Annotated in this window: 57 protein-coding genes and 1 pseudogene (1 of these 58 only partly in view); 26 read left to right on the top strand and 32 right to left on the bottom strand. The window is 62.6% G+C overall.

All coding sequences use genetic code 11. The features are described from left to right. On the top strand, positions 1-2,941 hold the 3' portion of the coding sequence (locus GM79_RS04965; protein ID WP_035560166.1) for a DEAD/DEAH box helicase. 311 nt of this gene lie to the left of the window's left edge; the window shows 2,941 of its 3,252 coding nt (coding positions 312-3,252); its start codon lies beyond the left edge, outside the window; the stop codon is at positions 2,939-2,941. Positions 2,942-2,947: 6 nt separating this feature from the next. On the opposite strand, the gene GM79_RS04960 is transcribed toward GM79_RS04965, so the two are convergent. Beyond that, complete coding sequence (locus GM79_RS04960) at positions 2,948-3,907, bottom strand: site-specific integrase (protein WP_035560163.1); 960 nt, start codon at positions 3,905-3,907, stop codon at positions 2,948-2,950. A gap of 260 nt (positions 3,908-4,167) precedes the next feature. Here GM79_RS04960 and GM79_RS04955 point away from each other — a divergent pair, with 260 nt between their 5' ends. From GM79_RS04955 to GM79_RS04935, 5 genes are all read left to right on the top strand, one after another. Then, positions 4,168-4,782 carry a DUF305 domain-containing protein gene (locus GM79_RS04955; protein ID WP_051718535.1) on the top strand — a complete coding sequence of 205 codons (615 nt, stop codon included), beginning with the start codon at positions 4,168-4,170 and terminating at the stop codon, positions 4,780-4,782. Between the two features lie 123 nt (positions 4,783-4,905). Beyond that, positions 4,906-5,685: a DUF6122 family protein gene (locus GM79_RS25720; RefSeq protein WP_200875581.1), complete on the top strand. Its 780-nt coding sequence runs from the start codon at positions 4,906-4,908 to the stop codon at positions 5,683-5,685. 74 nt (positions 5,686-5,759) lie between these two features. After that, on the top strand, positions 5,760-5,957 hold the full coding sequence (locus GM79_RS04945; protein ID WP_035560157.1) for a hypothetical protein: 198 nt from the start codon (positions 5,760-5,762) through the stop codon (positions 5,955-5,957). Between the two features lie 313 nt (positions 5,958-6,270). Then, complete coding sequence (locus GM79_RS04940) at positions 6,271-8,550, top strand: TonB-dependent receptor family protein (RefSeq protein ID WP_051718534.1); 2,280 nt, start codon at positions 6,271-6,273, stop codon at positions 8,548-8,550. A 136-nt stretch (positions 8,551-8,686) separates the two neighbouring features. Then, on the top strand, positions 8,687-9,613 hold the full coding sequence (locus GM79_RS04935; RefSeq protein WP_152559841.1) for a toxin-antitoxin system YwqK family antitoxin: 927 nt from the start codon (positions 8,687-8,689) through the stop codon (positions 9,611-9,613). Between the two features lie 92 nt (positions 9,614-9,705). Here GM79_RS04935 and GM79_RS04930 read toward each other — a convergent pair whose 3' ends face one another. From GM79_RS04930 to GM79_RS26240, 14 genes are all read right to left on the bottom strand, one after another. Beyond that, the gene (locus tag GM79_RS04930) at positions 9,706-10,587 is read right to left on the bottom strand and encodes a bestrophin family protein (RefSeq protein WP_051718533.1); all 882 of its coding nucleotides are present in this window, start codon (positions 10,585-10,587) and stop codon (positions 9,706-9,708) included. Positions 10,588-10,806: 219 nt separating this feature from the next. Beyond that, the gene (locus GM79_RS04925; RefSeq protein ID WP_051718532.1) at positions 10,807-13,212 is read right to left on the bottom strand and encodes a multicopper oxidase domain-containing protein; all 2,406 of its coding nucleotides are present in this window, start codon (positions 13,210-13,212) and stop codon (positions 10,807-10,809) included. Positions 13,213-13,312: 100 nt separating this feature from the next. Then, positions 13,313-13,987: a class I SAM-dependent methyltransferase gene (locus tag GM79_RS04920; protein ID WP_051718531.1), complete on the bottom strand. Its 675-nt coding sequence runs from the start codon at positions 13,985-13,987 to the stop codon at positions 13,313-13,315. 145 nt (positions 13,988-14,132) lie between these two features. Further along, on the bottom strand, positions 14,133-14,510 hold the full coding sequence (locus GM79_RS04915) for a DUF6799 domain-containing protein (protein WP_035560152.1): 378 nt from the start codon (positions 14,508-14,510) through the stop codon (positions 14,133-14,135). Positions 14,511-14,885: 375 nt separating this feature from the next. Continuing rightward, the gene (locus tag GM79_RS04910) at positions 14,886-15,095 is read right to left on the bottom strand and encodes a heavy-metal-associated domain-containing protein (RefSeq protein WP_035560151.1); all 210 of its coding nucleotides are present in this window, start codon (positions 15,093-15,095) and stop codon (positions 14,886-14,888) included. 180 nt (positions 15,096-15,275) lie between these two features. Continuing rightward, entirely contained in the window at positions 15,276-15,617 is a 342-nt protein-coding gene (locus tag GM79_RS04905; RefSeq protein ID WP_035560147.1) for a four-helix bundle copper-binding protein, read from the bottom strand. A 200-nt stretch (positions 15,618-15,817) separates the two neighbouring features. Further along, on the bottom strand, positions 15,818-16,015 hold the full coding sequence (locus GM79_RS24640) for a hypothetical protein (RefSeq protein ID WP_152559840.1): 198 nt from the start codon (positions 16,013-16,015) through the stop codon (positions 15,818-15,820). An 85-nt stretch (positions 16,016-16,100) separates the two neighbouring features. Continuing rightward, on the bottom strand, positions 16,101-16,373 hold the full coding sequence (locus tag GM79_RS04895) for a hypothetical protein (RefSeq protein WP_035560141.1): 273 nt from the start codon (positions 16,371-16,373) through the stop codon (positions 16,101-16,103). A gap of 64 nt (positions 16,374-16,437) precedes the next feature. After that, complete coding sequence (locus tag GM79_RS04890; protein WP_035560140.1) at positions 16,438-16,833, bottom strand: metal-sensing transcriptional repressor; 396 nt, start codon at positions 16,831-16,833, stop codon at positions 16,438-16,440. A 124-nt stretch (positions 16,834-16,957) separates the two neighbouring features. Next, positions 16,958-18,475, bottom strand: coding sequence for an efflux RND transporter periplasmic adaptor subunit (locus tag GM79_RS04885; protein ID WP_081867560.1), 1,518 nt, complete (start codon positions 18,473-18,475; stop codon positions 16,958-16,960). Continuing rightward, a complete protein-coding gene (locus GM79_RS04880; protein WP_051718529.1) occupies positions 18,468-19,922 on the bottom strand; it encodes an efflux RND transporter periplasmic adaptor subunit in 1,455 nt (484 codons plus the stop codon). The genes GM79_RS04885 and GM79_RS04880 overlap by 8 nt, the downstream gene beginning before the upstream one ends. Beyond that, positions 19,900-21,204 carry a TolC family protein gene (locus tag GM79_RS04875; protein WP_035560137.1) on the bottom strand — a complete coding sequence of 435 codons (1,305 nt, stop codon included), beginning with the start codon at positions 21,202-21,204 and terminating at the stop codon, positions 19,900-19,902. The genes GM79_RS04880 and GM79_RS04875 overlap by 23 nt, the downstream gene beginning before the upstream one ends. A 37-nt stretch (positions 21,205-21,241) precedes the next feature. After that, positions 21,242-23,134 (bottom strand): efflux RND transporter permease subunit, encoded by a 1,893-nt coding sequence (locus tag GM79_RS26245; protein ID WP_035560134.1) that lies wholly within the window; start codon positions 23,132-23,134, stop codon positions 21,242-21,244. Beyond that, complete coding sequence (locus GM79_RS26240; RefSeq protein ID WP_051718528.1) at positions 23,127-24,494, bottom strand: efflux RND transporter permease subunit; 1,368 nt, start codon at positions 24,492-24,494, stop codon at positions 23,127-23,129. Before GM79_RS26240 ends, GM79_RS26245 begins: the two co-directional genes overlap by 8 nt. A 96-nt stretch (positions 24,495-24,590) precedes the next feature. Between GM79_RS26240 and GM79_RS26460 the strand changes: the two are divergent. Continuing rightward, positions 24,591-24,653 (top strand): annotated as a pseudogene (locus GM79_RS26460) (hypothetical protein); the annotation flags it as partial. A gap of 1 nt (position 24,654) precedes the next feature. Here GM79_RS26460 and GM79_RS25970 read toward each other — a convergent pair. From GM79_RS25970 to GM79_RS04810, 12 genes are all read right to left on the bottom strand, one after another. After that, positions 24,655-25,050: an HYC_CC_PP family protein gene (locus GM79_RS25970; RefSeq protein ID WP_035560129.1), complete on the bottom strand. Its 396-nt coding sequence runs from the start codon at positions 25,048-25,050 to the stop codon at positions 24,655-24,657. Between the two features lie 84 nt (positions 25,051-25,134). Beyond that, on the bottom strand, positions 25,135-25,719 hold the full coding sequence (locus tag GM79_RS04855; RefSeq protein WP_035560126.1) for a helix-turn-helix transcriptional regulator: 585 nt from the start codon (positions 25,717-25,719) through the stop codon (positions 25,135-25,137). A gap of 9 nt (positions 25,720-25,728) precedes the next feature. Next, complete coding sequence (locus GM79_RS04850) at positions 25,729-28,947, bottom strand: efflux RND transporter permease subunit (protein ID WP_035560123.1); 3,219 nt, start codon at positions 28,945-28,947, stop codon at positions 25,729-25,731. Positions 28,948-29,038: 91 nt separating this feature from the next. Continuing rightward, positions 29,039-29,545 (bottom strand): YybH family protein, encoded by a 507-nt coding sequence (locus GM79_RS04845; protein WP_035560120.1) that lies wholly within the window; start codon positions 29,543-29,545, stop codon positions 29,039-29,041. A 21-nt stretch (positions 29,546-29,566) separates the two neighbouring features. Further along, positions 29,567-30,712 (bottom strand): efflux RND transporter periplasmic adaptor subunit, encoded by a 1,146-nt coding sequence (locus GM79_RS04840; RefSeq protein ID WP_035560117.1) that lies wholly within the window; start codon positions 30,710-30,712, stop codon positions 29,567-29,569. Then, positions 30,696-31,307: a hypothetical protein gene (locus GM79_RS04835; RefSeq protein ID WP_035560114.1), complete on the bottom strand. Its 612-nt coding sequence runs from the start codon at positions 31,305-31,307 to the stop codon at positions 30,696-30,698. Before GM79_RS04835 ends, GM79_RS04840 begins: the two co-directional genes overlap by 17 nt. Position 31,308: 1 nt before the next feature. Further along, positions 31,309-32,556, bottom strand: a complete 1,248-nt coding sequence (locus GM79_RS04830; protein WP_035560112.1) for a TolC family protein — start codon at positions 32,554-32,556, stop codon at positions 31,309-31,311. A gap of 103 nt (positions 32,557-32,659) precedes the next feature. Beyond that, entirely contained in the window at positions 32,660-33,217 is a 558-nt protein-coding gene (locus tag GM79_RS04825; RefSeq protein WP_035560109.1) for a heavy metal-binding domain-containing protein, read from the bottom strand. Between the two features lie 87 nt (positions 33,218-33,304). Then, positions 33,305-34,027: a DUF305 domain-containing protein gene (locus GM79_RS04820; RefSeq protein WP_051718527.1), complete on the bottom strand. Its 723-nt coding sequence runs from the start codon at positions 34,025-34,027 to the stop codon at positions 33,305-33,307. 53 nt (positions 34,028-34,080) lie between these two features. Next, positions 34,081-35,040: a heavy metal-binding domain-containing protein gene (locus tag GM79_RS22765; RefSeq protein WP_051718526.1), complete on the bottom strand. Its 960-nt coding sequence runs from the start codon at positions 35,038-35,040 to the stop codon at positions 34,081-34,083. Between the two features lie 44 nt (positions 35,041-35,084). After that, complete coding sequence (locus GM79_RS25370; RefSeq protein ID WP_161787121.1) at positions 35,085-35,231, bottom strand: hypothetical protein; 147 nt, start codon at positions 35,229-35,231, stop codon at positions 35,085-35,087. A gap of 131 nt (positions 35,232-35,362) precedes the next feature. Beyond that, complete coding sequence (locus tag GM79_RS04810) at positions 35,363-35,863, bottom strand: hypothetical protein (protein WP_152559839.1); 501 nt, start codon at positions 35,861-35,863, stop codon at positions 35,363-35,365. Between the two features lie 371 nt (positions 35,864-36,234). Between GM79_RS04810 and GM79_RS04805 the strand changes: the two genes are divergently transcribed. The 8 genes from GM79_RS04805 to GM79_RS04770 all read left to right on the top strand — a co-directional run bounded on the left by GM79_RS04805 (position 36,235) and on the right by GM79_RS04770 (position 43,533). Next, entirely contained in the window at positions 36,235-38,568 is a 2,334-nt protein-coding gene (locus GM79_RS04805) for a heavy metal translocating P-type ATPase (RefSeq protein WP_051718525.1), read from the top strand. Between the two features lie 36 nt (positions 38,569-38,604). After that, complete coding sequence (locus GM79_RS04800) at positions 38,605-38,982, top strand: cupredoxin domain-containing protein (RefSeq protein ID WP_035560104.1); 378 nt, start codon at positions 38,605-38,607, stop codon at positions 38,980-38,982. Positions 38,983-38,987: 5 nt separating this feature from the next. Further along, positions 38,988-39,614: a helix-turn-helix domain-containing protein gene (locus GM79_RS04795; RefSeq protein WP_051718524.1), complete on the top strand. Its 627-nt coding sequence runs from the start codon at positions 38,988-38,990 to the stop codon at positions 39,612-39,614. A gap of 123 nt (positions 39,615-39,737) precedes the next feature. Next, a complete protein-coding gene (locus tag GM79_RS04790) occupies positions 39,738-40,367 on the top strand; it encodes a DUF305 domain-containing protein (RefSeq protein WP_035560102.1) in 630 nt (209 codons plus the stop codon). 78 nt (positions 40,368-40,445) lie between these two features. Next, positions 40,446-40,769, top strand: coding sequence for a DUF6122 family protein (locus GM79_RS04785; protein WP_035560099.1), 324 nt, complete (start codon positions 40,446-40,448; stop codon positions 40,767-40,769). 45 nt (positions 40,770-40,814) lie between these two features. Next, positions 40,815-41,123 (top strand): hypothetical protein, encoded by a 309-nt coding sequence (locus GM79_RS04780; protein WP_035560096.1) that lies wholly within the window; start codon positions 40,815-40,817, stop codon positions 41,121-41,123. 52 nt (positions 41,124-41,175) lie between these two features. Further along, positions 41,176-42,183 carry a DUF4396 domain-containing protein gene (locus GM79_RS04775; RefSeq protein ID WP_051718523.1) on the top strand — a complete coding sequence of 336 codons (1,008 nt, stop codon included), beginning with the start codon at positions 41,176-41,178 and terminating at the stop codon, positions 42,181-42,183. 99 nt (positions 42,184-42,282) lie between these two features. After that, complete coding sequence (locus GM79_RS04770; RefSeq protein ID WP_035560093.1) at positions 42,283-43,533, top strand: hypothetical protein; 1,251 nt, start codon at positions 42,283-42,285, stop codon at positions 43,531-43,533. A gap of 99 nt (positions 43,534-43,632) precedes the next feature. Here the strand turns inward: GM79_RS04770 and GM79_RS04765 are convergent, their stop codons facing one another. The 3 genes from GM79_RS04765 to GM79_RS04755 all read right to left on the bottom strand — a co-directional run bounded on the left by GM79_RS04765 (position 43,633) and on the right by GM79_RS04755 (position 47,443). After that, entirely contained in the window at positions 43,633-44,832 is a 1,200-nt protein-coding gene (locus tag GM79_RS04765) for an MFS transporter (RefSeq protein WP_035560090.1), read from the bottom strand. Continuing rightward, positions 44,832-47,012, bottom strand: coding sequence for a TonB-dependent receptor (locus GM79_RS04760; RefSeq protein WP_035560087.1), 2,181 nt, complete (start codon positions 47,010-47,012; stop codon positions 44,832-44,834). Before GM79_RS04760 ends, GM79_RS04765 begins: the two co-directional genes overlap by 1 nt. A gap of 98 nt (positions 47,013-47,110) precedes the next feature. Beyond that, complete coding sequence (locus GM79_RS04755; protein WP_035560084.1) at positions 47,111-47,443, bottom strand: hypothetical protein; 333 nt, start codon at positions 47,441-47,443, stop codon at positions 47,111-47,113. A gap of 310 nt (positions 47,444-47,753) precedes the next feature. Here GM79_RS04755 and GM79_RS25365 point away from each other — a divergent pair, with 310 nt between their 5' ends. Both GM79_RS25365 and GM79_RS04745 read left to right on the top strand, forming a co-directional pair. Beyond that, entirely contained in the window at positions 47,754-47,924 is a 171-nt protein-coding gene (locus GM79_RS25365; protein WP_161787120.1) for a hypothetical protein, read from the top strand. Between the two features lie 23 nt (positions 47,925-47,947). Beyond that, positions 47,948-48,175 carry a hypothetical protein gene (locus GM79_RS04745; RefSeq protein ID WP_035560077.1) on the top strand — a complete coding sequence of 76 codons (228 nt, stop codon included), beginning with the start codon at positions 47,948-47,950 and terminating at the stop codon, positions 48,173-48,175. Positions 48,176-48,488: 313 nt separating this feature from the next. On the opposite strand, the gene GM79_RS04740 is transcribed toward GM79_RS04745, so the two are convergent. After that, positions 48,489-48,722 (bottom strand): hypothetical protein, encoded by a 234-nt coding sequence (locus tag GM79_RS04740; protein ID WP_035560074.1) that lies wholly within the window; start codon positions 48,720-48,722, stop codon positions 48,489-48,491. Between the two features lie 147 nt (positions 48,723-48,869). Here GM79_RS04740 and GM79_RS04735 point away from each other — a divergent pair, with 147 nt between their 5' ends. Further along, a complete protein-coding gene (locus tag GM79_RS04735) occupies positions 48,870-49,496 on the top strand; it encodes a hypothetical protein (RefSeq protein ID WP_035560071.1) in 627 nt (208 codons plus the stop codon). A gap of 159 nt (positions 49,497-49,655) precedes the next feature. Here GM79_RS04735 and GM79_RS04730 read toward each other — a convergent pair whose 3' ends face one another. Then, positions 49,656-49,889: a helix-turn-helix domain-containing protein gene (locus tag GM79_RS04730; protein ID WP_035560068.1), complete on the bottom strand. Its 234-nt coding sequence runs from the start codon at positions 49,887-49,889 to the stop codon at positions 49,656-49,658. A gap of 114 nt (positions 49,890-50,003) precedes the next feature. On the opposite strand from GM79_RS04730, the gene GM79_RS04725 reads away from it, so the two are divergent. The 8 genes from GM79_RS04725 (at position 50,004) to GM79_RS04690 (ending at position 55,877) form a co-directional block, all read left to right on the top strand. Then, a complete protein-coding gene (locus tag GM79_RS04725; protein ID WP_152559838.1) occupies positions 50,004-50,735 on the top strand; it encodes a helix-turn-helix domain-containing protein in 732 nt (243 codons plus the stop codon). 249 nt (positions 50,736-50,984) lie between these two features. After that, positions 50,985-51,539, top strand: a complete 555-nt coding sequence (locus GM79_RS04720) for a hypothetical protein (protein WP_035560061.1) — start codon at positions 50,985-50,987, stop codon at positions 51,537-51,539. Between the two features lie 81 nt (positions 51,540-51,620). Next, entirely contained in the window at positions 51,621-52,178 is a 558-nt protein-coding gene (locus GM79_RS04715; RefSeq protein WP_152559837.1) for an SHOCT domain-containing protein, read from the top strand. 260 nt (positions 52,179-52,438) lie between these two features. Further along, entirely contained in the window at positions 52,439-52,708 is a 270-nt protein-coding gene (locus GM79_RS04710) for a hypothetical protein (RefSeq protein WP_152559836.1), read from the top strand. A gap of 254 nt (positions 52,709-52,962) precedes the next feature. Further along, positions 52,963-53,301 (top strand): helix-turn-helix transcriptional regulator, encoded by a 339-nt coding sequence (locus tag GM79_RS22760; protein WP_072008539.1) that lies wholly within the window; start codon positions 52,963-52,965, stop codon positions 53,299-53,301. Further along, complete coding sequence (locus GM79_RS04700; protein WP_035560052.1) at positions 53,295-54,587, top strand: type II toxin-antitoxin system HipA family toxin; 1,293 nt, start codon at positions 53,295-53,297, stop codon at positions 54,585-54,587. The genes GM79_RS22760 and GM79_RS04700 overlap by 7 nt, the downstream gene beginning before the upstream one ends. A 103-nt stretch (positions 54,588-54,690) precedes the next feature. Then, positions 54,691-54,978, top strand: a complete 288-nt coding sequence (locus tag GM79_RS04695; RefSeq protein ID WP_035559831.1) for a transposase — start codon at positions 54,691-54,693, stop codon at positions 54,976-54,978. Continuing rightward, a complete protein-coding gene (locus GM79_RS04690; protein ID WP_051718502.1) occupies positions 54,975-55,877 on the top strand; it encodes an IS3 family transposase in 903 nt (300 codons plus the stop codon). The genes GM79_RS04695 and GM79_RS04690 overlap by 4 nt, the downstream gene beginning before the upstream one ends. Positions 55,878-55,890: the final 13 nt, after the last annotated feature.

The raw sequence follows: 55,890 nt of genomic DNA, 5'->3' as shown, positions 1-55,890 counted from the left end.
AATCACGGCATCCTGGCGCGGTAAATTCCATTTCATAGAAGAGGACCAGGACGCCAAGATTAATGGCTTGCGCCAACCACAGCTTGGCGCCATCTACTCGATACTGGGGCATTTGAAGCTCCCGACGGGCGCGGGCATTGTGGTGTTGCCTACGGGTACGGGCAAGACTGAAACCATGCTGGCAACTTTGGTGGCTAATCAGTGCCGCAAAGTTTTGGTGGTGGTTCCGTCGGATGCGCTGCGCACCCAGATTGCGGAAAAATTTATCACGCTTGGCCTGTTGAAGGAATTTCGAATTCTGGACGAAAGTGCCCTTTACCCATCCGTAGGCACATTTCGGCAGTCATTTACCGAAACCTCGGACTTTCACCAATTCGTTGCGCAAAGCAATGTAGTTGTGGCCACAATGGCTATTCTTCAAACGCTGGCCAAAGAAGAACTGGAGCACCTGTCGGCCGAATGCTCACACGTCTTCATCGATGAAGCGCACCACGTTAGAGCCAAGTCCTGGAACTACGTGAAGGAGCGTTTCGATGCCAAGAAAATAATTCAGTTCACCGCTACCCCATTCCGCAACGATGGCCAGCGTTTGGAAGGCAGTATCCTTTTCAATTTCCCGCTGAGCGAAGCCCAAAAGCAAGGGTACTATAAAAACATCGAGTTTCTTCCCGTCAGCGTGGCCAAGCCCGAAGAAGCTGATAAAGTCATTGCCGAAACCGCCATTGCCCGCCTTCGGAAGGATTTAGCAATCCCGCACAATCACATCCTGATGGCGCGGTGTGCGACAAAAGAGCGCGCCGAGAAAGTATTTCAGCTGTATGCCCAGGAAACCGATTTGCAACCGGTTATTCTCTACTCCGGCATGCCAAAAGGCAAAGAAAACTATCGGAAGATAGTGGCTAAACAGACCCGAATTATTGTCTGCGTTGATATGCTTGGGGAGGGTTTTGATTTGCCCGAACTTAAAATTGCCGCTTTTCACGATATCCGGAAAAGCTTGTCTATTACCCTCCAGCTGGCCGGGCGCTTCACGCGCACCAAGTACGACGAGCAGTTGGGTGATGCGTGTTTCATTGCCAACATAGCGGACCCGGAAGTAGGCGACGAACTGGATGAGCTCTACGCGCGGGATGCCAACTGGAGCCTGCTGTTGGCCAACATGAGCGAGGGCAAAGTGGCCGAAGAAGTTGACTTTAAAAAACTCCTGGCAGGCTTTCCAAAACTGGCCGAGTCGAAGTTGCCACTCAACAACATCAAGGTCAAGCTGAGCACGGTCGTCTATAAAAACAAAACCGATACATGGAGCCCTGGCAATTTTAAGAAAGGGCTGCCCGGCTATGAGAAAGCCTTTTACAAGTTCGATGACTTGAACCGGGAAGATAATATGCTTATTGTCATCACGGCTACCCAGGAAGGGGTAGATTGGCTGGATTCCAAGGAGGTCTATCAACTTACCTGGCGGATAATTGTGGTCTACTGGGAAACCAAAAAAAATCTGCTTTTCATTCACAGTTCCGATAATTCCTCCTTGTATGAAGACTTGGCTAAGGCCATTATCGGTGATGCTGCTCAATTGATAAAAGGGGTTGATGTGTTCAAAACCTTCGATGGAATGCACCGCATCACGCTTCAAAACGTGGGGCTGCGGAACCGTCTGGGCAAGGACATCAGGTTCCGCATGATGGTAGGTCGCGACTTGGAAGAGGCCATCAGCATCATCGAAAAACAGAAGGGCGAAAAGGCTTTTGTGATGGGAGCGGGCTACGAAGTGGGTAAAAAAGTCAATTTGGGGGCCTCCTACAAAGGCCGTATCTGGACCAAACGCGAGAACGACCTGAGCGTGTTTAAGAAATGGTGCGAAAAAATTGGCAAAAAGCTTCTGGACCCCAGTATCGACCCCAACCAGTTTCTAAAAGAAACCCTAGTGCCTATCCTCATTGAACGGTTTCCAGCCCTTGACCCGGTATGGATTGACTGGCACGAAGACTTATACAATGAAGGGGAACTGCATTTCAAATTTGAACTTGGCACCGAGAAGGCGGATTTGTCCTGTCTCTCAATTGATTTAACGGGCATTTTTAATGCGACATCCATCAAATTCGCCGTGTCCAGCGACACCCAACAAGCAGAATTTGAGCTCAAGATTATAGAAGCCGGAGAAGCCGGCGAAGAGTATCCTGATTATGAAATATCTCAAGTCGCTGGGCCAACGGTTAGTGTATTGTATGGTCGACGCAACCTTGCTGGAGCTGCTTTTTTTCAAGCCTTCCCACCGGCCATTTGGTTTGTGGACGGCTCTTCGGTCAGCGGTAATGACTACGTACCCCTGAAACAAAACATTGGTCTATTTCCACAAGCCGACATTGAGGTCTGGGATTGGACGGGTGTTGACTTAAACGCAGAATCACAGGGGGTGTTACCGGTAACAGATTCCATCCAGTACCATGTAATTAAGGAGTTGAACAAGCGGGACTACGACATCATTTTCGATGATGATGGAAGCGGCGAGGCCGCGGACGTAGTTGCTATAAAAGTGCTCACCGACAAAATCAGAGTCGAGCTCTATCATTTGAAGTATGCCAAAAAAGGTAAAGTCGGCAACTCCGTTGGCAATCTATATGAAGTGTGCGGGCAGGCCCAACGTTCGATGCACTGGAAGCACAAGCCGGGCGATGCATTGATGATGCACTTGTTGCGTCGGGAACCTAAGAACAAAAAGGGGGTGTCACGCAGCCGATTTGAGAAGGGCACCGCAATAGAATTGGAAGCCCTGAAAAAGCTGGCTAAGCGCCGGTTGCCACTGGAGTTTGAAATGATAATCGTACAGCCTTCGCTTACTAAATCAAAAGTGGGAGATGAAATCCTAAAGCTTCTGGGCGTTACACAAAACTTTGTTCGAGACCTGGCTGGCGTATCTCTGCGAGTGATTGGTAGCCATTAAATAATATTATAAGCCTAATTTTTGGGCGGCGTTATGCTGACGCACGTTGTCAAGTCGGGTATAGCGCCGAATCATCTCCGAGGTCTTGTGCTTAGTCTGGTTCATGACCTCGCTGTCATCAGCGCCGTTAAGTTTAGCTACTGTCACGAAGGAGGCACGCAGGGAGTGGGCCGTAAACTTAGGTCCCAGGTGCCGCTGCACGATTTTATTGAGGTGGACATCCGTAAGTCGGCGGTCGGTGAGGCGCCCGCCTTTGCGGAATGATACCAGAATTGGCCCCGAAGTACGCTCCAGTAGCCGTAGCCAGGCCTGCAGCGTACGAATGGTGCAAAGCGTAGGGTCTGGGGAGTAGAAAATGGCCTTCTCTTCGGCTTCCCCCAGCTGGTTGGTCTTACTGCGCTTCAGATTGATAGTAAGCCCATCCTCAGAAAAGGTCAAGTCGTCCAGGTCTAAGGCCGACAATTCGGAACGGCGAAAAGCGCCGGTAAAGCCCAGCAGCAGAATTACCCGGTCTCGCAATCCTGCTGGCGTTGTGGCATCGATGTGCTTGATGGTGCGCTTGAAGCTGGCCAGCGAAAAGGCCGGGGCCTGCTTTTGCCGCACGCCCTTCAGCCGGCTGATGCCGTCCATGAGCACCTTGAATTTCTTGTCGTCCGTGGGCGAGGCCAGGTCGCGTAGCGCGTGGGCTTTGCTGATGGCCGCGCAGCTGCGCTGAATGGTCGATACCTTTTTCCCGGCTTCGGCCAGGTGGGTCACAAACCCCGCGAGCGTTTCCACCGAGGCCGGCAGCGCTACCTGTCCGTGCGCGGTGCACCAGGTGGTGAAGCGGCGCCAATCGCCGGCGTAAGCCCGGGCGGTATTGGGGGCGCCTTGCAAGCCGGCTTCGACATAGCGCGTCGTATGCTCGGTCAGGTGCGCGAGGCCCACGGAGCTGGGTGAGGCGGGAGCGACAGGTACGGAACTCACGGCAGCCTATATAATAAGGAGTGAAAACACGGAAATCGGGCGATTCCCAAAAGTAGTGGATAAGGTATGATAACTAAGACTTATCATACCTTATAAACAGTATAGCGAGCACAAGCCCGCTGCAAAATAGCGCTTTGATACACGGACAAGGGGTTGCGGCAGCGGGAAATTATGCAAGGAAATCGGCCGAAAGGTGTAGAAACAATGCGGTAAGCCCGTCGTTGTTATGGTTCACCATCAGTAATTAAGCTCCGCTGACCATGAACCGTCTTTCGCGTTTGCCCTTTTTAGCCCTACTGCTCTTCACCGTCCTGTTTACGGCCTGTAAAAAGGACCACAATATGGACGACATGGCCCACGACAGTCCCTACATGAAAATCATGGACGACATGATGACCAAGATGGACGCGCAGGCGAAAACCCAAGACCCCGACCACGACTACGCCACCCAGATGGTGCTGCACCACGAGGCCGCCATCAAGATGGCCGAAGAGGAGCTGCGCACGGGTAGCAACCAGGAAATGAAGACCACGGCGCAGGACATCATCACCAAGCAGCGGGCCGAAATCGGGCAGTTCAACGCCTTCACCAGCGGCCACCAGCCCATGCAGCCCCTGGTGCCGCAGTTCAACACCGTGCAGAAAACCAACATGGACAAGATGATGGCCGCCAGCAACGCGCGCACCCTCACGGCCCGGCCGGATTACGACTTTGCGCAGCTCATGGTCGACCACCACCAGGCGGCCATCGACAACTCGGAAGCCCTGCTGCAATACGGCCGCAACGCCACCACCCGCGCCCTGGCCCAGGCCATCATCACCGACCAGCGCCAAGAGATTGCCGCGCTGCAGAACTGGCTCACGCGCAACCGCTAAACGGACGCGACAACCCGAAAAAAAGGCAGCTCCTATGGAGCTGCCTTTTTGCTTTGCAGTGCGTACCATTGGTTGGGCCGCCCGGGCTAAGCGTAATCTTTCGGCCCGTTGTAATGAGACCGCATGCTTCCTTTACCTGTTTTCCGCCTCATCAGATATATCGCCGCCGGCCTGGTTCTGCTACTGGCCGGTTGCCAGTCATCCGCTATAGTCTACAAGTTTGCAGTTGCCGCCGAGTCTCGCCCTCCGCGGCCGGTACAGCGCTTCGATACGGCAACGGCCGTCACCGCCCATGAATTCCCCACCACCTCGCAGAGGCGGGTAAAGGCGAAAGTGCGACTCCGGGCCGCAGACACGCTGAACTACAGGTCCTTGGAGAAAAAGGAGCAGGCGAATCAATCGGGTGGAAGGTATCCAAAAGCAACGAGTAAGGATACCGCGAACAGCTCAACCCGGCCGATGACTCCGCGCGGGCTACGCCAGCCCTCCGCACCCAAATTATTAAGCGCCCAAACGCTGGTGCATTATAGCCTGCACTTTGTGTTTCCAGCCGCATTGGCGCTGGTGTTTTTCCCCTTAATGTGGCAAACCGCATACCTTATTATGTTGGCCACGATGCTCATGGACTTGGACCACCTGCTGGCCACCCCCGTCTTCGACCCGCTGCGCTGTAGCGTGGGGTATCATCCGCTGCACTCTTTTTATGCCATCCCGGTGTATGCGCTGTTGCTACTGCTGCCGGCGACGCAAATTGTCGCCGTGGGCCTGCTTTTCCACCTGTTCACGGATACGGTGGATTGCTTGTGGTCCTTCCGCCACTGTCACGAGTGTTATCTCAACTCCCGTATTCATGGATTGCTCGACTGGGTGCGCAAGCTACTGGGGCGTGAGGAGGTCGGGTAAACCGGGCAAAAAGAGTGTACTGGTAACACATTCGGATTGGACACACATTCCTTTCCTCGGCTGCGCTCCGGCTGGTGGTAGCTGTTCCCAAAGCCCACAGGCCCTACCTGAACGCATCCGGCACCGTCAGCTTCACCGTGCGCTCCTTGCCCCAGGCAACCTTCACCGGCCGCATCAAGCGGCAAGCCAGCGCCGTCGACCAGCGACTGCGCTCGGTGCGGGTGGAACTGGCCGTGCTTCGGGTGGAGCGCCGCCGGTTTCTGTCCGTTTGAGCGCTGGGCATCTTGCCGCATAGCTTCTTCTTCTTCTGTTGGCTGGGCTCCGAGGCGCAGGAAGCGGCCGCCCTGCTCCGTAACCCCGATACCGACACCGCCGGCAAGGTGCTGCTTTCCGCGCTTCGCTGTATGGCTTGTACTACCTGTTCAACCGCGCGCTGCAACGGACATTGCGGCGCTCGATGCCTCCGATTGCTTGAGGCCAACTGGCAAAATGGGGAACTATGTAAGCAATAAAGAGGATTGATGTTATTTGTAATCATTCTAAATAAGGGTATCTTTGTGCCGTTAATTCACCCAAGGCCCACTAATGAGCTATTTTTCTTACCGTTCCGTTGCCGGCCTTCTGGTCGCTGCTGCCTTTTCTACCGCTTCCTGGCACCCGGTGCTGGCGCAACAGGCGCCCGCCGCGCCCGATTCCATCCGCCGCCAGGCCCTGAGCGAAGTCACCGTGACCGGCGCGGCCACGCACTTTGCCGCCCCCGTCGATGGCACCACGATTACCGCCGGCCGCCGCAACGAGCTCATCAAGCCCCGGGAGGTGAACGCCAACCTGGCCCAGAACAGCATGCGCCAGGTGATGGCTCGCATCCCTGGCCTGGTGGTGTGGGAAAACGACGGCTCGGGCCAGCAGATTAACGTGGCCACCCGCGGCCTGAGCCCCAACCGCAGCTGGGAGTTCAACGTGCGCCAGAACGGCTACGACGTGAGCGCCGACGCCTTTGGCTACCCCGAAGCGTACTACAACCCGCCGCTGGAAGCAGTGGAGCGCATCCAACTGCTGCGCGGAGGGGCCGGCCTGCAGTTCGGGCCGCAGTTCGGGGGCCTGCTCAACTACGAGCTCAAGCGCGGGTCCCGCGACAAGAAAGTCGAAATTGAAACCAGCAACACGGCCGGCTCCAACGGCCTGCTCAATTCCTACAACGCCGTGGGCGGCACCGTGGGCAAGGTGAACTACTACGCCTACTACCGCCACCGCCAGGGCAACGGCTGGCGCCCTTCCAATCAGTTCAGCGTGGACGACCTGCACGGCAACGTGCACGTGGCCCTGACCGAGCGCCTGACCCTGAACGCGGAGCTGACCTACATGACCAACCAGCTGCAACAGCCCGGTGGCCTGACCGACGCGCAGTTCGCGCAGGACAGCCGCCAGAGCACCCGGGCGCGCAACTGGCTCGGCACGCCGTGGCTGGTGCCGGCCCTCACGCTGGAATACCGCGCCGGCGAACGCACCCGCCTGAGCCTGAAAACCTTTGGACTGGTGGCCGCCCGCAACAGCGTGGGCTTCGTGGTCGGCCTGCCGGCGCCCGACACCGTGAACCGCCGCACCCGGCAGTTTGCCGCCCGCCAGGTAGACCGCGACGACTACCGCAACCTCGGCGCCGAGCTGCGCCTGACCCAGGACGTGGACCTGCTGGGCCGCACCCACACGCTGGCCACCGGCCTGCGGGCCTACCGGGCCACCACCTCGCGCCGGCAGCGCGGCACCGGCACCACGGGCTCGGATTTTGACCTGACGCTGACCGGCGACGGCCGCTTCATTAACGAGTTTGACTTCACCACCACCAACGCCGCGGCGTTTGCCGAGCTGCTGCTGCGCGCCGGCCCGCGGCTGAGCTTCACGCCGGGCCTGCGCTACGAGTACCTGCGCAACACCGGCACGGGCTACCTGGGCCGGGCCGCCAACGGCAGCGAAAACCGCATTCCGGACCAGTCCAGCCAGCGCAACGTGCTGCTCTACGGCCTCGGCACCGAATTTCAGGTGTCGGCCACGACCAACCTCTACGCCAACTATTCCCGCGCTTTCCGGCCCGTGCTCTTCGGCGACTTAGTGCCGCCGGCCACCGCCGACGTCATCGACCCCAACCTGAAGGACGCCCGCGGCTACACCACCGAAGTGGGCTACCGCGGCAATTTCAAAAACTGGCTGCGCTTCGACGTGGGCTACTTCTTTATGAACTACGAGGACCGCATCGGCACCGTGCGCCGGTCCGTGCCCGGCGGCACCGCCGGCCAGACCCAGCAGTTCCGCACCAACCTGGGCCGCACCCAGACCCACGGTCTGGAAGCCTACGCCGAGCTGGACCTGATTCACTCGATTACCGGCAACTCCAACCTGCCTCACCTTGACCTGTTCGCGGCCCTGAGTTTGCTCGATGCCCGCTACGGCGACCTGCCCGTGACCACGCTCACCGGCACGGGGACTACCACGCAGATTGTGGAAAGCAACCTGGAAGGCAAGTACGTGGAAAACGCCCCGCGTCAGACCCTGCGCACCGGCCTCACCTTTGCGCACAAAGGGCTGTCGGTAACCGGGCAGTTCAGCCACGTGGGCAAGGCCTACGCCGACGCCAACAACACGGAGCAGCCCACCGCCAACGCGCAAACCGGGGCCGTGCCGGCCTACCAGGTCGCCGACTTCTCGGCCACCTGGAAACTGGGCCGCGACAGCCGCTACCGACTCAGCGGCGGCGTCAACAACGTGTTCGACGCGCGCTACTTCACCCGCCGGGCTGGCGGCTACCCCGGCCCCGGCATTTTGCCCGCCGAGGGCCGTACCTGGTTTGCCGGCCTGGGCCTGACGCTCTAAACACCATCATGGGCAGTTGCAAAAAGGGGCCGCTCCATGGAGCGGCCCCTTTTTGCGTGGGCTAGGTCTGGGAATGGGCAGCAGCCTGGTATATTTACCCACCGCATTCCGTCTTTTTCTACCACTTATTCCTTTCATGGGAAAACGTTACTTGTTGCACGTCCTCTTTCTCCTGATTGGTTGGCCCGCGCTGGCCCAGCGGCCCAGGCCCGCGGCCGTCAGTCTCCCACCGGCTGACACCGTGTATTTCGACCGCGACTGGGAGCGCACCGAGACCCAAGAAGAAGTCGCCTACGCTCGCATTGCCCGCCACGACGCCGCAGGCAAAACCATGGGCACCGTGCGCGACTATTACTACCCCTCATGGAAAAAGCAATGGGAAGGCAAAATGGCCGCCGAAGCGCCCGACAAGCCTACCGGGCTGTGCTGCAGCTGGCACGAGAACGGCCAGGTGAGCTTCCGCGGGACGTACGTCAACGGCGTGCAGCAAGCTGATTTCCGTAGTTGGCACGACGACGGCCGAGAAATCAAGTGTACTTCGCTCATGCAGGACGCGCTGCCGCTGAGCAACGCCACCATTCATTGCAGCAACTGCATGCACACCAGCCGGAAGGTGTTTACCGTTGATATTCCCGACGGCACGGTGGGCATCGTTTACAAGCTCGACGTGCGCGACGAAGGCCAGCCCCCCATATCATGGTCGACGGCGCTGGCCATGGCCGCCGTGGCTGGCAGTGGCGGAGCCGCCGCCCCGGCACTGCTGGGCACCGCGGCCACGGCTCTTACCAAACAGGGCAACAACGCCCCGCCCACGGTGAGCACCAAGTGCCACTGGTACATCACGCCCGATGAAAGCGCAGCCCAACAGTTTCTCGCTACCAAGGGCACCATTTCCCGGGATAAGGTATGTTTCCGGGCGGCAGAAAACACGCCCCAGGAAACCCGGCCCATTGCCCTGCCGGCGGGCACCAGGCGCCTTTACGTGTGCGTTAACAACGACAACTACACCACCGATGCCACGGCTACGCTGAGTGTAACCGCCCTGGTGCAAACCTGTAGGTAGGCACCAGGGTGGTTTTTTCAAGCCTCTACCCATATTGAGCGGATGCTGAGTGAGTGAATGCGGGCTGCCCTGTTCGGCTTGCCCCTACATCCCTAATTGAGCACGCCCCGCACGGACTCCAGCTTCGGCGGCACTTCTGCCTCGCCTAGCATCTGCCGCAAGTCAATTTCAATGGTGCGGCACAGCGCCGTCATGGGCACGTCGTTCATCTGGTTTTCAAACGGGTCTTCGCTGATGTGGCCCACGAGTTCGATGGTGGCGAAGACCCAGGATACGAGCACTGAGAACGGCACGGTCAGCCAATAGTGGCCGTGGCCCAGCTTCTCGAACTCGCCCAGCAGGCCCAGCGGCAGGATGGCAATGAACAGCCACACAAAGACCAAACTGGAAAAGGCATACTGGCGCGGGAACGGCGTGTTTTTAATCCGCTCACAGCCCCCCTGCAGGTTGGTGAGCTCGCGCAGGTCTTCGACCAGGGTGCGGTGCTGCAGGTCATTGAATAGGTTGCCTGCCGCGCGCAGGGCTTGGGTTTGCACCAGCAGCAATTGCGCCGGAGGGTTGGCCAGTCCCCGGAGCCGGGCAGCTTCGGCTCGGGCAAGCAGCGGGGCCACGTCCGTTTCCCATAATTCGGGCTGGCGGCGCAGGTGCAGGCGCAGGGCATTCACCCAGGCCATCTGGCGGTACACGAGCCCGCGCTGGCAGGCCACTTGCTCGCTCGTCAGAGCCGCGGGGTGGGCCGGTAGGGTGTGGCCCAGCACCAGCATGCTCCAACTCCGGCTCCGGTTCACGATGCCGCCCCACAGCTGCCGGGCCTCGTTGAAGCGACTGTAGGAGCCGTTGTTTTTAAAGCCGACGTAAAACGAGACCGCTACGCCCACGATGCTGACCAGCTGCCACGGCACGTCCAGCCAGTGTACGTGCAGCGGGCCGTAGAGCACCGCCACCAGGGTATCGTAAACCAGGAAAATGAGCACGTCTTTCCAAGAGTAATTTCAGATAACGCGCCAATGAATATGCTTGCGAACGTACATGCAATGAACGTAAGGGTGGAAGGGTCCGGCCTGGCCCCAGGCAGAGCCGCGCCGCCGGGCAACGCCGGGCCTCCCGCCCGCTTCTCTTAATCAGGCGGTGCCTACCCGGCCGGGTAGGCAGCGACCAGCTATTAGGAAGCGGCCAGGGGCGGGAAGCCAGGCTTAATAGTGGAACGTGAGACCCGCGCCCCAGCCGTACTGGTTGTCGTAGTTGGTGCTCAGGGAGGCGTTCTTGCTGACCATGTAGCGGACTCCGAGGCTGAATTCGCGGTCGGTGTTGCCGCTGATGTCCAGGAACACGTTGTTGCTCAGGGGCAGGTCGCGGCGCTCGAGGCGCAGGCGCAGCTGGCCGGTCAGGTCGGTGCGCAGCTCGGCGCGCACCAGCATGGGCAGCAGGTAGTACACGCCGACTTCGGCCTGCCGGCGGAAGTTGCGGTTGTTTTTCGCGGTGCGTTGGTTGCCACCTTCGGCATCGGCGGCCGACCGCAGCGTTTTGTTGTCCCGGAAGTCGTAGCCGATGAAGCCGGCCAGGAACTGCCGCTTGTCGAGGTAGCGCAGCAGGTGGGTTTCGGTTTCGTAGTTGCCCCGGTAATTAAACCGGCCCTCAAATTCCAGGGCGTGCTTGTTGTTGGAAATGTTGGCTTCGAGAAACGTGGCCTGCGAGTGCACCGAGAGGTCGGCCCACGGGTAGCGGGCATTGTCGCCCGCCTTCGCCACTTTGTACCCGGTTTTGGCAAACTCATTAGGCACGCTGCCCTCGTAGGCGATGACCCGGCTCATGCCGGCGGCCATGTGGTAGAGCGTGTGGCAGTGAAAAAACCAGTCCTGCTCGGCGTTGGCGTCGAACTCGATGGTCACGGTGCTCATCGACGGGACGTCGAAGGTGTTTTTCAGCGGGGAGTACGCGCCCTGCGCATTCACCAGGCGAAACACGTGCCCGTGCAGGTGCAGGGGGTGGCGCATCATGGTCAGGTTTTGCAGCACCATGCGCACGTTCTCGCCCTTGCGAATGGGAATGGCATCGGCCACGGACAAGGTTTTGTGGTCGAACGACCAGATGTAGCGCAGCATATTGCCGGTGAGCGTGAGCTTGATTTCCCGCCATTTCTTGGTCGAGTCCAGCGTGGTCGGCCGCAACGCGCGGAGCCGGTTGTAGTTAAACTCGCCCGCCATGCCGCCCATGTCCATGCCGGGGCCCTGGTCCTGCAGGCTGCCCATACCCGGGCCGTTCTTTTCCTGCCGGTTCAGCGGCCGGTCCCGGGGCGTCGGCACGGGGGTGGCCGGCATGGTGCCGTTTTGCATGTTCATGCCGTTCATGCCGTTCATGTCGCCGCCTTTCGGCGGGGCCTGGCCCTTGGGGCCCGCAGCGGCGGGCTGGGGGCTCATCTGGCCGGCCCCGCTCGTATTCATGCCGGTCATGCGGCCCATGCTGTTCATCTCCCGCGTTAGCTGGAAGTAGTCGAGCTTGGGCAGGTCGGGGGCGTGCATGGCCTCGCCGCGGCCGAAATAGGCCGAGGTGTAGCCAGTCACATCCGAGGACGTGGCCCGAAATTCGGCCGCGCCCGTGGCCGGCACGGTGATGAGCACGTCGTAGGTTTCGGCGGTGGCGATTTCCAGCTTGGTGACCGCAAAAGGCACCACGTCGCTGCCATCGGCCGCGATGACTTGCAGGGGGCCGCCTGCGTACTGGAGGTGAAAGTAGGAGGACGTGCCGCCGTTGATGATGCGCAAGCGGACGACTTCGCCCGGCTGCGCATCCTTAAAATAGGCCTGTTCCTGGCCGTTGACCAGGAATTTGTTGTAGAAAACATCCGACACGTCCATGGCCGGCATGCGCCCCCATTCCTGCCGGACCTTGTCTTTGAAATAGCCGGCCGCCAGGGCCTCGCCATAGCTCTGCGTCGCGCCTTTTTGCACGGCGTACCACTCGCCGGCCCGCTTCAGGTAGCGCAGCACTTCCGCGGGCTTTTGGTCTGTCCAGTCGGAGAGCAGCAGCACGTATTCCCGGAGCACAGGCTTCGTTTCCCGGGGCTGAATGACGAACGAGCCGTACATGCCCAATTGCTCTTCCAGGCCGTGGGCGTGGTACCAGTAGGTGCCGTGCTGCCGGAGTGGAAACGTGAACGTGTGCGTGGTGCCGGGCAGAATGGGGGCGGTGTTCAGGTACGGCACGCCGTCCTCCTTATTGGGCAGCACCAAGCCGTGCCAGTGCATCGAGGTGGTGCCTTTCATCCGGTTGTGGACCCGCACCACGGCCGTGTCGCCTTCGATGAAGCGGAGCGTCGGGCCCGGCAGCCGGCCGTTGATGGCCACGGCCGTGCGGACTTTGCCGGTGAAATTGACCAGCGTATCGGCCACGTACAAATCATATTCCACCCGCTTGCCGACGGAAGCCGGCCGGGCAACGGTCGTCGCGCCGCCCGGGGCCGCTTTGGGCACGGGGGCTGGCCGGGGTGCCTTGGGTTCCGCACGGGCGGGCATCTGCATGCCGGGCATGGTTTGCGCCACGGCCGGTAACGCTGCCGGCAGCAAGACCAGCAACGAGAAGAGGGCAGTTGGTAACGTCATTCGGGGGGGGTGAGCGGCTGAAATCAGCCGTAGATGGAAGAGCCGCGAAGCGGTGCGGGACTATGCGCTGTTAAGCGGATGAGGAAGGGAAAGGCGTCCTTCAGGGCCGGGCCACGACCACGTGGCCCCACACATTGAGGTAGCTGTACGGGAAGGGAAAGCGCTCAAAGGCGACGTTCCGGTACCCGGCTTGTTGGAAAGCGGCGCGCAACTCCGTTTTCCCATACAAACGGGCGTGCCACCATTTCGTAATGAAGGGCACCATGAAGGCGCTCCGGCGGGAAATGAAGACGACCAGCGTGCCGTCCGGGCGCAGGCGCTGGCGCAGCCCCTGCAGCGCCGCGGGCAGGGCGGCTTTGGGGAGGTATTCGAGCATGGCCGAGGAAACAATCAGATCGTAGTCCTGCCACGCCACCGGTAAGGTGTCCAGATGCCGGACATCCGCCACCGCAAGCTCGACCCCGGCAATGGCTGCGCGGTGCAAGGCGTGCCGGAACCGGCTCAACATGCTGGGGGTTAAATCGAACGCATCGACGTGGGTGGGCTGCCAGCCGCGCCCGGCCAGGGCCGTGTGCAGGGCGAGCGTGACGGCCCCGGTACCGCAGCCCGCGTCGAGGACTTTCAGGTCGGGCCGCAAAAAAGCCGCGTGGGCAAAAAACCGCGCCAGCCCCTGCGGGTAGCGCAGCAGCCCAATCATGGCCTCGTACAGGCCCGTGCGGTGGGTATATAGACGGCGGGCCGGCGGTGCCGGCGGTGTTTTCGTGAGCGAGGACACGGGCCAGGGCTGAAAAAGGGCAGTTCCCTGTCCAGATGACAAAAAGCAATACGTGGGGGCGTAGGGGGAGGTAGCCAGCCGGAAAAGGCCGGGTGCCGCACCAATCCAACGAGGACGGATGCAGCACCCGGCGGCCGGCAGAGGCTTACATCTTCATGTTGCCCATTTTCTCGTCGCCCTTCATCATGGGGCGCTTCGTCGAGCCGGGGTGCATGGTCATTTTGCCGTCCATCATCATGCACTGGCCGTTCTTCATCTTCATGGTGGTGCCGTCCTTCATCGTGCAGGTGCCGTCGGTCATGCACATGCTGCCGTCGCTCATGGTCATATTCTCGGTCATGGGCATCATTTTGCCGCCCTTCATCATCATCATCTTGCCGTCCTTCATCATACAACAGTCGTGGGACATCTTGCCCATGGACTTGGCGGTTTTGGCCTTCGCCTTGGGTGCCGTTTGGGCAGTGGCGACGGTGGTGAGCCCGGTGACGAGCAATGCGGAAAGGAGATAAGCGAACTTGTTCATGGTTGAAAAGGAAAAAGTGGTTAAGTAAGCTCTAACGCCCGCCGCCTCCCCACAGGTGTTTCAACCAGGCGGGTCAAGAGGAGGCGAAAGAGTAATGCAAAATTCGTCCGTACCGCCCCCCTTTGTCATGACAATAACGGGCTCAGGCAATGACTTTAATCAGCTGATGCGCACTGCCTGGGCACCTATTTGCACGATTAGACCTGCGTGCTTATTGAATTACCAGAAGGTTTGAAATCGGGTAAGGACGGCGCGGCCACCGCTGGCTCCACGCGGCCTAGCCCGGGCCGTTGTTCGGACTGCATTCTTCTGACGGGCCGAAAACAAAAACGCCCGGCCTTGCCGGGCGTTTTACGCAGGTTGTCGCGAAAGCGCTTAGGCCGCCTGAATCTGGAAGCCGGCGTTTTCGATGGCCTGCACCACTTGCTCGGCCGTGAGCTTGTCGGAGGTGACGGTGAGAATCTTGTCGGGGTTGGCCGTGTCCACCTGCCAGTTGCCGGCGCCGGCTTCCTGGTTGAGGGTGGGGGTAACGGCCTTGACGCAGCCACCGCAATTGATATTCGTCTTGAACTGAAGGGTTTTCATGAGAGCAGGAGGTAGGGTAAGCCGAGCGGGTCGGTTTCAGATGGGTAACATCCAAAAGTAGCGGCCCGTGCGCCGGCAGGGATACAGAATTGCGCCGTGGGCTTACATAATTTCCCTGCCCCTGAAAGCCAAAAAGCCAGCCGACCTACGGTGGGCTGGCTTTTTCGATGCTGGGTTTATTTAAGCGGCCGAGCTCATGCCCTGGCGGCAGGCCTGCTCGCAGCGGCGGCACGCCTCGGCGCACTCCTTGCAGTGCGCCATGTGGGCACCATGCTTTTCGCACTCGTCGCCGCAGGCTTTGCAGATTTCGGCGCACGTTTGCAGCAGGTGCTGGGCGTGCTCGGAACCGCGGGCCACGAAACGGGCCGTGATAGCGCAGATGTCGGCGCAGTCGCGGTCCAACTGAATACAGCGGGCCATCATTTTCACGTCCTGCTCACTAAGGCAGGCGGTGGCGCAATGTTCGCAAGCAGCGATGCAGGCGTTGAGGGCGTCGAGGAGGCTTTGGTTTTGAGCGTGCATGGGAACAGGAAGTTAGGTGAATGATGGTGTCTTAGGCTTTACTCCCCACGGCCGGTCTTGTTGTGTACGATTGGCAGCCCTTGCTGCATAATTCGCACAGGCTGCCCATTTTTTAGGGCTGAGCCGCGCCGGGCAAAGCAAAAGCCTGGGAGGAAGCGGAGTCGCTTTCACCCAGGCCTTTGCTTTATACAGCTGTAGCGTTACTTTTTGGCGCAACAGGCCGGTACACCGGCCAGCGTGCAGGCAGCGGTGCCCTTGTCCGGGCAGTTCTTCACCAAGGGGCAATCCGGGGTGCCTTTCAAGGGACAGTCCGCCGGTTTCGCGGGGTTCGCGAAGCCGAACAGTGCACCACCGGCCAGCAGGATGGCGGTACTCAACATCAACACTTTCTGTTTCATCTTACAACGGGTTAAGGAGAGCCCACTGGTACGGCAGTCGGGCAAATGGGAAAACGCAAGCCGTGCCCTGCGGTAGCAAGTTAATTTAAGCTGCCTGGCCGATGCCCGCCGCTTCGAGCGCCTCTTTGGTGATGCCGCTACCTTGGCAGCACGCCAGCAGCGCGCCGTTGACGGCCACGGCCGGCAGCGTCTGTACACCCAACAGGCGGGCCCGACGCATGGCCGGATTGCCCGCTTCGGTTTCGGTCAGGTTATGCGTAATGATGTCGCAACTGTTGCCAGCGGTGCTCTTCACCAACTCCACGACGGGATTGCACAACGGGCAGCCGGCGGTAAAAACTTCTACAATGCGTGTCATAGGGGGGAGTTAGGTAGTTGATTAAATGAACAGCCCAAGGGTGCGGCCCGGCCCCGGGGGGCAGTCAAGCTTTTTTGGGTGATTCTTTCGCGGCCGCTACTGCATTGTGCTGTTCCAGCCGTCCGCCAATCTCGCGTAGCTCCCTCATTTTCTTCGTCAGCTCCGCCTCCGTCAGGGTGGGGAACTCCCGGCGCAGCTCCTCAATGCGCCCGGCATCCTGGCAGTCGCCGGGGCAGGCACCCACCACGTCCACGATTTGTAGGGCCAGGCTTTTGCGGAATACCTCATCGAGCAGTAGATGCTCAGCAGTGCTGAGCCCGTTGGTCACCGCCTTGAACTGCACCAGAATCTGTTCCGGCGCGGTGGTCTCAGCGTCTAGCATTTTGACGATGCCGTGCAGCTGGCCCGCCAGTATGTTGAGGCGGCTTTTCAGGTTGCGGGTGAGGTCTTTGGGGAGCATAGCACGAAATAATTAAGCCAAGCAACAGCGGGCCGGGGGTGTCTGTCAAGGTGGAGGCGTAAATTCACGTTAGCTTTTGGTAAATGGCTACCCCAAGACGAAGAAGTGTTACTCCTGCGAGGGATTACATTTTCATGTTAGGGTCCATGGCCGGGGCTTTCGGGGCCGAAACCGGGGCTTTCTGCATGTCCATGCCCGGCATGTTGGGGTCCATGCCAGCCATGGGGGCGGTGCCCTGGTAAAGGGCGTATTCGCTTTCCAGCAGGTAAGCCCCGCTGACCACCACCTGCGCCCCTGCGGCCACGCCCCCGGTGATGGCGACGGTTTCGTCGGTTTCGGCGCCCGTGGTGACTTTGAGCCGGCGGAAGCGGCCGGCGGCATCCACTTGCTGCCAGACGTAGCTGCCGCGGCTGTCGCGCAGCACCGCATCCTGAGGGAGGGTCAGCGCCCCGGCCGTTGTACCCCGGCTAGCAGCCAGGCGCACATTGGCCTGCATGCCGGGCTGCAGGCGCCCGCCGGGGTTGGCCAGCTGCACGCGCAGCAGCGTCACCTTGCTGTTAGCTTGCAGCTCCGGGCTGAGAAAGACCACCTTGCCCGCGTAGGTATCGGGGAGACCGGCTACCTGCACCTGCACCGTCTGGCCCGTCTGGATACCGGCTACTTCCTCGGGGTAAAGCTGGGCTTCCACCCACACCGAGGCGAGGTTGGTAAGCGACACGAGCAGCACACCCTCGCCCACGTACTGGCCTTCCGTCACGCCCACGGCTTGCACCAGCCCCGCCCGGGAACTGTAAAACGTCAGCGACGACGTGGGGCGGCCCGTGGCGGCCAGGGTGCGGAGCTGGCCTTCGGTCATGCCGAGCAGGCGCAGCTTCTGGCGGGCGCTGGCCACCAGGCGGCCGTACTGGTTCACGCTCGTACCCACGGCCCGTAGCTGGGCCAGGCTGAGCAGGTATTCGTGCTGCAAGGCCTGCAACTGCTCGCTGTAAATGGATACCAGCGGGGCTCCCGCGCGGATGGACTCGCCCGTCTGGCGCACAAACAGCCGCTCGATGCGCCCGGCCACCCGGCTGCTGACCGTGCGGGTCTGGTTAGCGTTGGCGGTGATGGTGCCCGTGAGCACGGTGCTGCTGCCAGAGCCGCTACTACCGGCGCCGAGGGCAGCCACGCGGATATTGGCCAGCTGCCGCTGCTGCGCGCTCAGCGTTACTTCCGGGACGGCGGCGGCTCCCCCGGCCGGGGTTGCCGCTGCCGGCGCGGCCTTGGTTGCTTTTACCAGGTCCATGCTGCAAATCGGGCATTTGCCGGGCTCTTCGCGGCTGATTTGCGGGTGCATGGGACAGGTGTAATGCGTGAGCGCTACCGTGCCGGCAGTAGGCTTGGCGGGGGCCACCTGCTTGGTCGCTTTCACCAAATCCATTGTGCAGATGGGGCATTTGCCCGGCTCGTCGCGTACAATTTGCGGGTGCATGGGGCAGGTATAGTAGGTGCTGGAGGTGCTGGCGCCGTCGTGGGCGTGAGCTTCCTCGGGCGCAGATTTCTGGCACGCGCCGGCCCCGAAGGCGAGCAGGCCCGCCAGCAGGGCCACGGCCAGCAAGCGGCCCGGAGCGCAGCGGAGGAGCAGATTATGAAGCTTATTCATCGCGGTAATCGGTCTTGGAAAGAGTCGGTGTTTGGGGCTGGGTGGAGGCTGGGGCTCGGGCGGTTTGCACAAATCCTTCGCTGTCGACCAGAAATTGGGCGTTGGTGGCCACGGCGTCCTGCTCGCTCAGCCCTTGCAGGATTTGCACCCGGTCGGCGCTGCGCCGGCCGGTTTGCACCGGCACGGCCTGGAAGGCACCGCTGCGGCGCACGAAGGCCACCTCGCGGCTGCCCAAGTCCACCACCGCGGCCCGGGGCAGCCACAGCCCGCCCGCGGCCGGCACGCTGACGGTGCCAGTGAGCATCGCGCCGCTGCGCAGTTGACCGCCAGGGTTACTGAGGTGCACCCGCACGGCCCCGGTGCGGGCGCCTTCGCGGAAGAAGGGCTCTATCAGGTCGATGCGGGCGGTCCGGGCGCGGGTCGGGTTGTTTTCGGGCAGCACCCGGATGGTTTGGCCCACCCGCAGGGCGGCCAGCTCATCGGGCCGGGGCTCGAACACGCCCCACACCTGCTGGGTATTCACCACCCGAAACAGGGTCTGGCCCGCCGTCACGTAAGCGCCTTCGGTCAGGGTGAGTCCGGCTTCGACTGGCATGGCTGGAGTGGCGGCGGGCATACTACTCGCCGCGGGAGCGCCGCCGCCCATAGCGTCACCGCCGCCGCTACTCATGCCGCCCCCGGCCGGAGCGGGGGGCGGCGGCAGGGACGCCCCGGGTTGGGCGGGCTGCTCCACCACGTAGCCGGTGTATGGGCTGTAGATGGCCACCGAATACGCGGGCTTGCGGGTGGCGCTGGTGCGGGTTATTTGCGCGTCGGTCAGGCCCAGCAGGCGCAGCTTTTGGCGGGCACCCCGCAGCAGGGTCTGGTTTTGGGCGTCGTGGGTGAGAATAAAAATAAGCTCCTGCTGGGCCGTCACCAGCTCGGGGCTGTAGAGCTCCAGCAGCTTCTGGCCCTTGGTCACAGGCTGGTAGTTGTAGCGGATGAGCAGCTTTTCGATGCGGCCCCCGAAGCGGGCGGCAATGACCTCGGCGCGGCGCGGGTCGTACTCCACCCGGCCGGTCAGCGTCAGCGTGAGGTCGGGCGCGCCGGTGGTGGGGTACACGGTGGCCTGGGTGGAAACCACCGTGGCATCGGGGGAGCGGAGCAGGTTCTGCAAGCCGCTGCTGGCCGGGGCCGGCGTGCCGCCCGCTTTGGGCTTTTTCACGAGGTCCATGCCGCAGATGGGGCAGTCACCGGCCTGGTCCCGAATGATTTGCGGGTGCATGGGGCAGGTATAGAGGTCGCCGGCCGTTTCGTGGTTGTGCGCGTCGGCGGCCAGGACCTCTGTGTTGCCGGTGGCGTCCGCCGGCTTTTTGTCCGATTGGCAGGCGCTCAGCAGCAGGACCAGCGGCAAAGCAGCCAGCGCGAGCCGGGCCCGCAACGGGCTATTGTTCCAGCTCTTTTTCATACGCTATTTGCTGAGTGAGTTGCTGTTGGAGGTTGTCCAGGTATTCCAGCCGGGTCCGCTTGAGAGTGGTCCAGGCTTCGAGTACCTGGAAAAGCTGGCCGGTGTTCTGCTCGTAGGCCAGCATGGTGGCCTGGTAGCTGCGGCGCAGGGCCGGCAGAATGCGCCGCTCGAAGGCCCGGGTTTGCTCGCGCCGCAGCGTCAGGTCGGTTTGCAAGCCCGCCAGCCGGCCGCTGGCTTCGTTGAGCACGTCCTCGCGCTGCTTGCGCAGGGCCTGGGCCTCGAAGCCCAACGCCGCCGTGTTGGCTTTGTATTCGCGGGCGGCCCACGGGGCCAGCGGAATGGAAACCATGCCCATCACGGTAAACTGGTTGGGGGTCCGGCCCAGCCCGCGCATGTGGTCGTAGCGAACCCCGAAGTCGGGCCGGCGGCGGCTCGCTTCCAGGTTCTGGCTCAGGCGCACGGCGGTCAGGGCCCGGTCCAGGCTGCGGATGTCGCTGCGGCGGCCGGCCAGCGCGGCCGTGTCCAACGGCGCCAGGGCGGGGGTTGGAGAAGTGAGCACGGCAGTGTCCACGGCAAAGGCTTGGCCGCGCGGCCGGTTCATGAGGGTGTTGAGCGCAATCAGGTTTTGCGCAGCCCGGGCCGCGGCCTGCCGGTGGTCGTTGAGGTGCATTTCCAGCCGGGCCTTGGCGTCGTAGATGTTGGGCAGCGTGGCCAGGTTGTAGGGGTAGCGCGCCTCGGCCAGCTTGATGAGGAAGCGCAGCAGCTCCTCGTTCTCGTCCAGCACGGCCAGCTTTTTGGTGAGCACGGCCTGCTCCACGTACAGGGTTTTGGCTTGCGCCCGCAGCTGCACCACGGTGTTTTGCTGGTCGGCCTGCACCACGGCCGCCTGGCTGCTGAGGTACTCCCGGCGGGCGCGCTGCTTGGCCGGGTTGGGCAGCATCTGCTCCACCGACACCATCTGCATGCCTTCGCCCTGCCCGTTGTTCATCTCCCTGATGGGGCGTTGGTTGTAGGGCGTCATCCAGTACCCGGCGCTGACTTTGGGCGCTTCCCAGCTGTTGTAGCCGGCCACGGCCGCTTCCTTGGCCCGCGCCTGGTAAGTGTACCGCTGCACGGCCGGGTTGCGGCGCTCCACGAGTTGCAGGACCGAATCGAGCGGTAGCACGGGGCCGTCGGGAGCCGCCATGTGCATTTCCTTGCTCATCGTCTGGCCGTGGGCGGCCGGCCCGCCGGCAACGAGCAAAACCAGGGAGGACAGGGAGATACTAAGCCAGTTTTTCATGAAGCGAATGGGACGGAGACTAGGCCCCGTCCGGCGATTAGTGCGAGACTTCAAGGACATCGATTTTTCCGAATTTGCGCAGCTCATACTCCTTGGTATACAGGAAGATGAGCGGCGTGACGAGCAATATGTGGGTGGCCGAGGTGAACACCCCGCCTATCATGGGCAGCACGATGGGCAGCATCACGTCCGAGCCCGTACCCGTGGCCCAGAGCACCGGCACCAGGCCGAACAGCGAGACCGAGACGGTCATCAGCTTGGGCCGCAGGCGCTTGGCCGCGCCGTGAAATACGGCTTCCTGCAGGTCTTCCTTGGTGATGGTTTCCCGGGAGTTGCCCTTCAGCGCCACCAGCTTCTGCATGGCGTCATTCAAGTAGATGACCATGATGACGCCCGTTTCCACGGCCAGCCCGAACAGGGCGATGAAGCCCACGGCCACCGCCACCGACAGGTTCACGCCGTAGAAATACACCATGTAGGCCCCGCCAATCAGGGCGAAGGGAATGGTGATGAGGCTCATAAATGCCTCCCGCACGGAGTGAAACGCGAAGTACAGGGCCCCAAAAATCACCACCAGTACCAGCGGCAGAATCAGCTTAAGGGTGCGCTGCGCGCTAATCAGGTTTTCGTACTGCCCGCTCCACTCCAGGTAGTAGCCCTGGGGGAGCTTGCTTTCCAGGCTCTGTAGCTTTTGCATGGCGGCGTCCACGGTGCTGCCCAGGTCGCGGCCCCGCACGTTGAAGAGCACCGCGCCGCGCAGCTGGGCGTTTTCCGAGCTTATCATGGGCGGGCCCTCGGCGTAGCGGATGGTGGTGACCGCCGACAGCGGCACCGGGCCGTAGCTGGCCGTCTGGATGGGAATGCGCTTGATATCGGCCAGGCTGTTGCGGTAGTCCTGGGCCAGGCGCACGTTGATGGCAAAGCGGCGCCGGCCTTCCACCGTGCTGGCGATGGGGGCCCCGCCGATGGCCGACTCCACGACTTCGTTTACCTGGTCCACGGTGAGGCCGTAGCGGGCCAGCTCGGGGCGATTCATGTCGATTTCCAGGTACTTGCCGCCCGTCACGGGCTCCACGTACAGGTCTTCCACGCCGGGCACGCCTTTGAGGGCGGCGTTCACCTGATTGGCCACGTCGTTGATGGTGTTCAGGTTCTGGCCGTACACCTTCACGCCCACGTCGGTGCGGATGCCGGTGCTCAGCATGTTGATGCGGTTGATGATGGGCTGGGTCCAGCCGTTGACCACGCCCGGAATCTGGAGCTTGCCGTTCATCTCCTCAATCAGCTGGGCCTTGGTCATGCCCGCGCGCCACTGGTCGCGGGGCTTGAGCAGGATGATGGTTTCAATCATGTTGATGGGCGAGTTGTCGGTGGCCGAGCTGGCCCGGCCGGCCTTGCCCAGCACGCTGAGCACCTCGGGCACCTGCTTGATAATCTTGTCCTGCACCTGCAGGATGCGCTTCATCTCCGTGTTTGACACGTCGGGCTGGGCCACGGGCATGAACAGGATGGAGCCCTCGTTGAGCGGTGGCATGAACTCGGTGCCCAGGCTCATGACTAAGGGGATGCTCACCAGCAGGGCCAGCACGTTGATGGCCAGGGTGGTTTTGCGCCAGCGCATCACCCAGTGCAGCATCGGCGAGTACACGCGCTCCAGGAAGCGGTTGAGCGGGTTCTGGTCCTCGGTTTTAAACTTGCCCTTCAGAAAAAAGGAAATCAGCACCGGGGCCAGCGTCACGGCCAGAATGGCGTCGATAATCAGAATAAAGCTCTTGGTGTAGGCCAGCGGGTGGAAGAGCTTGCCCTCCTGCCCGGTGAGCAGAAACACCGGCAAAAAGGAAGTGACGATGATGATGGTCGAGAAGAAGATTCCCCGCGACACCTGCTTGCTGGAGGACTCGATGATTTCGAGCCGCTTTTGGTTATCCATGAGAAACGGGGGTTGAGGTAGAAGGAGCCGGAGCGGATGCGGTGGGCAGGGCGCTTGGCGGCGAGGGGCCGGTGTCCGGTGGGCCGCCCGGGTTCTCCTGGGCCTGGTACTCGGCCAGGTTGCGGTAGGCGTTTTCGGTCATTACGATGCCGTTGTCGACGATGACGCCGATGGCCAGGGCAATGCCGGTGAGCGACATGATGTTGGAGGAAATGTCGAAGGCATTGAGCAGGATGAAGCTCGTGGCGATGGTGATGGGAATCTGAATCAGGATGCTCAGCGCGCTGCGCCAGTGAAAGAGGAACAGCAGCACCACCAGCGACACCACCACCATTTCCTCAATGAGCGTGTGCTTGATGGAATCCACCGAATCCTGAATCAGCCCGCTGCGGTCGTACACCAGTTGAAACGAGACGCCCGGGGGCAGCCCGGCGCGGATTTGCTCCATCTTGGCCTTCACCCGCGTTATCATGGCGTCGGCGTTTTCGCCGTAGCGCATCACCACGATGCCGCCCACGGCCTCGCCCTCGCCGTTGAGGTCCATGATGCCCAGGCGGCTTTCGCCCGTCATCTGCACCGTGGCCACGTCGCGGATGCGCACCGGCGTGGTGCCCTTAGTGATGACCGGCACGTTTTCCAGCGTGGCCATATCCTGGATATAGCCCGTCGTTTTGATGATGTAGCCTACGCCCGACTGCTCGAACTTGCGCCCGCCGGCCTCGTTGTTGTTGCTGCGTACCGCCGCCAGCACCTGCGGCAGCGTGATGCCGTAGTAGGTCATCCTGGTGGGGTCCACCGTCACCTGGTACTGCTTCTGGAAGCCGCCGAAGCTGGCCACCTCGCTCACGCCGGGCACGTTTTGCAGGCCGAACTTCACGTACCAGTCCTGCAGGGCCCGCTGCTCGCCCAGGTCCAGGCCGGGCGCCTTGAGCGTGTACCAGAGCACGTGGCCCACGCCCGTGCCGTCGGGGCCCAGGGTGGGGGTTACTCCAGATGGCAGCAGGCGCTGGGCGTAATTGAGGCGCTCCAGCACCCGCTCGCGGGCCCAGTAAATGTCGGCGTCGTCCTCAAAAATCAGGAACACGAAGCTCATGCCGAACATGGACGTGCCGCGCACGGACTTCACCTTGGGCAGGCCCTGCATGTTGGTCACCAGCGGGTAGGTAACCTGGTCCTCCATGATTTGGGGGCTGCGGCCCATCCACTCGGTGAAGACGATGACCTGGTTTTCGGACAGGTCGGGGATGGCATCGATTTTACTTTCGCGCACCGAGTACGCGCCCCAGGCAAACAAGCCGGCGGCGAGCAGCAGCACGAAGTAGCGGTTCCGCAGGGAAAGAGAAATGAGTCGCTCAATCATAGCTGATTAGCAGCAAGAAGATGGGAAGCGTCACGGCGCCGGAAACCCCAGGCGGGGACATCGGCGGACCTTTTGGCTTGACGCGGGTGCGCCCCGCTGGAAGCAGCACGCACAAAAGCCCCAGCCGACTGGCCGGGGGAAACGGGCATCATTCCACCAACTAAATCAGAAAGGCGTGCCCGCGCACGTAGGCGGGGCACTCGGGCGGCGGGGCCGCGTGCGCTACGAGTTTGCTGGCGGGCTCGTCCGTGGGGTAAGCCAGCTGGGTGAGTTGCCACACCAGCTGCAGTACCGCCGGCGCCGGGGCCACATCTGGCGCCTGCAGCAGGAAGTGAGTGGCCGTGAGCTTGAGGTCTTTGGCAGCACTGACTACTTTCTGGTCGTGGCAGCAGCCGCAGGCGGGCTTGCCGGTGTCTTGGCAGCAGCAGTGTTTGTCAGCGTCGGCGGCCACGGTAACGGCCGTTAGCGCCTGCCCACAGAAGTGCATGCTGTACACCAGCCCGGGGCTGGACAGCAGGTAGCTAAAGAGCAGAAACAGGCTAACGTAGCGTTTCACGGATGGGCTGGAACAGGGCGGATGTTTAAGCAATACGCACTTGGCAAACAGGGGGTTTTAGGGTAGGGCCGTTGGCGGGATGACTCACGGCAGGTTTTTTTCAATTAGTTGGGCGGTGCTGGTGCACTGGCGTCGGTAGTCACTGGGTGAACAGCCGGTTTCCTGCTGGAACTGCCTGGACAAGTGTCCCAGATTGCTGTAGCCAAGCAGGTTGGCAATTCTCCCCACCGGCAGGGTGCCGTCGCGGAGCAGGCAGCGGGCCGCCGTCAGGCGCTGCCGAATGACGTAGTGCTCCAGACTCAGGCCCTCCGTCGCGGAAAACACGTCGCTCAGGTACGCAAAGCGCCGCTGCAGCCGCTCGCTGAGCTGCCGCGAGAAGTAGCCGCTGCGCAGTGCCCCCGGCTCGGTGGCCAGCAGGTGGGCGATAATTTCCTTGATTTGGACGACCAAGCGCTGCTGCGGGGAAAGCTGGTCCATAATTTCAAAGCCTTCCGCTTCCAGGCACTGCTGCAGGCGGGGCCAGTCAATGGTCGCGGAATCGTCCCGCAGCTCAACTTCCCCCAGCTCCACGCGCAGCGGCACCAGGCCCAGCTCCACGAGCTGCTCGCGCACCACCAGGATGCACTTCGAGCAGACCATGTGCCGGATGTAAAGGAGGGTGGAGGCCATGAGCGCGGATTAGCGGGCAGGAAATAAGTCCTGGTCAGCCAGCGGCGTGAGCGGCTGGGCGTCCAGTTCCTGCGGATGTGCGTCAAGTCCCACTTCCCGATGCGAGGCGAAGTATTGCGCCAGGGCCTTCTCCCCCACCAGCCAGAACACCACCGGCGTCACGATGATGTCGAGGAAGGTGGAGCTGAGCAGGCCGCCGAGGATGACGGTGGCCACGGGGTAGAGGATTTCTTTGCCCGGCGCGTCCTTGGCCAGCGTGAGCGGAACCAGCGCCAGGGCGGCCACCAAGGCCGTCATCAGCACCGGCACCAGCCGCTCCAGCGAGCCGCGGATAATCATGGGCATTCCGAACTTCTCCCCTTCGTGCTCCACGAGGTGGATATAGTGCGAAATCATCATGATGCCGTTGCGCGAGGCAATGCCGGTGAGGGTGATGAAGCCCACCAGCGAGGCAATGCTGAACGTGCCGCCGGTGAGCAGCACGGCCACCACCGAGCCGATGAGCGCCAGCGGAATGTTGAGCATAATCTGGCCCACCATCAGCGAGGACTTGAAGTGCGAGAACAGCACTAGGAAGATGCCGGCCAGCGAAAACAGGCTCAGCCACAGAATCTTCTGCGAGGCCGACTGCTGGCTCTCGAACTGCCCGCCGTAGGTGAGGTAGTAGCCCGGCGGCAGCTTCACCTGCTGACTGACTTTGGCCTGAATCTCCTTCACGGTAGAGCCTAAATCCCGCTCGGCCACGTTGAGCGAGATGGTGATGCGGCGCTGGGTGTTTTCGTGGTTGACGGTGTTGGGGCCGGGCTCGTAGAGGATTTCGGCCACCTGGCTCACCGGAATCATGGCGCCGCTGGGCGTTTCGATGCGCGTCTGGCCGATGGCGGCGAGGTCGTTGCGCTGGGCTTCCGGCAGCTTCACCACCAGGTCAAAGCGCTTCTGGCCGTCGAGCATCTGCGAGACTACCGCGCCCTGAAACAGCGTTTCCAGGTCGCGCACCACTTCGCCGCGCGCCATGCCGTAGGCGCGCAGGGCTTCGTCTTTGGGCCGAATGAGCAACTGCGGAATCTGCACTTGCTTCTCCACCTGCAGGTCCACCACGCCGGGCACGGAGCCGGCGGCAGCGCGGATTTCGTTGGCGTAGCGGCGCAGCTCCAGCAGGTCGTTGCCAAAAACCTTGATGGCCACCTGCGCCCGCACCCCGCTCAGCAGGTGGTCGAGGCGGTGGGAAATGGGCTGGCCGATGTTCACGTTCACGCCCGTAATCAGGCTGAGCTTTTCGCGCATGTCGGCCAGAATTTCGTCCCGGCTGCGCATGGTTTTGCCCTCTTTTTCCAGCTCGGCTTCGGTCTTGAAGGCCACCTCGATTTCCGAGTTGTTCACCGACTCGGCGTGCTCGTCCAGCTCGGCGCGGCCGGTGCGGCGGGCGGTGTAGGCCACTTCGGGAATCTTGAGCATCTGCTGCTCGCCCAGCGTGCCCAGGCGGTTCGACTCGGTGAGCGAGGTGCCGGCCGGGGCCGAGAAGTTGACCGTGAGCGAGCCTTCGTTGAAGGGCGGCAGGAACTCGGTGCCGAAGAAGGGCACCAGGGCCGCGGCCATCACAAACAGCAAAGCAGCGGACGTGAGCACCAGCTTCGGGTGCCGCAGGCCCCAGCCCAGCAGGCGGGTGTCCTTTTTCTTGAGCCAGCGCACCAGCCCGCCGTCGGTTTCGGGGTGGTCCATCTGCTTCATGTTGGGCAGCAGGTAGTAGCAGAGCACCGGCGTGACCGTCAGCGACACGAACAGCGAGGCCACGATACTGGTGATGTAAGCAATGCCCAGCGGCGCGAAAATGCGGCCTTCCATGCCTTCCAGGGCAAACAGCGGCAGGAACACCAGCACCACGATGATGGTGGCATACACGATGGAGTTGCGCACTTCCGACGAAGCCGCGTAAATGACGCGCAGCACCGGCTGCGGGTCGGGCCGCTGCTTGTTTTCGCGCAGGCGGCGGTACACGTTTTCCACGTCCACGATGGCGTCGTCAACCAACTCGCCAATGGCAATGGCCAGCCCGCCCAACGTCATGGTGTTGATGCTGATGCCGGCCGCGCGGAACACCAGCGCCGTAACCAGCAACGACAGCGGAATGGCGACCAGCGAAATGAACGTAGTGCGCACGTTCAGCAGGAAGGCAAACAGCACGATGACCACCAGAATAGCCCCGTCGCGCAGGGCCTCTTCCACATTGGAAATCGAGGATTCGATAAACTCGGACTGCTTGAACAAGCGCGTGTTCACCCGCACGTCCTTGGGCAGCGAAGGCTTCAACTCTACCAGCGCCTTTTCCACCGCTTCGGTCAAGCCCACGGTGGCCGCGCCGGGCTGCTTCTCGATGCTCAGAATCACGGCGGGCTGGCCGTTCACGCTGCCGTCGCCGCGCTTGAAGCGGGCCCCGAACTCCACCTTAGCCACGTCGGCCACGCGGATGGGCGACTGCTCGCGGTAACCGACAATGATGTTCTCAATGTCGTCAACCGAACGCAGACGGCCCAGGTTGCGGATGAGGACTTCCGAGCCGTTGCGGTCGAAGAAGTTACCGGTGGTGTTCAGGTTGGATTTCCGCAGAGCCTCTTCCACCTGGTTCACGGTCAGGCCAGTGGCGTTCAGGCGGGGCATATCGAGCAGCACCTGGTATTGCAGGTTGTCGCCGCCAATGGGGATGACCTGGGCCACGCCGGGAATGCTGAGCAGGCGTTGGCGCACGGTGTAGTTGGCCAGCGTGCGCAGGTCGGCGGCGTTCGTCTCTTTCCCGCCCGACAGCCCGACGAGCATAATTTGGCCCATGACCGACGAAATGGGCCCCAGCACCGGCGTCACCCCTTGCGGCAGCTGCTCACCCGTCGTCTGCAGCTTCTCGCTCACAATCTGGCGGGCCGTGAAAATGTCGGTGCCGTAGTCGAACTCCACGAACACCATGCCCAGGCCAATGGCCGAGTTAGAACGCACCGCCGACACGCCGGTGGCCCCGTTCAGGGCCGTTTCCACGGGCAGCGTCACCAGGGCCTCCACTTCCTCGGGGGCCATGCCGGGCGCTTCCAGAAACACGGTCACGCGGGGGCGGTCCAGGTCGGGCAGCACGTCCACCGGCAGTTGGCCCGCGGTGTAGGTGCCGGCAATGATGAGGCCCACGGCAAAGGCCAACATCAGCAGGCGGTTTTGCAGGGCAAAGCGAATGATTTTATCAAGCATCGGTCAACAACAGAGGATGGTAGCCACCGAATCGGCGGCTCGGCAGTAGGGACGGTGCCCGGTTTTCCGCCCGCCAGCGGGGGGCGCTTCTTTATTTTTTGGGCCGGGGGGCGCGGGCCGAGGAGTGCGTGCTCAAAAACTGCCACTGGCCGGCGGCGTTTTTGCGCAGCACCGACGTGGCTACCCCGCGGCGCACGATGGGCGCCTTGGCCTCCTTGTCCTTGGGGTCTTTCTTCAGCCCAATGGTGTAGGTGTAGGTTTCGGTGGCAAAGGCGTAGGGGCCGTCCACCTGCACCGCGGCCTTGTAGTCGCTGAAGGTGAAGGCGCTAAACTCGCTCAATTCGGGGCCGAGGTGGTGGGCCGCGTAGTGTTTGTAGGTGCCCTCCACCCCACCCGACTCAAACACCTGCGAGTTGGCCAGAAACAAGCGGCTGGTGCCGGTGGTGTCCAGCTTCTCGATGGCCTGCTGATACTGGCGCAGCACGTTTTTCACAGCCGTCTCCTCAGCCGACGACGCGGTGGCGGTCTGGGCCCGGGCAGTGGTCGATGTCAGGCCCAGCACGGTGGCCAGGACGGCAAAAGCAGCAAAATTCTTCATGGGAGGTAGCATTTGAGGGAATTATTGGTTGAGGTAAATGGATTTGAGTTGGTAGGTGCCGGCCGTGACGACCCGGTCGTTTTCGTTGACCTGGCCCTGCACCAGCACGGTCTGCTGGCCGTTCACGGCGCCGGGCTGCACGTAGCGAATCTTGAACCGCTCGGGCTCCGTGTGCACGAACACCACGGGCTTGCCGTTGAGGTCGGTGATGGCCGAGGTGGGCACCACCAGCTGCGGGGTGCCGCCGCCGGTCTGGCCCACCACCTGCACGTTCACGGCCTGGCCGGCGCGGTAGGCGCTGCCGGCGGGGGCGTCCAGCTCCAGCACCAGCTGCCGGGCCTGGTTCACGGGGTTGACGATGTTCGAGAATACTACCAGTCGGGCCGGCACGCCGGCCTGGCCCTGCAGGCCCTCCACGCGGAAAACGGCGCCGGGCGTGACCTTGGCCAAATCCTGGGCAAACACCTGAGCTTCCACGCGCAGCTTGCCGGGGTTGATGACCCGGAACAGCTCGTCGCCCTGGCTTACCTGCTGGCCCACGGCGAGGTTAAACACGTCCACCGTGCCGCTCACGGGCGAGGTGATGCTGACGCGGCGCTGGCCGGCCTGGCCATTCTGGATGCCGGCGTTCTGGCGGGCCTGGCGCAGGCGCAGCTCGGCGGCCACCACGTCCTTGCGGGCGGCGATGTCGGCGATGCTTTGCAGGCGGGCGTAGTCCTGCTGGGCGGCGCGCAGCTCGGCCTGGGCGTTGGCCCGCTCGGTGCTGAGGCCGATTTGCTGAGTGGCGTCAAGGGTTTGCTCGATGACGGCCAGCGTCTGGCCGGCGCGCACCGGTTGGCCCACTTGCGCAGCGAGGCTCACGATGCGCCCACTTTGCGGCACCACGATGCGGCCCTCGCCGCCGGCCGCGGCCGATACGGTACCGTAGAGCGTAGCGCGGCTGTAGGTAGTGGAAAAGGCGGCCAGGTTAGTCTGCACCTTAAAGAGGAACTGGCTTTCCTTAGGCAGCAGCACCTCATCGGTCAGGGCCACGCCAGTGCTGGCTTTGGCCTCGCCACCGTGGTCTTCGCCGCCGTGGGCTTGCACCAGGGCCGGGGGCGGCAGCAGTACGGTCAGGACCAAACCGGCCGCAGCCGTCACCGCGAGGAATTTATGCGTGGTTTTCATAGACTGCGGGACTGGAGGTGGAAACAGGAGCGGTAGTGCGCCGGCGGCGCATCAGCAATGCCGCGAGACCAATGCCCAGCGCGAAGGCGCCGACCAGGGCCAGAATGGTTTTCCAAGAGGAGAAAAACGAAGTGCTAACCGCCGGCGCCGTCGCGGCCACGGGCAGCTTCTCCCCTACTTTGATGCCTTCGAGCAGGAGCAAATCGGCCTGCTCGCCGGCCACGATGTTGGCCGTGAAGCTATAAGTTTTGTTGGCCGGAAATTGTCCTTCCACCAGGTACACGCCGGGCTCCTGTTCGGTCACCGCCCACTTCAGATTCGCATCCTCGGGGTTAGTCAGCGTCAGCTTGGCGCCCTTGATGGGGGCGTTGGTGGCGTAATCGGACAGGAACAGGCGCAGGTCGGCGGGTTGGCCGCCTTCCAGCGGCTCGTAGCGCAGCAGCACCTCGAACTGCTCGGAGAGGGCCGCCACCGAAAACGACGTCGCGCCGGCCGCCGTGCCCGCTTTGGCGCCGTCGCCGTGGTCCTCGCCCCCGTGGGCGTAGGCCGGGCCGCTCAGCAGCAGGCCGAGCAGCAAAATCAGGAGTTGTTTCATGTTATGCACCCCGCAGGTAGTTAAGTTCGATGAGGGCCTGACGGTAGTCGCGGATGGTGGTCAGGTAGGTATTCTGAATGGTAAAGGCCTGGTCGAGGCTCTGAATCAACACCAAATAGCTGATTTCGCCGGCCCGGAACAGGCGCTGCGACTGGCTGATAATGGCCCGCGACTGCGCCACGCCGGTCTGCTCGTAGTAGCCGAGCGAAGTTGAAAACTTGCGCGTATCGGCCAGCACCTGCTGGTACTGCGTGTTCAGCTCCAGCCGCTGGGTCTGCAACTGGTAGCCGGCCGCCTGGCTGCGGGCCGTGGCCGCCTGCAGCTGGGCGCGGTAGGTCCAGAACCAGATGGGCACCGACACGCCGAACTGAAAGCGGTACCGAATGGCCGAATTCTCAAAAGCCTGGTTCTGGTAGCCCACCGTGACGGCCGGCGTGCGCCGGGCCCGCACCAGGCTGATGCCCGACTGGCTCAGGGCCACGTTCTGAGTGGCGGCGGCCAGCGTGGGGCTGCGCACGAGGGCGCTGCTGTCTTCGGCGGGCAAGCTGCCCAGCAGCGCGCTGCCCGTCTGGGCCAGCTCGGGGCCGCTGCGGCGCAGGTCGGTGCTGGTGGTGAGAATAGCCATGGGCTGGCCCAGCAGCAAGCCCAGCCGGTGCTGGGCGGCGCGCCGGTCTTCGGTGGCCTGTTGCAGCTGCACCGTCACCTGCCGGGCTTCGGCATCGGTGCTGATGCGCTGCAGGGAGGTCACTTCGCCGGCCGCGAACAGCCGCTCCGTGGCCACCCGCAACGCCTGAAACAGGCTATCCTGGTAGGTGAGCTGGCGCACCTGGGCTTCGGCAAACTGCAGGCTTAAGTAGGCCAAACGAGTGTCGCGCAGCACGCCGGCCCGGTTCACCTCGCGGTTGCGCTCGGCCAGCGTGATGCCGGCCTGCGCCACCTGGCGCTGCCGGCGGTACACGTTGGGCAGGTCGATGGTTTGCGCTACGCCCGGTGCCCACATTTCGCCCGTTGGCGCAAAGAACAGAAAGTCCGGGTTGGCCGGTGCAAACGAGCCCCGCTTCAGGGCCCGCTGCTCCTCGATTTCGCGGTCCGACTGCCGCAGCCGCGGGTGGCGGCGCAGGGTCAGGGCTTCGGCGCTGTCCAGGCTGATGGTGGTTTGGGCGCGCGCGGCTTCGGGGCTTAACCCCAGGAGCACCAGGGCCAGCACCAGCAGGAAACGCGCGCCGCTTGTTATTTTCAGATACTTCATATTGTCAGGTTAGAGCCCGCCAAGGGGCCGCCCATCGTTGCAGCGGCGGACGGCCCGAGACGGAGAGGGCCCGGACGCACTGCGCCCGGAAAACAGGCTCCGCCTACGACTTTTTCACGAGGGCCATGCCGCACTTCGGGCACGCGCCCGGCTTGTCGCTGGCGCTGCCTTCGCACTTCATGGGGCACTCGTAGGCGGCGCCCACGGCCTTGCTGCCCGGGGAGGCCGCGTCCAGTTTGTCAAAGCGGGTATTGATGGCTTTGCCGTCCGCCATCAGGCTGACAATGGCCGTGCGCACTTTCGCGCCGGCCGGCAGCTTGGCCACCAGGTGGTCGTCGCCACCGGCTGCCAGGGTTACGGTGGTGGTTTTGTTGTCAGCGGTTTGCAGCATTACCGTGCCCGAGAGGGACTTATTGGGCACCGGGACCATTTTAGCCGCCAGCAGGTAAATGTGCAGCTCACCGGCTTTCTGGACCAGCTCCATGTGGTAAGGGCTGGCCGAGCGCACCACGCCGCCGTGCGGCGCCACGTGGGCATGGGTTTCGCCGGGGGCCATGTGCGCATCCTGCTTGCCATCGGCGTGAGAATGCTGGGCCTGCGAGGCCAGGGGGGCGAGGGCGAAGAAGGCCGCAGTGGCCAGGGAAATTCCAAAAAGCTTCATGGGAAAAGGGTTATTGTGGGTACTGTGAGGGGTGGAATAATGGGGCCGGCAACGGCCTCTTTCGGGTGTCGCTGCCGGCTCCCGGGGTTACATTTTGTCGGCATTCTTGTCGTGCCAGGCCTTGAATTCGGCGATTTCCTTCTGCTGGGCGTCCACCATCATCTGGGCTATTGCCTTGAGCTTGGTATCCTTGCCGTGGGCCAGCTCGGCCTTGGCCATATCCACGGCGCTCTGGTGGTGGACCGTCATCATCATGTTGAAGTTCATGTCCGGGTCGGCCACCATCTTGGGCATGTTCTGCATCATCCCGTCCATCGACATCTTCATTTTGCTGGTGAAGGGGTCGGCCGGGTCCATGGGCTTGTAATTGCTGGGGGCCGAATCCAGGCGTTCGGCAATGGGGGCCAGTTCGCCCAACTCCTTCTGCTGGTCGGCCTTGATTTTCTCGGCCATCTGCTTCATGGTGGCATCCTTGCCGTCGCGCAGCTCGATGTCGGCCATGGCCACGGCCCCCTGGTGGTGCTCCATCATCATGTGAGCAAAGTCGTGGTCGGTGTTGCCCTTCATCTTCATGGCCTCCATCTTGCCCATCATGTCGTTCATCGACGCCATCAGGGGCGAGGCGCCGGCCATGCCGCCCTCGGCCATTTTAGAGTCGTCCATGCCGGCCATGTCGCCCGAAGTCGTGGCATCGGGCGCGGTCGTTTCGGTGGTGGTGGCCGTGGTATCAGCGGTTTTGTCGCTGCTGCAGCTGCCAAGCAGCAGGGTGCCCGAGCAGAGGGCGGCGAGGAAAAAAGCGGACTTTTTCATGGGTTTGGGGTTGGTTGAGAGTTGGAAAAAGGAATGGATAAACTGCCTGAGGCTTAGCTGGCGGCCGGGCCCTTCACGTTGATGGTAAAGTCGCCGGTGTGAATCTTGCCGGCGTGGTTGAACTGCAGAAATACCCGGTAGAGGCCGGGCTTTTCGAAGTTGGTGTTGAACCCGATGTTGGGCCCCTTGTCGGCCTGGTCGTTAGGATGCACGTGCAGGTAGCGCTCCGTGTCCTCGCTGATGACCACCACGTGGCCCAGCGCCCCGAGGTAATTGTCGAGGTCCGTTACCGGCTGCCCGTCCTTGCTGATGGTGATTTTCATGCCCAGCAGCTGGCCGGTGGTGAGCGGCTTGTCAAGAGCCAGGGTGGCCGCGTAACCATCCTTTTCCCACTGCATGTCGTCGTTCTTAAACTTGACGGGCGCGTAGGCCGGGCCTTTCACCGAAATTGGCTGCCGGCCCAGCTGGTGGCCCGAGCCCGTGGGCGTGTAGTCCTGGAACAGCACGTAGTCGCCGCCCTTGGGGAAGGTGTAGTTCGCCTTGTAATTACCCTGGGCGGTGTACTCGGGGTGCTCGTGGTAGAACTGGCCCAGGTCTTTGCTGACGATGATGAGGTGGATTTTCTTCTCGTGCACCACGGCCAGCGGCACCGGGGCGGCTTCGTTGCCCACTTCCTGGGGTGTGAAGACCAGCTGTGAGGGTTGGCCGGCGGTGAGCTGCATGGGCGCGGGCTCAAACTTCATGGCGTAGGACTTGCCGTTGGCCACCTGGTCGTTGTGTTCGAGCTTCATGCCGCACTTGGGGCACTTCTCCCCTTCCTTGGTGCTGGTCACCTCGGGGTGCATGGGGCAGGCGTAGGTGTGGCCACTGGCGTGGTCGGCGGTGCCCTCGGCCGGGCCGGTGGTGGGCGTGGTCACGGTGTTGGTGGCGCTGCTCGATGCGGAGTCGGATGAGCAGCTGGCCACGGCAAGCAGACTGGCCACAGCCAGCAGCGAAACGGGTAAGCGGAACATAATATGGGGTATGGGTAAGAAAATGGGAGCGCCCCGTGGCCGCCTCAGGACTGCCACTGCTGCCAGAGCACGAAGCCCAGGGCGGCAGCCAGCACGGCGTAGAGCAGGCCCGTGAGCAGGCGGCGGAGCGGGCCGCGGGGTGGCGGGCCGCGGGGTGGCGGGCCGGCGGCCGGTTCGCAACAATTTTTCATTGCGGAGCAGGGTAAACCCGGAAGATGGAGGGGGAGGATAAGCCGGCTTAGGCGGCGCGACAAGCAAACGAAAAGGCCCGCCCCAGACACAGCATAGCTGTGCCGGCGCGAGCCTTAGCGCGTCGGATTACTCAGACAGTCAGCGACTGAATGAAAATGCGGATGTCGGGTATTTTGGGTTTGAGCTGCCGGCGAGCCACCAGCAGCACGGGCCGCGTGCGGTCCCATTGTTGAAAACGAGCCACCAGGGCCAGCGGTGCGGGCGGCAAGGTGACTGGCATGAACGCCATCTTCTCGATGCCGGCTTTCGGCGGATGGGCCAGCGAGGCCCACACAGCGGCGGCGTCGTCCTGGCAGCAGGCCCCTTTAGCGCCGTGCTGGTGCGAACCCGGGGTTTCGCTCTCGTGATGCTGGTGCTTGGCGGTGGCGCCGTGCTCTTTCCCGTGGGGATGCGGCGCCTTGTACTCGTGCTTGTGCACCGGCGTACCGGCCGGGTGCTTGTGCTGATGTCCGGCGACTGGCGCGACCGGCATGGCCAGCGCGCAAACGACCTGCCCAAAGAACACATTGAGGAAGACCACCAGTAAGGAGGCCGCCATCGTGCGTCGGGAATGGGTCTTAAGTCGGAACATTGATACGAATCAACGACAAAATTATTCGAAAGGTTTGAAAGGTCCGCAGCGCAATTGTCCATCCAGTGCTGGCGGGCCCCTGGCGCTGTCTATTCTTAACGCAGCTGAATATGCAGGTTTTAGTACAGTAACCGGTCTTGTAGCTCGGCCACCAGGCCCTTACCCCTTTGTATTGCCACGCTTCCGCTCTGGAAATCTTACAAGGCCAGCAGCCTAATCATATACAACTGCCGCACAATGTTGGCCAAGGCCGCGAATGTTGCAAGGGCTAAGCTCAATTCTACACATCTATTGCCAACGGAAAGGAGTTTAAAAGGTGTTGTTAAGACGTCAGCGGTTTTTCCGCTAGCACGCACTGTACCTTACTTGTTATGGAAACCACTCAGCATCACCATCCGGCCCCTGCCGCGCCCGTGGGGCCGCCCCCGACGCCGGCCGCCGGCACCGAAACGGCGACCCTGAATATCGAGGGCATGACCTGCGCTTCCTGCTCCAACTTCGTGGAGAAAGCCCTGAGCCGCACACCCGGCGTCAAAAGCGCCACCGTGAACCTAGCCAGCGAGAAGGCCACCATCGAATACCTGCCGGGCCAGATTGACCGCGCCGGTCTGAAAGCTGCCGTGGAGCAGGCCGGCTACGGTGTGCACGAGGCCAGCCCGGCCGTGGCCGCCAACGTGCTGGCCTCCGACGAGGAGCTCGACGCCCGCAAAGCCGCCGCCTACCAGAGCCTGAAGCGCCGCTTTCAGGTGGCCGTGGTCCTGGCCGTGGTCATTATGCCGCTGAGCATGCTCATGCTCTGGCCCGCCATGATGAGCCGCATTTCCACCCCTGTGCTGAATTATGTGCTGCTGGCCCTTACGCTGCCCGTGCTGCTCTACAGCGGCCGCGAGTTCTACGTGTCGGCCTGGAACGGCTTTTTGCACCGCACCGCCAGCATGGATACGCTCATTGCCGTGGGCACCGGCGCCGCCTTCCTCTATAGCTTGGCCGCGACGCTGATTCCTGACTGGTTTATGGGGCACGGAATAATGCCTGAAGTCTATTACGATACCACGGCCACCATCATTGCCCTGATTCTGCTCGGCAAGGTGCTGGAAAGCCGGGCCAAGTCCAAGACCTCGGCCGCTATCAAGGCGCTGATGGGGTTGCAGGCCAAAACGGCCCGCGTGGTGCGCAACGGCCAGGAGATTGACGTGCCCATCGAGCAGGTGCTGGTGGGCGATGAAGTGGTGGTGCGCCCCGGCGAGAAAGTGGCCACCGACGGCCTGATTCTCACCGGCAGCTCTGCCGTGGACGAGAGCATGCTCACGGGCGAGAGCCTGCCGGTGGAAAAGAAAGAGGGCGACAACGTGTTTGGGGCTACCCTTAATAAAACGGGCTCCTTCCGCTTTCGCGTGAGCAAAGTCGGCGCCGAAACCATGCTGGCCCAGATTGTGAAGCTGGTCGAGGAGGCGCAGGGCAGCCGCGCCCCCATTCAGCAGCTGGCTGATAAAGTCAGCGCCGTGTTCGTGCCCGTGGTCATCATGATTGCCATTGCCACGTTCGTGGTCTGGTTTGACTTTGCGCCCGAGGCCAGCCGCGTGCCGCTGGCCTTGGTCAATTTCGTGGCCGTGCTCATCATTGCCTGCCCCTGTGCGTTGGGCCTGGCCACGCCCACGGCCATCATGGTGGGCACCGGCAAGGGGGCCGAGCACGGCGTGCTGATTCGCAATGCCGAGGCCCTGGAAAAAGCCGAGAAGGTAACCACCGTCCTGCTGGATAAAACCGGTACCATTACCCGTGGCGAGCCCGCCGTGACAGACTTCGTGCCGACCAACGGCGACACCGCGGCGCACCTACTGCCCCTGCTGGCGGCTGTGGAGCGGCAGAGCGAGCACCCCTTGGCTGAGGCCGTGGTGCGCTACGCCGACGCGCAGAATAGTGCGTCGCTAACGGCCACCGCGTTTCAGGCCTACGAAGGCCGGGGTGCCGGCGCTACCGTCGACGGGCAACTTATTCTACTCGGCAACCGCCGCCTGCTCAGCGAGAATAATGTAGTGCTCTCCACCGACACCGAACAGGCCGCGGCCCAGCTGCTAAGCCAGGCTAAAACAGTGCTCTACGCCGCCATCGGTGGGCACGTGGCCGCTCTGATTGGCGTGGCCGACACGGTGCGGGAGTCCAGCCTGGCGGCCATTCAGGCCCTGCAGGCAGATGGCATTGAGGTGGTGATGATGACCGGCGACAACCAGCAGACGGCCGCCAAGGTAGCCGAGCAGGTGGGCATCAAACGCTTCTTCGCCGAGGTCCTACCGGCCGATAAGGCCAGCAAGGTGAAGGAGCTGCAGGCGGAGGGCCGCGTGGTGGCCATGGTGGGCGACGGCATCAACGACGCGCCGGCCCTGGCGCAGGCCGACATCGGCTTGGCCATGGGCGGCGGCACCGACGTGGCCATGGAAGCGGCCGGCATCACGCTCATGCGCTCGGATTTGCAGGGCGTGGTCACAGCCATCGACCTCTCGCGCCAGACCATGCGCACCATCAAGCAAAACCTGTTTTTTGCCTTCATTTACAACACGCTCGGCATTCCCATTGCGGCCGGGCTGCTGTACCCGTTCACCGGCTGGCTGCTCTCGCCCATGCTGGCGGCCGGAGCCATGGCCCTGAGCTCGGTGTCGGTGCTCACCAACTCGCTGCGCCTGCGCGGCTATAAGAGCAAGGCATAAGGCCGGGCTCGTTCATCCCCTTTTGTACTTGTTCTCATGGATACTTCTCAGATAATTGTGACCCTGGTGGGGGTAGGCCTGCTGGCCTTTGTCGGCTGGTTTTTCTTCATGGCTCCGCACCGGGTGGCGGCCGCCGTTTCCTCATCGGCCGGCGTGCAGCAGGTCGACATCATGGTCAAGGGCGGCTACTCACCCAACGTCATTGAGGTGGAGCGCGGCAAGCCGGTGCAGCTGAATTTCTACCGCGATGAGGAAGGCACCTGCTCGGAGGAGCTGCTGCTGCCCGATTTCAACATCCGCCGCGATTTGGCCCCGTTTAAAACCACGGCCATTGAGTTTTTGCCCAAGCAAGCCGGTACCTTTGAGTTCACCTGCGGCATGCACATGCTGCGGGGCAGCCTGGTCGTTAAATAAAAGTGATGCTGCAGTCCGCTACCTCGGTTTTGCCGGCCCCCGCGGCCGGCGCTACCCGCCTCTCCATTCGCAACATGGTGTGCCCCCGCTGCCTGCGGGTGGTGCAGCGCGAGCTGGAAAAGGCCGGGCTGGTGGTGGACAACGTGGCCCTGGGCGCCGCCAACGTGCGCATGGCCGACGGCAGCCCGGTGGACGTGCCGGCGGTGGAGGCCGCCCTGCTGACGTTCGGCTTCTCGCTCGTCGACGACCCGCGCGACCAGCTGGTGGAGCAGGTGAAGGCCCTGGTGGTAGAGCTCATTCACTACACCCCGGCTACGCAGCAGCCGGTGCAGACCTACTCGCATTTTATCAGCGAGCAGTTGGGCCGTCCCTACGCCTACCTCTCGCACCAGTTCTCGCTGCGCGAGGGCCTGACGCTGGAAAAATACATCATCCGCCAGAAAGTGGAGCGGGCCAAGGAGCTGCTCAGCTACCAGGACGCCAAGGTGACCGAAGTAGCCCGCCTGCTGGGCTACAGCAGCGCGGCCCACCTGACCAACCAGTTCCGGCAGGTGACGGGCATGTCGCCCTCGGACTTCCAGGCCCTGGGGCCGGGCAGCGCCGGGCGCCTGAGTTTGGAAAACATCTCCTAAAGGTCCCAGGCTGGAAATCTTACAACGTTTCAGGCCGAATCGTGAACAAACCGGGGAGTATTTCTGCCGTTTAGTCAGGGTAACACTTTTTGTTGCTTCCCTCACTAACCTCATCCCCGAAGTATGCTACGTTCCCTTCGCCTTCCCCTGCTCGCCTCCCTTCTCGCGTTCGGTGCCCTGACTTCGTGTAACAAAGACGAAGCGGATGGCATCAAACTCATCGCCCACGACGAGAGCGTGTACATGCGCAACATGCACGAAGGCATGGCCATGATGGAGGCCATGCCCAAAACCGGCGACCCCGACAACGACTACTCCTCCATGATGATTATGCACCACCAGATAGCCATCAAAAACAGCCAGGAGGAGCTGAAAAGCGGCAAAAGTGCCGAGATGAAAGCCATGGCCCAGTCCATTATCACCAAGCAGCAGGCCGAAATCGCCCAGTTCAATGCCTTCCTGACTTCCCACCCGGCTCATGCGCCGGCGGTGCCGGCGTTCAACGCACTGCAAATGATGAACATGATGCAGATGATGAAGGCCGTGGACTTGCGCCCGCTGACCGGCGACCCGGACTTTGACTTTGCCCAGCTCATGATTGACCACCACCAGGCGGCCGTGGAAAACTCCGATGCCTTGCTCAAATACGGGCGGGAGAACACGACCAAGGCCTTGGCTGAGCAAATTATTGCCGACCAAAAAATGGAAATCAAGATGCTGCAGGATTTCCTGCTGGCCAATAAAAAATATTAGGCCACTCTGCGCTTACGATTACAAGAGCGGCTCCCCTGGGGCCGCTCTTTTGATTTTAACTCCCCTCGTCTCCTGCCTATGGTGCATGCTTTTCTCCACCTGCTGGTGCCCGGCGTGGTGGCCCTGCTTTTTTACCGGCCGCATTGGCGCCGGGCCTGGCTCATCCTGGCGGCGGCGCTGCTGCTCGACCTCGACCACTTGTGGGCCACGCCCATGTTTGATGCCACCCGCTGCAGCATCAACTTCCACCCGCTGCACACCTACTGGGCCATGGGCATCTACGCTTTCCTGCTGTTTCCGGCCGTGACGCGGGTGTGGGCCGTGGGCTTCCTGCTGCACATGGTTCTGGACTACGCCGAGTGCCTGCAACTGGGCGTGGTGCTGCCCGGGGTTCGTTATTAAGGAAATGCAACTGTTCATTCCAATTCACCCGCTTGCTTACCGCTTATGGAATCCTACGACACCCTAACCGAGGCCCTGCAAGCCCTGCGTGGCCAAGGCTACACCGCAGATTTTAATCTGCGTCCTGACTGCCTGTACTGCGCGGCCTATGACCTGAAGCTGCCGCCGGAGGGGTTCCAGGTCGATTCCCTTTTCCGGTTTGAGGGCGATACCGACCCAGCCGACCAGTCCATTCTCTATGCCATCACCGCTACGGGGCTCGACCTGCGCGGGGTATTAGTCAACGCCTACGGGGTGTATGCCGATTCGGTGACGGCCGCAATGGAAGCCAAGCTGCGCCTGCCGGCTGTCTGAGAAAAACTTCCTTACCCCTGGCCTGCTCTTTTTTTCTCCATACTGCCCTGCTATGAATGACATGCCTGCTCCTGCCCCGCTGCTGCCCGATTTCGTGCTGTGGCTCTGGTTTGCCCTCACCGCGCTTTCGGTGGCCTACGTGGCCTGGGACCTGTTTACCCGCACCCCGGAAATGAAGGTGATGAAGTGGGGCTGGGTGCTGGTTACGCTTTACACCGGCCCGGTGGGCCTGCTCATCTACTGGTTTTCCTGCCGGGAGCCCTCCCCGGGGACTCACGAAGCCTTCATCGCCCCGCTGTGGAAGCAGGCGGTGGGCTCCACCATTCACTGTGCGGCCGGCGACGCGACGGGCATCATCGTAGCGGCGGTTATCACGGCCTACTTAGGCCTGAGCATGGGCGTGGACATCTGGATTGAGTACGCCGCCGGCTTTGCGTTCGGGCTATTCATTTTTCAGGCCCTGTTTATGAAGGACATGATGGGCACGAGCTACGGCCAGGCTGTGCGCGACTCATTTCTGCCGGAGTGGATGTCGATGAACGCCATGATGGCCGGCATGCTGCCTGTTATGGTGATTCTGATGACGCGGGACATGCGCGCCATGGAGGCGACCTCGCCCTGGTTCTGGGCCTCCATGTCGGCCGCCACGCTGGTGGGCGTGGCCGTGGCCTACCCCGTGAACTACTGGCTGGTGAAGAACAAGCTCAAGCACGGCATGGGCACCGAGCGGGCCCTGGGCAAAGGCGGGGCCCCGCAGGAAGAGGGCAGCGCATCGGCGCACGCCGGGCACAGCATGGCGGGCATGCCGTCCCCAGCGCCGGCTGCTATCCAGGTATCTGCGTCCGCGAGTCACGCTGTGGCGGCCATGCCGATGGCGGGCATGGACATGAGCGGGGGAGTCCACGTGTCGGGGCTGCGTAAGGCCACCGTTACCCTCCTCACGCTGCTCATGCTGGCCGCGGGGTGTTACCTGGCCGCCCGATACGGCGACTTGTCCATGCGGCCGGGGGAAGCCATGGGCGAAATGCCCGGCATGCCGATGCCGGGCCACCGGATGTAGCCGGCCCGGGCGGGCAAGGCATCAACCCCCGCCGGCGGCATAGTGATTGGGGCGCGCGTTCTGTGCAACTTAGCTGCTTTATTGGTCCTACGCCTTTTTATGTCTGCCGCGCTTCTACCCCTCATCCAGTCCTACAAAGCCGACTCCGAGTCCGTTTACAACACCTGGTTCATTAACAACGAGGACCGGCTGAAGGCCTTTCGCTCCATCCGACGCGGGGTGCAGCAGGTGGTTAAAGACATCAAGGCGGGCAGCTTCGGCAATGATTTCAAGGGCACCTCACTCGAATTTGTGCTCAGCGTCATCAGCGAGCAGAAGCAGGTGTTTCAGGGCGCGGCCCACCCCTTCTACTGGAAGCCCAAGCTGCGTATCCCGGATATCTACGAGCACGAGGACAACAAGCGCGCCTTCGGTCAATTTCTGGAAAGCTGCCTGGCGGCTACGACCGAGCAGCAGCTGCTACGCGAGATTGACATCCTGGACCGCCGCAAAATCAAGGGCCTGGGGCCGGCCGTGGCCAGCATCCTCTACTTCCTGCACCCCACGCTGATGCCGCCATGCAACACGGCCATCGTCAACGGCTTCAACGCGCTGTTTGGGGAGAAAATAAAGCTCGGTTCCTGGTCCGAGTACCTGCGCATGCGCGCCCGGCTGCGTGACCTAAACCAGGAACACCGCCAGCACCTGAGCCTAGACTACGGGGCGTTGAGCGGCCTGCTCTTCGACGTAGGGGTGAAAAAGTTGATTGCTGGCGACCAGCAGTTTGCCACCAACGAGGACCGCGACAAGTACCAGCAGCAGGCCCAAAAGCGCCACAAAGAGGTGCAGAGCGAAGCGCAGGAAGAAAACCAGCACACCGAGATGCAGTACCACCTGCTGCGCGTGGGCAAGGCGCTGGGCTGCGACGTAACCACGGCCATCAACGACCGCAACCGCCTCTGTCAGGGCCAGAAGCTCTCCTTTCTCTGCCTCGACCAGCACCCCGAGCTGCCCGTGCCCGCCGAGGTGGCCAGCACCATCCGCCTGATTGACATCGTGTGGTTCGCGCCCGGCACCAGCCGGGTGGTGGCCGCCTTTGAAGTGGAGAAAAGCACCAGCATCTACAGCGGCATTCTGCGCCTGACGGATTTGGCTTTCTCCATGCCGGAGCACGAGACGGCGCTGTACCTGGTGGTGCCCGATGCCCGCGAAAAGGAGGTACAGGCGCAGCTGTCGCGGCCGGCCATTCGGGCCGCCGGGGCGACCATTCATTACATCCTGTTTTCGGAGCTGCGCCAGCACTGCGAGGCCCTGTGCAAGTTTGGGGATTCGCCGGCGGCTATGCGCAAGATTGCCCGTTCGGTTTCCTAAGGCTGGTTTATGATAACCGATATACTGTGGAGATTCTTGCGTAACAGGGGTCCTCTCAGAACACGGAAGATATAGCACGTTAAGGAATCTGGCCTCCTGTTATCTGGTCACCACGTTGCGAGACGACCGTTCTGGCAGGCGGGCCAGCGCCAAGTATGCCGCCACGCTCAGCGCGGCCCCGGCCGCCAGGGCGAATGCCCAGCCCGGCCCGGCCATTTGCCACAGCGCACCCGCGCTCACGCTGGCCACCAACGCCGCCAGGCTCCCCAGCCCGCCGAAGGTGCCCAGGGCCGCGCCGGCATCCGACTTCGCACACAAGTTGCTTACCCAGGCTTTGGCCACGCCTTCCGTGCTGGCCGCGTACAGGCCGTAGAGCGCGAACAGGGCCGCAAACGCCCACCCGGAATGCGCCAGGGCCACGCCGCCGTACACGGCCGCGAACGCCAGCAGCCCGCCCACCAGCAGCCGGCGCGGCCCCAGCCGGTCGGCCAGGTGCCCCAGGGGCCAGGCGCTGAGCACGTACACCGCGTTATAGAGAATGTAGAGCCCGATAACGCCCGTATCGGATACGCCCCGCTGCCGCGCCAGCAGCAGCAGGAACGCATCGGAGCTGTTGAACAGGGCAAAGACCAGCAGCGCCCCCACCACGCGCCGGTAGGCGGGCGGAGCCACGCGCCAGTAGCCGAAGGAGGCCCAAAACGGGCGCACCGGCCGGGGCGAGGGCATGGCGGGCCGCTCCCGCAGCAGCAGGGTAATGGCCACGGCCAGCACCCCCGGCACGAAGGCCCACAGGAACAAGGGCCGGAACTGGCCGGGACGGGCCGCCAGCCAGAGCAGCGCGGCCGTGGGGCCGAGCACGGCCCCGAGCGTGTCCACCGAGCGGTGAAAGCCGAACATCTTTCCTTTGTTGGCCGGCGTTGTCTCGTCCGAAAGCAGCGCGTCCCGCGCCCCGGTGCGTAGGCCTTTGCCCAGCCGGTCCACGGTGCGGGCCAGCAGCACCCACACCGGGGTAGCCAGTACCGCCAGCATTGGCTTGCTAAGCGCACTCAGGCCGTAGCCCCACCGCACGAAGGGCACCCGCTGCCCCAGTCGGTCGCTCCACTGCCCAAAATAGCCTTTACTCAGGCCGGCCACGGCTTCGGCCACGCCTTCGAGCAGCCCAATGAACACCACCGAAAAGCCGATGCTTTGCAGGTAGAGCGGCATGATGGGGTACAGCATCTCGCTGGCCAGGTCGGTAAAGAGGCTGATAAGCGAGAGCAGCCACACGGCGCGGGTGAGGTAGGAAAACCGCCCCATCAGAGCGTGATTTTCAGCGCCACGTTGCCCACGATGCCGTCGAGCGGGGCGTACAGCGGTCGGAACGCGGGTGCGGCCGGGGTGCCGAGAACCACCGGTTCAAACCGGGTTTGGCGCACGTCGAGGAAGTTTTCCACGTTGAGCACCACCGAAAAGTGCGGGGCAAAGATTTTTTCGCCCAGCACCCCCAGCAGCCAGAACCCGCGCCCCTGCCGGGCCCCGTCGCCCAGGTACTGCGGGCCGTTGTAAGTGCCTTCCAGGCCCAGGCGGAAGCTCTTTTCGGCCTCGTACACGGTGGTCAGTACCAGGCGGTGCCGCGAGACAAACGGCAATTCGGCCGGCTGGCCGAGGTCGTAGGTCTGTTTGGTGTCGGTGAAGGTATAGGCCGTGAAGAATTGCAGCCCTTCCACGCCCAGGCGCAGGTTGGTTTCAAAGCCCCGCGCCGTGATGGGCGCGGCCGCGTTGCGGAAATCGGTCACGCCGAGCGCGAGCTGCGCGGGGTCGGGTATCAACGTGTGGTCCAGGCGGGTGTAGAAAACGGCCTGGTTGAGCGAAATATTCAACTCATCCACCCGGCCGCGCACGGTCACGTCGGCGTTCAGCCCCCGCGAGGCTTCGGCTTGCAGCTTGGTCCCGTCGAGGGGCAACACGTTCACATAGGCTTGCTGTTCGGTGGTGCTGCTGAAGATGGTGGGCGCTTTGTAGCCGAAGCCGCCCCCGGCCCGCAGGCTGACGTGCTCGCCGACTTTGTAGAGGGCCGAGAAGCGGGGGAGCACGAACAGGCCATACGGGCGCTGATAATCCGTGCGCAGGCCCGCTTGCAAGGTCAGGTTTTCCAGTACCCGCCAATCGTCCTGCGCGAACAGCCCGTAGGTCTGGTACTGGTAGTCGCGGGCACCCGAAGCGGCCACGGCTGCCGTTTCGCGGAAGTCGTCCGTCAGTACGTTGCCGCCGAACACGGCCCGGTGCGCGCCGAGGGGCACCAGCAGCGCGGCTTCGGAGTAGGTCGAGAGCTGCCGGCCGGCAAAGTAGCTGCGGCCTGCCTCAAGGCGGCGGGTGAAGCTGCTGACGCTGTTTTTCACGGTCAGCACCCGCTTCCCGCCCAAGTGGGTATCCAACCGGAGCTGCGTGCTGTAGCGGTCCGAGCGGTTGCGTTCGGTGTAGCCGGCCGTGGCCGGGTTGTCCAGGGCTGGCAGGTAGCCCCCGGCGCGGGTTTCCACGGTGGCGTTCAGCCCGGCGTACAGGGTGGTGGAGTCGGAGACGTAGTAGAACAGGCGCGGATTGACCGTCGTGGCCTGCACCTGCGGCAGGTCGGTAAAGTGGTCGCCGCTCACGTCGCGGGCCTGCTGCGTGTTTTGGGTGGCCAGCAGCGTGAGGCCCAGCTTGCCGGTGCGGCCGGTGTAGAAGGCGGTCAGGTCGCGGCCCCCTTTGTGGGTTTGGTTGAGCAACACGTTCAGCTCGGGCGTTTCGGTGGGCGTTTTGCTCACCAGGTTCACCAGGCCCGCGATGGCATCCCCGCCGTAGAGGGCCGAGGACGCGCCCTTGATGATTTCCACTTGCCGCAGGTCCAGGGGCGGAATCTGCACCAGGCTCAGGCCCTGCGAAAAGCCGCCGTAGAGGGGGAAGCCGTCGCGCAGCAGCTGCGTGTAGCGCCCGTCCAGGCCCTGAATGCGGAAGGCCACGCTGCCGGAATTGGCGGAGGTGAATTGGGGCTGAATGCCCGAGGCCTCCGTAAGCAGCATGGCGATGTTGGCCGGCTTCATACTGCCTTTTTCGGCCAGCTCTTCCGGCCCCAGCACCTCGATGCGTACCGGCACGTCCTCGATGCGCGAGCCGGTGCGGGTGGCCTCGACCACCACGCCCTGCAATTCCAAGCTGCTTGGCTCCAGCTCGACCAGGGCGGGCGCGTCGCCGGCTTGGGGCAGGGTGAAGGGCAGGGTGCGGGCCGCGTAGCCGATGCTGGAAAACTGCACCTGATAAGTACCCGCTGGCACGTCGGGCAGCGTGGCCCGGCCGTCGGCATCGGTTGCCGCGCCGAGGCTCAGGGAAGGAATGGCCACGGTCACGCCGGGCAAAGCGGTTTTGGTGCGCTCGTCGCGCACGAGCACCCGCAGCGGGCTTTGGGCCACGGCCGCGCCGGCACTGATTAGCAGTGCCAGTAGTAAAAACAAAACTTTCATGGAGGGGAGCGCAGCGCGCCGGTAAGGCTGAAAAACGGGCAAACACGGACAGGCGGCCCTCACAAAAGAGCCGCCAAGGCGGAGTGTAGACCCGAAAATCAGACTTGCAGCACGGCGTAGCGCAGGTAGAGCCGGCGCACCGGGGGCGGCGGGTTGGCCACCCAGGGCCAGGAGGCCGGCGAGCCGGCGAAGGGCCGAAACGCCGGGCGGGAGGTGGGCGCCACCCACCGCGCCGGCAGGGCATCCGGTACCTCGTCGGGTTGCGCGGCCGGGGCCGATACGTCCACGCTGGTACGGGCCACGACGTGCTCATGGGTTTCCTGAGCGTAGTTCTGCCGGCACTCGGCCGCGTCCAGCTCGCACACGCCGCCCAGGTAGAGCAGCCCGAGCAGGAAGGCGAACGAACGAAATAGCAGGCGCAACGGCAGCATAGCAGCGGGATAGTCCCCCAAAGGTAACGGACGTTAGCCAGCTAGTTCCGGCCCTTCTGTAACCAAGTAACAGAAGGACCACCCATTTAACCACGCCAATAGTCCGGCCGGATTCCTTAGCGTGCTATATTTTCCGTTTTCTGAGAGGACCCCTAACAGGCCAATGTCAATGAGCATCTGCGATTACACCAGCTATTTTTCCCAGCGCGCCTTCCATCACCTCTCTGAAGTATTTGATTACGAGTTGAGTTTCTCTGAATTAGGGATGACGGACCTCTTCGTACTTGATTTAGTAAGGTTTTCCCACGAGGTGGCCCCATTCAAAGTGGAAGTGTACAAAACATCTTGGCCGGTCGAAAAGCCTTACGGCAACGATATTGACTTATTCGTGCAGGATGCGACAGGCTCTTACGATTGGTACGCGCTCCAAGCTAAAGTAATGTCGCACGAAGGCGTATTCAACAGAGCTTATACCGACTAGTAGGTTACGCTGACCTTTGCTTGATGAAATACGCTGCTATCCGCGCCCGCCAGGGCCAGCTGCAAGCCGTGACCGGATTGTCCGGAAGGGCTTTTGAGCACCTGCACACGGTCTTTTCGGCCGTGGTCGAGCACCAACGCCGCCACTATACCTTGCAGGGCACCCTGCGGCAGCGGGCCCGGTCGCACTTCGCAGGCCGACTATCGCCGTATCGTGCACCGCGTCTCATCGCGCCTGCCAGCACAGCCTAAACCCGCCCGGTGGCGCTGGAACACCCCAAGCAGGCGTATCTGCTTGGTGGAGCAGCTGGACCGTGTCCGTTCCTGAACACGAAACCCCGCAGGTAGTTTGTTGACCGGACGATTACCCGGAGATGCCGGGACAGCATTCCGCAGCGCCTACTCCCCTGCCGGCAATGCAAGGCGACCAGGGCATTACTATCGGCTGTAAGTGGCCCGGCTTACGACTGGTTGCTTCGAGGGGTTTTCGGGCTGTTTGCCCCCGCCTCGTTCCACATCCCTGCGAAGCCGGTGCGGCTGCTTCGCGAAAAGCAGGCCCGTCGTCTCAGCGCTCCGGCGCTTCGGCAAAAAAGTCCGCCAGGCTGACCTGGTGGATGTCCAAGAGCCGCAACAGGCTTTTCAGCGTGAGGTTGCTGCCTTGTTCGTGGCGACCGTAGCCGACGCGGGGCAGGTCGTGGTCGAACGCGAAGGCTTCGTAGGAGGAGTAGCCTTTGGCCAGCCGCAGCTGCTTGAGCTTTTGAGCAATCTGTTTAAGTCGCGGGTCAGCGTCAGCCACCATAAGCACACGGGTCGGAAAAGCCGAAATGTGCGGTGCTGATTTAATATAAGTTACCTATCATAATAAACACTGTTATTTAAACATACTATAGTATGTTTGCTGACACAACTTCCGATGGTTCTTCTATCCTTGTTACGGCCCCTCCTTATGCCCCGTCTGCTCTATCACCGGTTCTTGCTTCCCGCCACCGTACTCGTCAGCACGTTGCTGTTCGGTGGCTGTTCCCCGTCCACTTCTGACACCGGTACGGCCGATGCCGTGGCGACCACGTCCACGTCGGGCTCCACCGGCCGCACGACGGGGACCGCGGCCGATTCCCTTAACGGGATGCAGGGCCACACCTTCGGCGAGCCGCTCAGCAATTTCCCCGGGCTCGTCCTCATCACCAAGGAAGATGAGCGGGGCATTCGGGTCTACCAGATGCCCGCGGGCCGGGAACGCGGCTGGTTTGGCAAGCACGCCAAGGATTTTGCCACTTACTACCAGTTCCAGGACGGCCAGTTTGCTATGTTCCGGGCCGTTACCACGGGCCTTGGGGCCAACCGCACGGCCATGCGCGAAGAAGCCCGCTTCCTGTTCGGCCCCGGCAAAGACCGCAACGACCAAATGAGCGGGTTGGACTGGGAAGGGGAACGGGTGCGGGTGATGTATTCCGAAAAGCTGACTACTCCAATCCAGTGCTGGCTGGAAGTGTACAGCAAGCCGCTGCTGCTGGTGCAGCAGGCTAAACAGCGCGCGCAACTGCAAGCGGATAACGCCCTGGGCAAACCGTAGTCGGGGATAGACAGCACCGCTGCACTCCTTACACTTTCTAGTACCTATTTGTCTGCCTGCGGCAATCACTCCTTACCCCGCCGTCTTCCATTCTTTACTCACATGGTGTTGCGCCAGGCCTACGAACAGGCTAACTTCAGGATGATGCGCGCCCTGTGGCTACGCGACGGTCGCTTCGGCAAAGTCCACCAATTCCCGCAGCGGCAGCTGCAGCGCCCGCGCCAGCGAAACCAGCACGTCGAGCGTGGGGGCCCCCTTGGCATGCTCGATGCGCTGCACGGTGAGCTTGGCCACGTCCGCGTAGTCCGCCAGCGCCTGTTGGCTCCACCCCCGCGTTTCGCGCAACGTCCTTAAATGCAAGCCGAAAGCCTCGACGCTGGCTGGATTTTTCACGGCGGCAAACTCACTCCCGCCGCGCGACCTATTGGTATAACATACGTATCCAAAGCGAATTATTTAGTACTTTGCGGGTGCCTTATCCGTGCCTGCTTTTCTCGACCCTGTTCTATGTCATCCGTTCTACTTGGTGAGCGTCTCACTCAACTCCGCTTGGCGCTGGGGCAGAAAGCGCTTTTCTCACCCGAAAAGTCCCGGGCGCATGTGGCCCACATGACCGGGGTGTCCCCCGACACGCTCGCCCAGTTGGAAAAAAATGGCGCGGGCAAAGCCACAACCCTGGCGGCCGTACTCGCTTACTACCAGGAAGGTGGCGTCAACTTGGCGTGGGTGCTGGCCCCCGACAATGCCGACATTCCCATGGGTGGGTTTCCCGACATCTTCCAGGACGTAAAGCTGCCCCAGGAGCGGGAGCCGCTCGCGGACCTGCGCCGGCTCCTGCAGCCGCTGGTGGCCGAGCTTGACGCCGGGCCGACGCCTACCCCCGTAGCTCTGCGCTCGCTGCTGACCCAAATCCAGCAGGGAGCCCTTCACGCGCTCCAGCACCTGCGGCCCTCCCGGCGGCTGGTGCGGACCGGACCGGACTTGCGTGCGTACCACCGGTTCTTTCCCCCCGTGCCTGCTCAATCGACCGGGTGGCACGCCGTGGGTCTGTTCACCGTGCCTTACTGCTATGTCGAAGCAGGCGATTTTCTCCCCCGGTGCGGCGAGGACGTTCCCTTTCTGGCCTTTAACCCGGTTCTGGAGAATGTACCGGACAGCGACAAATGCGGGGCTTGCCGGTCCCGGGTGGACACGGCCTCGCCCTCCTTCGCGCAGCCCCAGACAGAAAACGCCCCATAAGGTCTTTTTACAGGAGTTCAAAAAACCAGAGCCGGCCAAACCCGCCTGCGAGAAGGAAAAAAGCGCCCCTTCAGGCCTTCTTATGGCGGCAAGGTATTGAACTTACGCGAAGTCCACCAGCGCCGGTCGGCTCCCGCGCCCCGCCTAACCGCCGCCGGTGCTGGCCGAACGCCTCCAAAACCACCTCCTCTTTCACCCCGGCCAGCGGTCCCCCTATTGGCGCATGTAGGTCAAAAATCTACCTTCTCTATGAAATCCACCTCCCCACCCCTGTCAGCACCCGCCGCCCAGTGTATTCCCTTCGCGCAAGCAACATTCGCACAGCTCGCCCAGGCCGAGCGCTCCGTCCGGGATAAGGTGGGGGGAAGGTTCCCGCCCGGAACAGGGGCCAACGCGTTGCGGACGCTGCAACCCGACCTATGGGTGGGGCCGGAAACCGTCTCGCTCGACGCGCAAGACCTGGCCCGCGTGGCGCAACACCTGCACTCCCAGCAAGACGCCGCCCTCGCCCGGGCGGGGCACAGGCCGCGCAAGTACTATTTTACCCGGCGGCCGATGAACTGCCCGGAAGAAGTCCTTCGCGCCCTGGCCGAACTCGAAGCCAACCCGCAGGCCGGCGGCCCCGCGGTCTACCAGCTGGTCACGGCGGCGGCCCGGCACCACGCCCAGGTCCTAACGTTCTACTCGGCGGAGGTCCTCTACCCGCGCGAGGCCGACGGCACGGACCCGGCACAGGCCCGCGCCGCCCTCCTCGCGCGGGTGGAGGCGCTGGACCGTGCCCGCGGCGTGCCGGGCGTCGCCTAATCACCCGCGTGGTCAGCCGGCTGGACCCTACCCCCCTTCCTCGCCCCCCTTTCAGCTGCTTTACCAGCCTCTTCTTCTCAGATGACCTTCTTTTCCATCCTTCGGCCAGCCCCTCTTTTGCTGCTGACCGGCAGCCTGTTCACCAGCCCCGTACAAGCCCAGATTGTGGGCAAGTCCGTCCCCGAATTCAAAACCACCGCCGGCACCGTGGTGCACATCGGCGACACGCTGCGCCTGGGCCGCGGCACGCTGGCCACGGGCGAGTTTCAGTACGTGTATGTGCCGGCCAACGTGTTCACGGGCAGCCAGCAAATCAACTTCAGCTCCCAGATGAGCAACCTGACCGTGCGGGTCAAGGACCTGCGGTTTCAGCAGTCTAAAAACTACGGCAACAAACCCGTAGCCGTCGTTAAGGCCAACACGCTCAACGGCTGCGTGGACCTCGACGCGGCCGAAAGCGCGGGCGAAATCATCACCGCCAACACCCGGCGTGCGGCCGTTTCCGCTGCGGCGGGCCCGGCCAGCGCCAGCCCGCCCCTGAGCACGGCGGATGAGCTGCTCAAACTTAAAAAACTCTATGACCAGAAAGTGCTCACCAAGGCCGAGTACGACGCGCAGAAGTCCAAGCTGCTGAAGTAGCCTGCGCCGCTCCTGGGGTCCGGCGGAGCCTTGCCACCCATCCGCCACGCGAGCAGCAGCGGGGACGATTCTGACGCTTGGATGCCCATGCCTTTTTCTACCATGAAACGACGCTTGAATGGCCGTGTGCTGTGCCCCCTAGCAGTCCCGGGTTTTCGTCCTGGCGGGGGGCGCTGTGCGCGCTCCTGCTGGCCCTCGCCGCGCCGGCGGGCTGGGCGCAACGGGTAGACCCGACGCCAGCCCTGCCGCCCCTGCCAACGGTGGCCCTCGACAGCGTCGCCGTCGTACCCCAAGCCCTGGACCAGCAGCTTGTCTTCGAAGATGTTCTGGAAGAATACTACAGCTATTTGCATCCCGACCTCAGCGTGGCGGAAAATGACGCTGAGGCCGAGAAGCTTATTATGCAGCAGGCGCATCCTTTTGCCTTATTCTTAGAAAATTACGCGAGCGAAAGAGGGCTGGCGCCACTCCCAAGGCAAAGCCTTTATGGACTGCTGCCCCTCATCAATAAGGGGGCACAGGAAGAATAAAATGGGTGCGCTTACGATTTAAAGCTTCCCCTGGAACGTTCCTGAACGACTCAAGCCCTTACAGTTGTCAAGATTTGCCTCGACTTGGATACTCATCGGACTTAATCCGATGCCCTGATGAGAAAACAACTTTTTGAAGCGCTAGTGCAATGACTGTGCTCCGCTTGCTCCAGCTCAGGTAATGAACAATACGGGTTGTTGTACAGGCGCAACAAATACCGTATATTTGGTCATATTTGTTGCGCCTGTACAACATGGACTGGTACACTCTTTCTGATTTAGCCATCCTGCGCGAGCTGGGCAGCAGCCTGCGGCAGGTGCGCCTCAACCGCAATCAGTCCCAGCAAGCCGTAGCCGACGCGGCCGGCATTGACCGGGCCACGCTGAGCCAGATTGAGCACGGCCGGCCCACCTCGCTGCTCACCTTTGTGCAGCTGCTGCGCACGCTGGAGCAACTGGAGTTGCTGAATGCCTTGGTGACCAAAGCCGAAATTAGCCCGCTGACCCTGGCCCGCCTGGCTAAAAAGCAGCGTCGCAACGCGTACCCTCCCACAGCTGATACGCCACCTACGCCGCCCCCCGCTGAATGGTAGACCTCGCTTTAGTTCGCTTGTGGGGGCAGCTGGTCGGCGCCGTGCGCTGGGACGCCACCCGGGCCCTGGCCACGTTTGCCTACGACCCCGCCTTCGTGCGGTCTGGGCTGAACGTGTCGCCGCTAACGATGCCGCTGCCAACCCGCGCCGACCAGGTGTACGCCTTTCCCCAGCTGAACCCGGAAACCTACCACGGGTTGCCTGGCCTGCTGGCCGACGCGCTGCCCGACCGGTTCGGTAACCAGCTCATCAACGCTTGGCTGGCCACCCAGGGCCGCAACCCCGCCGACTTCTCGCCCGTGGAGCGCCTGTGCTACATCGCCAACCGCGGCATGGGAGCGCTGGAATTCGAACCCCAGGTAGGCAGTACGGCAGCCGGGGGCCAGTCCCTGGAAGTGGCGGCCCTGGTGCACCTGGCCCAGGACGTGCTCAATCAGCGGGAGGGGTTTCAGGCCAGCTTGCGTGAGGACGCTGCGGACGGTTTGGCGGCGCTGCTAGCGGTGGGCACCTCGGCGGGTGGGGCGCGGCCCAAGGCCATCATTGCCTTCAACGAGGCCACCCAAGAAGTGCGCTCGGGCCAGGTAACGGCGCCCCCTGGCTTCGGCTACTGGCTGCTTAAGCTCGACGGGGTGCGCGACCAGGCCCTGGCCGACCCCCGGGACTTCGGCCGGCTGGAGTACGCCTACTACCTGATGGCCACGGCCAGCGGCCTGGAGATGAGCGAGTGCCGGCTGTACCAGGAAGGTCCCCGGGCCCACTTCATGACCCGGCGCTTTGACCGTACGGCCGAGGGCCACAAGCTGCACGCCCAGACGCTGTGCGCCTTGGCGCATTACGACTATAACCAGCCCGCGGCCTACTCCTATGAGCAGGCCTTTCAGGTGATGCGCACCCTGCGCCTGCCCTACACCGCGGCCGAGCAGTTCTTCCGGCGCATGGTGTTCAACGTGGTGACCCGCAACCAAGACGACCACACCAAGAACATCTCGTTCCTGATGGACCCGGCCGGGCAGTGGCGGTTGGCACCGGCCTACGACGTGGCGTACGCCTACCAGCCCGGCAACCGCTGGACCAGCCAGCACCAGATGTCATTGAACGGCAAGCGCGACGGCTTCATCCGGGCCGACCTCAAGGCCGTGGCCCGGGAGATGAACATCCGCAGGGCCGATGACCTCGTGGCCGATGTGCTGGCGCAGGTGGCGCGGTGGCCGGATTTTGCCGCCGCGGCGGGAATGACGGAGGAACGGACTACGGCCATCAGCGCGGCGCATCGACGCTTGACTTAGCTTATTACCCAATGGCGAGTGACCAGAAGGTCTGAACATTGAGTCGGCGGTTTGAGGTGGTCGGGTCAAACAGGAGAGAATTGGGTGCTAACTTCCCGAACCCATGGAAAAAGCTCCTCCTACGAAACGGCCGCGTTATGATGCGGCCTTCCGCGCCGAAGCCCTGCGGCTGGCCAGCGAAAGCCGCTCCACGCTGGCCGCCGCCCGCGCCCTGAATATCGACGCCAAGCGGATTTATGCCTGGCAGAAAGCGGCCCAGCAGCCCTTGCCCGCCGACCCGGCCGAGGCCACCGAAGTGCGGGCGCTGCGCGTCGCCAACAAACGGCTGGCGCAGGAGCTCGATATTTTAAAAAAAGCCATCGCCATCTTCTCGCATCCCCCGACCCAGTGAGTACGCTGCAATTCATTGACCAGCAGCGGCCTTTTTACCCGATCCAGCAACTTTGCCAGGTGCTGGACGTGGTACCCAGCCGCTACTACGCCTGGCGGCACCGGCAGGCGGCCGGGGCCGTGGGCAGGGCCGAACCGGCCTGGGAAACGGAAATGATGGCGGTTTTTGACTACCACAAACGCCGCTACGGCACGCGTCGGCTCCGGGTTGAGTTGCGGGAAAAGGGCCATCGGGTAGGCCGCCAGGCCCTGCGCATGGGGCTGCGCCGCCACGGGCGCAAGGCCTTGCAGCCCAAGTCCTTCGTTCCGTGCACCACCGATTCGACCCACGGGCAGCGCTGTGCCCCCAATTTGCTGCTTGACCAGCCGCGTCCCACCCAGGCCAACCGGGTGTGGGTGAGCGACATCACCTACCTGCCGCTAGCCAACGGGACCTGGGCTTACCTGTGTGCCTTTCAGGACGTGTGCACCAAGCACGTGGTGGGCTGGCAGGTGCGCGCCGACATGCCCGAAGCGCTGGTCACCAGCGCCTTACAGCGGGCGCTGCTGGCCCAGCGGCCCACCCCCGGCCTCATCGTCCATTCCGACCGGGGCGGGCAATACGTGGGCAACGCTTACAAGGCTGTGCTGCGCGACGCCCAGGCCCAGCTCTCCCACAGCCGACGCGGCGAGTGCTACGACAACGCCCAGGCGGAAAGCCTGTGGTCGCGCCTCAAAACCGAGGAGCTCGAAGCCCGTGACTGGCCTGTCTTCGCCGACCTAGCCGATGCCCAGGCCAGCGTCGCCGACTATTTTGACTACTACAACCATGAGCGTCGCCACTCCAGCATTGGCTATCAGAAGCCGTACCAGTTTCATCAACAGCACCTTAACAACATCACCCAATTCTCTCCTGCTTAACTAGACCACCTCA

The organism is Hymenobacter sp. IS2118, assembly GCF_000715495.1.
Taxonomy (GTDB): Bacteria; Bacteroidota; Bacteroidia; order Cytophagales; family Hymenobacteraceae; genus Hymenobacter.
The sequence above is the reverse complement of the archived record's forward strand: the minus strand, read 5'-3'. Positions and strand labels throughout refer to the sequence as shown.

Coding starts and splice junctions, on each gene's coding strand:
- GM79_RS04700 (WP_035560052.1), top strand. CDS start 53,295: ATGGTAGACCTCGCTTTAGTTCGCTTGTGGGGGCAGCTGGTCGGCGCC.
- GM79_RS04725 (WP_152559838.1), top strand. CDS start 50,004: ATGTCATCCGTTCTACTTGGTGAGCGTCTCACTCAACTCCGCTTGGCG.
- GM79_RS04915 (WP_035560152.1), bottom strand. CDS start 14,510: ATGAACAAGTTCGCTTATCTCCTTTCCGCATTGCTCGTCACCGGGCTC.
- GM79_RS22765 (WP_051718526.1), bottom strand. CDS start 35,040: ATGTTCCGCTTACCCGTTTCGCTGCTGGCTGTGGCCAGTCTGCTTGCC.
- GM79_RS04850 (WP_035560123.1), bottom strand. CDS start 28,947: ATGCTTGATAAAATCATTCGCTTTGCCCTGCAAAACCGCCTGCTGATG.
- GM79_RS04885 (WP_081867560.1), bottom strand. CDS start 18,475: ATGAATAAGCTTCATAATCTGCTCCTCCGCTGCGCTCCGGGCCGCTTG.
- GM79_RS04820 (WP_051718527.1), bottom strand. CDS start 34,027: ATGAAAAAGTCCGCTTTTTTCCTCGCCGCCCTCTGCTCGGGCACCCTG.
- GM79_RS04855 (WP_035560126.1), bottom strand. CDS start 25,719: ATGGCCTCCACCCTCCTTTACATCCGGCACATGGTCTGCTCGAAGTGC.
- GM79_RS04780 (WP_035560096.1), top strand. CDS start 40,815: ATGGAATCCTACGACACCCTAACCGAGGCCCTGCAAGCCCTGCGTGGC.
- GM79_RS04955 (WP_051718535.1), top strand. CDS start 4,168: ATGAACCGTCTTTCGCGTTTGCCCTTTTTAGCCCTACTGCTCTTCACC.
- GM79_RS04925 (WP_051718532.1), bottom strand. CDS start 13,212: ATGACGTTACCAACTGCCCTCTTCTCGTTGCTGGTCTTGCTGCCGGCA.
- GM79_RS04765 (WP_035560090.1), bottom strand. CDS start 44,832: ATGGGGCGGTTTTCCTACCTCACCCGCGCCGTGTGGCTGCTCTCGCTT.
- GM79_RS04720 (WP_035560061.1), top strand. CDS start 50,985: ATGAAATCCACCTCCCCACCCCTGTCAGCACCCGCCGCCCAGTGTATT.
- GM79_RS04735 (WP_035560071.1), top strand. CDS start 48,870: ATGCCCCGTCTGCTCTATCACCGGTTCTTGCTTCCCGCCACCGTACTC.
- GM79_RS04695 (WP_035559831.1), top strand. CDS start 54,691: ATGGAAAAAGCTCCTCCTACGAAACGGCCGCGTTATGATGCGGCCTTC.
- GM79_RS04800 (WP_035560104.1), top strand. CDS start 38,605: ATGGATACTTCTCAGATAATTGTGACCCTGGTGGGGGTAGGCCTGCTG.
- GM79_RS04795 (WP_051718524.1), top strand. CDS start 38,988: ATGCTGCAGTCCGCTACCTCGGTTTTGCCGGCCCCCGCGGCCGGCGCT.
- GM79_RS04715 (WP_152559837.1), top strand. CDS start 51,621: ATGACCTTCTTTTCCATCCTTCGGCCAGCCCCTCTTTTGCTGCTGACC.
- GM79_RS04845 (WP_035560120.1), bottom strand. CDS start 29,545: ATGAAGAATTTTGCTGCTTTTGCCGTCCTGGCCACCGTGCTGGGCCTG.
- GM79_RS04895 (WP_035560141.1), bottom strand. CDS start 16,373: ATGACACGCATTGTAGAAGTTTTTACCGCCGGCTGCCCGTTGTGCAAT.
- GM79_RS24640 (WP_152559840.1), bottom strand. CDS start 16,015: ATGAAACAGAAAGTGTTGATGTTGAGTACCGCCATCCTGCTGGCCGGT.
- GM79_RS04745 (WP_035560077.1), top strand. CDS start 47,948: ATGAAATACGCTGCTATCCGCGCCCGCCAGGGCCAGCTGCAAGCCGTG.
- GM79_RS04840 (WP_035560117.1), bottom strand. CDS start 30,712: ATGAAAACCACGCATAAATTCCTCGCGGTGACGGCTGCGGCCGGTTTG.
- GM79_RS04770 (WP_035560093.1), top strand. CDS start 42,283: ATGTCTGCCGCGCTTCTACCCCTCATCCAGTCCTACAAAGCCGACTCC.
- GM79_RS04785 (WP_035560099.1), top strand. CDS start 40,446: ATGGTGCATGCTTTTCTCCACCTGCTGGTGCCCGGCGTGGTGGCCCTG.
- GM79_RS26245 (WP_035560134.1), bottom strand. CDS start 23,134: ATGGATAACCAAAAGCGGCTCGAAATCATCGAGTCCTCCAGCAAGCAG.
- GM79_RS04775 (WP_051718523.1), top strand. CDS start 41,176: ATGAATGACATGCCTGCTCCTGCCCCGCTGCTGCCCGATTTCGTGCTG.
- GM79_RS04890 (WP_035560140.1), bottom strand. CDS start 16,833: ATGCTCCCCAAAGACCTCACCCGCAACCTGAAAAGCCGCCTCAACATA.
- GM79_RS04805 (WP_051718525.1), top strand. CDS start 36,235: ATGGAAACCACTCAGCATCACCATCCGGCCCCTGCCGCGCCCGTGGGG.
- GM79_RS04940 (WP_051718534.1), top strand. CDS start 6,271: ATGAGCTATTTTTCTTACCGTTCCGTTGCCGGCCTTCTGGTCGCTGCT.
- GM79_RS04935 (WP_152559841.1), top strand. CDS start 8,687: ATGGGAAAACGTTACTTGTTGCACGTCCTCTTTCTCCTGATTGGTTGG.
- GM79_RS04755 (WP_035560084.1), bottom strand. CDS start 47,443: ATGCTGCCGTTGCGCCTGCTATTTCGTTCGTTCGCCTTCCTGCTCGGG.
- GM79_RS22760 (WP_072008539.1), top strand. CDS start 52,963: ATGGACTGGTACACTCTTTCTGATTTAGCCATCCTGCGCGAGCTGGGC.
- GM79_RS04790 (WP_035560102.1), top strand. CDS start 39,738: ATGCTACGTTCCCTTCGCCTTCCCCTGCTCGCCTCCCTTCTCGCGTTC.
- GM79_RS04880 (WP_051718529.1), bottom strand. CDS start 19,922: ATGAAAAAGAGCTGGAACAATAGCCCGTTGCGGGCCCGGCTCGCGCTG.
- GM79_RS26240 (WP_051718528.1), bottom strand. CDS start 24,494: ATGATTGAGCGACTCATTTCTCTTTCCCTGCGGAACCGCTACTTCGTG.
- GM79_RS04905 (WP_035560147.1), bottom strand. CDS start 15,617: ATGCACGCTCAAAACCAAAGCCTCCTCGACGCCCTCAACGCCTGCATC.
- GM79_RS04740 (WP_035560074.1), bottom strand. CDS start 48,722: ATGGTGGCTGACGCTGACCCGCGACTTAAACAGATTGCTCAAAAGCTC.
- GM79_RS04830 (WP_035560112.1), bottom strand. CDS start 32,556: ATGAAGTATCTGAAAATAACAAGCGGCGCGCGTTTCCTGCTGGTGCTG.
- GM79_RS04875 (WP_035560137.1), bottom strand. CDS start 21,204: ATGAAAAACTGGCTTAGTATCTCCCTGTCCTCCCTGGTTTTGCTCGTT.
- GM79_RS04810 (WP_152559839.1), bottom strand. CDS start 35,863: ATGTTCCGACTTAAGACCCATTCCCGACGCACGATGGCGGCCTCCTTA.
- GM79_RS04760 (WP_035560087.1), bottom strand. CDS start 47,012: ATGAAAGTTTTGTTTTTACTACTGGCACTGCTAATCAGTGCCGGCGCG.
- GM79_RS04835 (WP_035560114.1), bottom strand. CDS start 31,307: ATGAAACAACTCCTGATTTTGCTGCTCGGCCTGCTGCTGAGCGGCCCG.
- GM79_RS04825 (WP_035560109.1), bottom strand. CDS start 33,217: ATGAAGCTTTTTGGAATTTCCCTGGCCACTGCGGCCTTCTTCGCCCTC.
- GM79_RS25720 (WP_200875581.1), top strand. CDS start 4,906: ATGCTTCCTTTACCTGTTTTCCGCCTCATCAGATATATCGCCGCCGGC.
- GM79_RS04910 (WP_035560151.1), bottom strand. CDS start 15,095: ATGAAAACCCTTCAGTTCAAGACGAATATCAATTGCGGTGGCTGCGTC.
- GM79_RS25370 (WP_161787121.1), bottom strand. CDS start 35,231: ATGAAAAATTGTTGCGAACCGGCCGCCGGCCCGCCACCCCGCGGCCCG.